The 55617-nt window shown below is 59.1% G+C and carries 57 protein-coding genes (2 of these 57 only partly in view); 29 read left to right on the top strand and 28 right to left on the bottom strand.

Annotated features, from left to right (window positions below; all coding sequences use genetic code 11):
* Window positions 1-537, top strand: the final stretch of a protein-coding gene (gene zapE, locus HNQ99_RS06995) for a cell division protein ZapE (protein WP_184474916.1). The gene continues 576 nt to the left of window position 1, outside the view; the window shows 537 of its 1113 coding nt (coding positions 577-1113); the start codon falls outside the window, past its left edge; the stop codon is at window positions 535-537.
* Window positions 538-592: 55 nt separating this feature from the next.
* Here zapE and HNQ99_RS06990 read toward each other — a convergent pair whose 3' ends face one another.
* The 3 genes from HNQ99_RS06990 to HNQ99_RS06980 form a co-directional block, all read right to left on the bottom strand.
* A complete protein-coding gene (locus tag HNQ99_RS06990) occupies window positions 593-2890 on the bottom strand; it encodes an FtsK/SpoIIIE family DNA translocase (protein ID WP_184474915.1) in 2298 nt (765 codons plus the stop codon).
* Between the two features lie 139 nt (window positions 2891-3029).
* Window positions 3030-3422 carry an acyl-CoA thioesterase gene (locus tag HNQ99_RS06985; RefSeq protein ID WP_184474914.1) on the bottom strand — a complete coding sequence of 131 codons (393 nt, stop codon included), beginning with the start codon at window positions 3420-3422 and terminating at the stop codon, window positions 3030-3032.
* A 4-nt stretch (window positions 3423-3426) separates the two neighbouring features.
* Window positions 3427-5487 carry a S9 family peptidase gene (locus tag HNQ99_RS06980; protein ID WP_184474913.1) on the bottom strand — a complete coding sequence of 687 codons (2061 nt, stop codon included), beginning with the start codon at window positions 5485-5487 and terminating at the stop codon, window positions 3427-3429.
* Window positions 5488-5586: 99 nt separating this feature from the next.
* Here HNQ99_RS06980 and HNQ99_RS06975 point away from each other — a divergent pair, with 99 nt between their 5' ends.
* The gene (locus HNQ99_RS06975; RefSeq protein ID WP_184474912.1) at window positions 5587-7374 is read left to right on the top strand and encodes an aminopeptidase P family protein; all 1788 of its coding nucleotides are present in this window, start codon (window positions 5587-5589) and stop codon (window positions 7372-7374) included.
* 7 nt (window positions 7375-7381) lie between these two features.
* Here the strand turns inward: HNQ99_RS06975 and HNQ99_RS06970 are convergent, their stop codons facing one another.
* The gene (locus HNQ99_RS06970; protein WP_184474911.1) at window positions 7382-8773 is read right to left on the bottom strand and encodes a helix-turn-helix domain-containing protein; all 1392 of its coding nucleotides are present in this window, start codon (window positions 8771-8773) and stop codon (window positions 7382-7384) included.
* A gap of 354 nt (window positions 8774-9127) precedes the next feature.
* On the opposite strand from HNQ99_RS06970, the gene HNQ99_RS06965 reads away from it, so the two are divergent.
* The 5 genes from HNQ99_RS06965 (at window position 9128) to HNQ99_RS06945 (ending at window position 12970) form a co-directional block, all read left to right on the top strand.
* On the top strand, window positions 9128-9283 hold the full coding sequence (locus HNQ99_RS06965) for a hypothetical protein (RefSeq protein WP_184474910.1): 156 nt from the start codon (window positions 9128-9130) through the stop codon (window positions 9281-9283).
* Window positions 9284-9369: 86 nt separating this feature from the next.
* Window positions 9370-10980, top strand: coding sequence for an isocitrate lyase (locus HNQ99_RS06960; protein WP_184474909.1), 1611 nt, complete (start codon window positions 9370-9372; stop codon window positions 10978-10980).
* Window positions 10981-11165: 185 nt separating this feature from the next.
* Window positions 11166-11786 (top strand): GTP cyclohydrolase I FolE, encoded by a 621-nt coding sequence (gene folE / locus HNQ99_RS06955; protein ID WP_221232605.1) that lies wholly within the window; start codon window positions 11166-11168, stop codon window positions 11784-11786.
* Window positions 11787-11789: 3 nt separating this feature from the next.
* Entirely contained in the window at window positions 11790-12575 is a 786-nt protein-coding gene (locus tag HNQ99_RS06950) for an SDR family NAD(P)-dependent oxidoreductase (protein ID WP_184474908.1), read from the top strand.
* Entirely contained in the window at window positions 12572-12970 is a 399-nt protein-coding gene (locus HNQ99_RS06945) for a dihydroneopterin aldolase (protein ID WP_322790334.1), read from the top strand. The genes HNQ99_RS06950 and HNQ99_RS06945 overlap by 4 nt, the downstream gene beginning before the upstream one ends.
* Here the strand turns inward: HNQ99_RS06945 and HNQ99_RS06940 are convergent, their stop codons facing one another.
* Window positions 12971-13600, bottom strand: a complete 630-nt coding sequence (locus HNQ99_RS06940; RefSeq protein WP_184474906.1) for a DNA-3-methyladenine glycosylase family protein — start codon at window positions 13598-13600, stop codon at window positions 12971-12973.
* Between the two features lie 107 nt (window positions 13601-13707).
* Here HNQ99_RS06940 and HNQ99_RS06935 point away from each other — a divergent pair, with 107 nt between their 5' ends.
* Window positions 13708-14025 carry a 2Fe-2S iron-sulfur cluster-binding protein gene (locus tag HNQ99_RS06935; RefSeq protein WP_184474905.1) on the top strand — a complete coding sequence of 106 codons (318 nt, stop codon included), beginning with the start codon at window positions 13708-13710 and terminating at the stop codon, window positions 14023-14025.
* A gap of 164 nt (window positions 14026-14189) precedes the next feature.
* Here the strand turns inward: HNQ99_RS06935 and rpsD are convergent, their stop codons facing one another.
* The gene (gene rpsD / locus HNQ99_RS06930) at window positions 14190-14804 is read right to left on the bottom strand and encodes a 30S ribosomal protein S4 (protein ID WP_184474904.1); all 615 of its coding nucleotides are present in this window, start codon (window positions 14802-14804) and stop codon (window positions 14190-14192) included.
* A 241-nt stretch (window positions 14805-15045) separates the two neighbouring features.
* On the opposite strand from rpsD, the gene HNQ99_RS06925 reads away from it, so the two are divergent.
* Complete coding sequence (locus tag HNQ99_RS06925; RefSeq protein WP_184474903.1) at window positions 15046-15363, top strand: chorismate mutase; 318 nt, start codon at window positions 15046-15048, stop codon at window positions 15361-15363.
* On the opposite strand, the gene HNQ99_RS06920 is transcribed toward HNQ99_RS06925, so the two are convergent.
* From HNQ99_RS06920 to rpsF, 5 genes are all read right to left on the bottom strand, one after another.
* Window positions 15360-15734, bottom strand: coding sequence for a DUF983 domain-containing protein (locus HNQ99_RS06920; protein WP_184474902.1), 375 nt, complete (start codon window positions 15732-15734; stop codon window positions 15360-15362). The genes HNQ99_RS06925 and HNQ99_RS06920 overlap by 4 nt on opposite strands.
* A gap of 90 nt (window positions 15735-15824) precedes the next feature.
* A complete protein-coding gene (locus tag HNQ99_RS06915; RefSeq protein ID WP_184474901.1) occupies window positions 15825-16175 on the bottom strand; it encodes a DUF3147 family protein in 351 nt (116 codons plus the stop codon).
* Window positions 16176-16335: 160 nt separating this feature from the next.
* Window positions 16336-16932 carry a 50S ribosomal protein L9 gene (gene rplI / locus HNQ99_RS06910; protein WP_184474900.1) on the bottom strand — a complete coding sequence of 199 codons (597 nt, stop codon included), beginning with the start codon at window positions 16930-16932 and terminating at the stop codon, window positions 16336-16338.
* Window positions 16933-16944: 12 nt separating this feature from the next.
* Entirely contained in the window at window positions 16945-17169 is a 225-nt protein-coding gene (gene rpsR, locus HNQ99_RS06905) for a 30S ribosomal protein S18 (protein WP_157217603.1), read from the bottom strand.
* Between the two features lie 14 nt (window positions 17170-17183).
* Window positions 17184-17600: a 30S ribosomal protein S6 gene (gene rpsF / locus HNQ99_RS06900; protein WP_184474899.1), complete on the bottom strand. Its 417-nt coding sequence runs from the start codon at window positions 17598-17600 to the stop codon at window positions 17184-17186.
* A gap of 221 nt (window positions 17601-17821) precedes the next feature.
* Between rpsF and HNQ99_RS06895 the strand changes: the two genes are divergently transcribed.
* The 7 genes from HNQ99_RS06895 to HNQ99_RS06865 all read left to right on the top strand — a co-directional run bounded on the left by HNQ99_RS06895 (window position 17822) and on the right by HNQ99_RS06865 (window position 23813).
* The gene (locus tag HNQ99_RS06895) at window positions 17822-18277 is read left to right on the top strand and encodes a DUF2721 domain-containing protein (RefSeq protein ID WP_407692306.1); all 456 of its coding nucleotides are present in this window, start codon (window positions 17822-17824) and stop codon (window positions 18275-18277) included.
* 21 nt (window positions 18278-18298) lie between these two features.
* The gene (locus tag HNQ99_RS06890; RefSeq protein WP_184474898.1) at window positions 18299-18721 is read left to right on the top strand and encodes a 23S rRNA (pseudouridine(1915)-N(3))-methyltransferase RlmH; all 423 of its coding nucleotides are present in this window, start codon (window positions 18299-18301) and stop codon (window positions 18719-18721) included.
* A gap of 6 nt (window positions 18722-18727) precedes the next feature.
* Window positions 18728-19909, top strand: a complete 1182-nt coding sequence (locus HNQ99_RS06885) for a murein hydrolase activator EnvC family protein (RefSeq protein WP_184474897.1) — start codon at window positions 18728-18730, stop codon at window positions 19907-19909.
* A gap of 292 nt (window positions 19910-20201) precedes the next feature.
* Entirely contained in the window at window positions 20202-21155 is a 954-nt protein-coding gene (locus HNQ99_RS06880; protein ID WP_184474896.1) for a sulfotransferase family protein, read from the top strand.
* Window positions 21140-22600 carry an MOP flippase family protein gene (locus tag HNQ99_RS06875; RefSeq protein WP_184474895.1) on the top strand — a complete coding sequence of 487 codons (1461 nt, stop codon included), beginning with the start codon at window positions 21140-21142 and terminating at the stop codon, window positions 22598-22600. The genes HNQ99_RS06880 and HNQ99_RS06875 overlap by 16 nt, the downstream gene beginning before the upstream one ends.
* Before the next feature lie 68 nt (window positions 22601-22668).
* Complete coding sequence (locus tag HNQ99_RS06870; RefSeq protein WP_246414688.1) at window positions 22669-23256, top strand: MgtC/SapB family protein; 588 nt, start codon at window positions 22669-22671, stop codon at window positions 23254-23256.
* 185 nt (window positions 23257-23441) lie between these two features.
* Window positions 23442-23813: a hypothetical protein gene (locus tag HNQ99_RS06865; RefSeq protein ID WP_184474894.1), complete on the top strand. Its 372-nt coding sequence runs from the start codon at window positions 23442-23444 to the stop codon at window positions 23811-23813.
* A 73-nt stretch (window positions 23814-23886) separates the two neighbouring features.
* Here the strand turns inward: HNQ99_RS06865 and HNQ99_RS06860 are convergent, their stop codons facing one another.
* Together HNQ99_RS06860 and HNQ99_RS06850 are read right to left on the bottom strand one after the other, a co-directional pair.
* Window positions 23887-24303 (bottom strand): VOC family protein, encoded by a 417-nt coding sequence (locus HNQ99_RS06860; RefSeq protein ID WP_184474893.1) that lies wholly within the window; start codon window positions 24301-24303, stop codon window positions 23887-23889.
* Window positions 24304-24599: 296 nt separating this feature from the next.
* Entirely contained in the window at window positions 24600-25244 is a 645-nt protein-coding gene (locus HNQ99_RS06850; RefSeq protein ID WP_184474892.1) for a hypothetical protein, read from the bottom strand.
* A 245-nt stretch (window positions 25245-25489) separates the two neighbouring features.
* On the opposite strand from HNQ99_RS06850, the gene HNQ99_RS06845 reads away from it, so the two are divergent.
* Complete coding sequence (locus HNQ99_RS06845) at window positions 25490-25735, top strand: hypothetical protein (RefSeq protein ID WP_184474891.1); 246 nt, start codon at window positions 25490-25492, stop codon at window positions 25733-25735.
* Window positions 25736-25744: 9 nt separating this feature from the next.
* On the opposite strand, the gene HNQ99_RS06840 is transcribed toward HNQ99_RS06845, so the two are convergent.
* Window positions 25745-25939, bottom strand: a complete 195-nt coding sequence (locus HNQ99_RS06840) for a hypothetical protein (protein ID WP_184474890.1) — start codon at window positions 25937-25939, stop codon at window positions 25745-25747.
* 328 nt (window positions 25940-26267) lie between these two features.
* Entirely contained in the window at window positions 26268-27557 is a 1290-nt protein-coding gene (locus HNQ99_RS06835; RefSeq protein ID WP_184474889.1) for a YceI family protein, read from the bottom strand.
* A gap of 94 nt (window positions 27558-27651) precedes the next feature.
* Here HNQ99_RS06835 and HNQ99_RS06830 point away from each other — a divergent pair, with 94 nt between their 5' ends.
* Together HNQ99_RS06830 and HNQ99_RS06825 are read left to right on the top strand one after the other, a co-directional pair.
* On the top strand, window positions 27652-28653 hold the full coding sequence (locus tag HNQ99_RS06830; RefSeq protein ID WP_184474888.1) for a threonine aldolase family protein: 1002 nt from the start codon (window positions 27652-27654) through the stop codon (window positions 28651-28653).
* Window positions 28650-29555 carry a DMT family transporter gene (locus HNQ99_RS06825; protein WP_184474887.1) on the top strand — a complete coding sequence of 302 codons (906 nt, stop codon included), beginning with the start codon at window positions 28650-28652 and terminating at the stop codon, window positions 29553-29555. The genes HNQ99_RS06830 and HNQ99_RS06825 overlap by 4 nt, the downstream gene beginning before the upstream one ends.
* Here the strand turns inward: HNQ99_RS06825 and HNQ99_RS06820 are convergent.
* Window positions 29545-30345: a Rossmann-fold NAD(P)-binding domain-containing protein gene (locus HNQ99_RS06820; RefSeq protein WP_184474886.1), complete on the bottom strand. Its 801-nt coding sequence runs from the start codon at window positions 30343-30345 to the stop codon at window positions 29545-29547. The genes HNQ99_RS06825 and HNQ99_RS06820 overlap by 11 nt on opposite strands.
* 93 nt (window positions 30346-30438) lie before the next feature.
* On the opposite strand from HNQ99_RS06820, the gene pepN reads away from it, so the two are divergent.
* A complete protein-coding gene (pepN, locus tag HNQ99_RS06815; RefSeq protein WP_184474885.1) occupies window positions 30439-33039 on the top strand; it encodes an aminopeptidase N in 2601 nt (866 codons plus the stop codon).
* A gap of 39 nt (window positions 33040-33078) precedes the next feature.
* Here pepN and HNQ99_RS06810 read toward each other — a convergent pair whose 3' ends face one another.
* The gene (locus HNQ99_RS06810; protein ID WP_184474884.1) at window positions 33079-34332 is read right to left on the bottom strand and encodes a multidrug effflux MFS transporter; all 1254 of its coding nucleotides are present in this window, start codon (window positions 34330-34332) and stop codon (window positions 33079-33081) included.
* A gap of 95 nt (window positions 34333-34427) precedes the next feature.
* Complete coding sequence (locus HNQ99_RS06805; protein ID WP_184474883.1) at window positions 34428-35111, bottom strand: HAD family hydrolase; 684 nt, start codon at window positions 35109-35111, stop codon at window positions 34428-34430.
* A 99-nt stretch (window positions 35112-35210) separates the two neighbouring features.
* Between HNQ99_RS06805 and HNQ99_RS06800 the strand changes: the two genes are divergently transcribed.
* The 4 genes from HNQ99_RS06800 to HNQ99_RS06785 are packed head-to-tail and all read left to right on the top strand — an operon-like array spanning window position 35211 to window position 38762.
* Window positions 35211-36320 carry an ABC transporter permease gene (locus HNQ99_RS06800; protein ID WP_184474882.1) on the top strand — a complete coding sequence of 370 codons (1110 nt, stop codon included), beginning with the start codon at window positions 35211-35213 and terminating at the stop codon, window positions 36318-36320.
* Complete coding sequence (locus HNQ99_RS06795; protein ID WP_184474881.1) at window positions 36317-37207, top strand: ABC transporter ATP-binding protein; 891 nt, start codon at window positions 36317-36319, stop codon at window positions 37205-37207. The genes HNQ99_RS06800 and HNQ99_RS06795 overlap by 4 nt, the downstream gene beginning before the upstream one ends.
* On the top strand, window positions 37207-38172 hold the full coding sequence (locus tag HNQ99_RS06790) for an MlaD family protein (RefSeq protein WP_184474880.1): 966 nt from the start codon (window positions 37207-37209) through the stop codon (window positions 38170-38172). Before HNQ99_RS06795 ends, HNQ99_RS06790 begins: the two co-directional genes overlap by 1 nt.
* Window positions 38173-38180: 8 nt before the next feature.
* On the top strand, window positions 38181-38762 hold the full coding sequence (locus HNQ99_RS06785) for an ABC-type transport auxiliary lipoprotein family protein (RefSeq protein WP_246414679.1): 582 nt from the start codon (window positions 38181-38183) through the stop codon (window positions 38760-38762).
* A 77-nt stretch (window positions 38763-38839) separates the two neighbouring features.
* Here the strand turns inward: HNQ99_RS06785 and acs are convergent, their stop codons facing one another.
* Together acs and queG are read right to left on the bottom strand one after the other, a co-directional pair.
* Entirely contained in the window at window positions 38840-40774 is a 1935-nt protein-coding gene (gene acs, locus HNQ99_RS06780; protein WP_184474878.1) for an acetate--CoA ligase, read from the bottom strand.
* A 46-nt stretch (window positions 40775-40820) separates the two neighbouring features.
* Window positions 40821-41894 carry a tRNA epoxyqueuosine(34) reductase QueG gene (queG, locus tag HNQ99_RS06775; protein ID WP_184474877.1) on the bottom strand — a complete coding sequence of 358 codons (1074 nt, stop codon included), beginning with the start codon at window positions 41892-41894 and terminating at the stop codon, window positions 40821-40823.
* A gap of 34 nt (window positions 41895-41928) precedes the next feature.
* On the opposite strand from queG, the gene HNQ99_RS06770 reads away from it, so the two are divergent.
* From HNQ99_RS06770 to msrB, 3 genes are read left to right on the top strand one after another with little or no spacing between them, the layout of a single operon-like run.
* Entirely contained in the window at window positions 41929-42873 is a 945-nt protein-coding gene (locus HNQ99_RS06770; RefSeq protein WP_184474876.1) for an ABC transporter ATP-binding protein, read from the top strand.
* Window positions 42870-44087 carry an ABC transporter permease gene (locus HNQ99_RS06765; protein ID WP_184474875.1) on the top strand — a complete coding sequence of 406 codons (1218 nt, stop codon included), beginning with the start codon at window positions 42870-42872 and terminating at the stop codon, window positions 44085-44087. The genes HNQ99_RS06770 and HNQ99_RS06765 overlap by 4 nt, the downstream gene beginning before the upstream one ends.
* Window positions 44088-44124: 37 nt before the next feature.
* Window positions 44125-44610 carry a peptide-methionine (R)-S-oxide reductase MsrB gene (gene msrB, locus HNQ99_RS06760; RefSeq protein ID WP_184474874.1) on the top strand — a complete coding sequence of 162 codons (486 nt, stop codon included), beginning with the start codon at window positions 44125-44127 and terminating at the stop codon, window positions 44608-44610.
* 20 nt (window positions 44611-44630) lie between these two features.
* Here the strand turns inward: msrB and HNQ99_RS06755 are convergent, their stop codons facing one another.
* The 8 genes from HNQ99_RS06755 to htpX form a co-directional block, all read right to left on the bottom strand.
* Window positions 44631-46400: a hypothetical protein gene (locus HNQ99_RS06755; protein WP_184474873.1), complete on the bottom strand. Its 1770-nt coding sequence runs from the start codon at window positions 46398-46400 to the stop codon at window positions 44631-44633.
* Window positions 46397-46804, bottom strand: a complete 408-nt coding sequence (locus tag HNQ99_RS06750) for a GtrA family protein (RefSeq protein ID WP_184474872.1) — start codon at window positions 46802-46804, stop codon at window positions 46397-46399. The genes HNQ99_RS06755 and HNQ99_RS06750 overlap by 4 nt, the downstream gene beginning before the upstream one ends.
* Window positions 46805-46807: 3 nt before the next feature.
* A complete protein-coding gene (locus tag HNQ99_RS06745) occupies window positions 46808-48325 on the bottom strand; it encodes an NAD(P)/FAD-dependent oxidoreductase (RefSeq protein ID WP_184474871.1) in 1518 nt (505 codons plus the stop codon).
* A gap of 358 nt (window positions 48326-48683) precedes the next feature.
* Window positions 48684-50273: a bifunctional phosphoribosylaminoimidazolecarboxamide formyltransferase/IMP cyclohydrolase gene (gene purH, locus HNQ99_RS06740; RefSeq protein WP_184474870.1), complete on the bottom strand. Its 1590-nt coding sequence runs from the start codon at window positions 50271-50273 to the stop codon at window positions 48684-48686.
* A 10-nt stretch (window positions 50274-50283) separates the two neighbouring features.
* Window positions 50284-52017 carry a heparinase II/III family protein gene (locus HNQ99_RS06735; protein WP_322790333.1) on the bottom strand — a complete coding sequence of 578 codons (1734 nt, stop codon included), beginning with the start codon at window positions 52015-52017 and terminating at the stop codon, window positions 50284-50286.
* Entirely contained in the window at window positions 52014-52676 is a 663-nt protein-coding gene (gene rpe / locus HNQ99_RS06730) for a ribulose-phosphate 3-epimerase (protein WP_184474869.1), read from the bottom strand. Before rpe ends, HNQ99_RS06735 begins: the two co-directional genes overlap by 4 nt.
* Window positions 52677-52817: 141 nt before the next feature.
* The gene (locus tag HNQ99_RS06725) at window positions 52818-54095 is read right to left on the bottom strand and encodes an RsmB/NOP family class I SAM-dependent RNA methyltransferase (RefSeq protein WP_184474868.1); all 1278 of its coding nucleotides are present in this window, start codon (window positions 54093-54095) and stop codon (window positions 52818-52820) included.
* 64 nt (window positions 54096-54159) lie between these two features.
* Window positions 54160-55110, bottom strand: coding sequence for a zinc metalloprotease HtpX (gene htpX / locus HNQ99_RS06720; RefSeq protein ID WP_184474867.1), 951 nt, complete (start codon window positions 55108-55110; stop codon window positions 54160-54162).
* 90 nt (window positions 55111-55200) lie between these two features.
* Here htpX and HNQ99_RS06715 point away from each other — a divergent pair, with 90 nt between their 5' ends.
* Both HNQ99_RS06715 and HNQ99_RS06710 read left to right on the top strand, forming a co-directional pair.
* Window positions 55201-55365 (top strand): DUF1674 domain-containing protein, encoded by a 165-nt coding sequence (locus HNQ99_RS06715; RefSeq protein ID WP_184474866.1) that lies wholly within the window; start codon window positions 55201-55203, stop codon window positions 55363-55365.
* A gap of 149 nt (window positions 55366-55514) precedes the next feature.
* A protein-coding gene (locus HNQ99_RS06710) for a hypothetical protein (protein ID WP_246414676.1) crosses the window boundary here: on the top strand, window positions 55515-55617 show its start. 443 nt of this gene lie beyond the right edge of the window; the window shows 103 of its 546 coding nt (coding positions 1-103); the start codon lies at window positions 55515-55517; its stop codon lies off the right edge, out of view.

Here is a 55617-nt window from a genome sequence, read left to right as displayed (position 1 = left end):
GTTATCACGCTTGATGGCCCTACGGACTATCGGCTGGAACGCTTGGGTGGCGTCGACATGTGGTACGTCCCCAACGGCCCGGAAGCGACGGCCGCCCTGTCGAGCGCCTTTTTCCGCCTGACCGATTATCCGCCGGAAGACCGGGCCCACGTGCCCTCTGAAGAGATCGACGTCCATGGCGGCCGAAAGCTGTTCGTTCCCAAATCGCTGAAAGGCGTTGCGGTCTTCTCTTTCAAGCGCCTCTGCGTGGAACCGCGCGGAGCATCCGATTATCTGGCCATCGCGCGTAAATATCATACGATCATCATTGTCGGCATTCCGCAGCTCGGCCCCGATATGCGCAATGAAGCGGCGCGCTTTAAAACCCTGATCGACGCACTCTACGAATATAAGGTGAAACTGCTCGCCAGCGCCGATGCGACGCCGGAAGCGCTTTATCAAGCAGGCGATGGCGCGTTCGAGTTCGAGCGAACCGTATCCCGGCTTATGGAAATGCAGTCAGACGATTATCTGGCGCTGGGCCATGGCGAGAAATGACGGCTGCCTGGGAACGGCACCTCACATTCAGTCATAGCCCGCATCCTGGAACGCCCTATTTGGGGTGCCCGATCTCATCCATCAGCACTTCGCGCCGTCCGACATGGTTGGGCGAGCCGACATAGCCGTCATTTTCCATCCGCTCAATAAGCCGCGCCGCGCTGTTGTAGCCGATACGGAGTTGCCGCTGGAGCCAGCTTGTGGAAGCCTTCTGGTTCTCGAACACCAGCTGGCACGCCTTGCGATACAGCTGAGCATCCGGGCCGTCGTCCGACAGGTCCACGCCATCCAGCGCAAAGCTGCCGTCCTCGGGCTCTTCGGTGACCGACTGGATATAATCGGGTTTGCCCTGCGCGCGCCAATGGTCCGCGACGGCGCGGACTTCATCGTCGGATACGAAAGGCCCATGAACGCGCGTGATCTGCTTGCCGCCCGGCATGTAAAGCATGTCGCCCTTACCCAAAAGCTGTTCCGCGCCCTGTTCGCCCAAAATCGTGCGGCTGTCGATTTTTGACGCGACATAGAAGCTGATCCGGGTTGGCAGGTTGGCCTTGATAACGCCGGTGATGACATCGACTGAGGGCCGCTGGGTGGCCATAATGAGGTGAATGCCGGCCGCGCGCGCTTTCTGCGCAAGCCGCTGGATCAGGAATTCTACTTCCTTGCCCGCTGTCATCATCAGGTCGGCGAGCTCGTCCACAATGACCACGATCTGCGGCAGCGGATGAAAATCGAGCTGCTCCTCTTCATATATGGGCTGCCCGGTCTCATGGTCGTACCCGGTCTGCACTCGCCGTCCGAGCGGCTTGCCCTTGTTCTTTGCTGCGCGAACCTTTTCATTGAAGTTGGACAGGTTCCGCACGCCGACCGACGCCATCATCCGGTAGCGATCCTCCATCTGCTCGACCGCCCATTTCAGCGCGCGAACGGCTTTGCTGGGCTCGGTCACCACCGGCGAAAGGAGGTGTGGAATGTCGTCGTAGATACTGAGTTCCAACATCTTGGGATCGATCATGATCATCCGGCACTGGTCCGGCGTCAGCCGATAGAGCAGCGACAGGATCATGCAATTAAGACCCACCGACTTGCCTGATCCCGTAGTACCGGCGATCAACAGGTGCGGCATCGGCGCAAGGTCGGCAATTACCGGGTCGCCATTGATATTCTTGCCCAAGATGATGGGGAGCTGCGCGTTCTGATCGGCAAAGGCTTCACCCGAAACCAGTTCGTGCAGGACCACCGCTTCGCGATTGGCGTTGGGCAGTTCGATGCCGATGACGGTACGGCCCGGGATCGTTGCGACGCGGGCGGAGAGCGCCGACATGTTGCGGGCGATGTCCTCCGCCAGCTGGATGACGCGACTGGCCTTGATGCCTGGCGCAGGTTCCAGTTCATACATGGTGACGACCGGACCCGGCCGAACTTCGGTAATGTGGCCTTTCACATGGAAGTCGTCGAGCACCGATTCGAGCAGACGTGCATTGCGCTCCAGGCTGGCCTTGTCGATCTTGACGCCGCTGTTCGGCGGGGCCTGCTGCAACAGGTCCGGCGAGGGCAGCGACGAGTTGCCGAACAGGTCGTCCTGCCTGACCTCCCGGTTTTGAGCGCGCGGGGTGGCGGGTTGCGGCGATTGGATATTGATTGGCGGGCGCTCGGCGATGGCGACTGCCGGACGCGGCGTTGCGTCGATATTACCGGATCGTGTTTCGGCAGGCGCATCATTGCGCTTGGCAAGCTGGAAGCGGGGCAGTGTCGGTTTCTCCAGCCTGAACAGCGGCTTTTCAAGCGCCAGGCTACGATACCAGATAAAAAGCCCGCCAAAGACGCTGACCACCATGAGCGTGACCGAAATCCACTCTGCCGCGTCGCCAGGAGCGTTGGCGGAGAGGCTGCCAATTGCCTTGGCTGTGATGAGACCTGCGATGCCGCCCCAGCCTGCTGGCAGTGCCACCAAAGGTTCTGGTTGAAACAGAGACAGCCCAAGGCCGATCAGATAAATGCCGAGCATGCATCGGATAAGCTGACCCTGCCAACCTGCGGTTTCATCCTCGCCCCACATCCGGCGCGCCAGCACCAGCATCAGCGGTAGCAGCAGCGCGCCCGGCACGCCCATCAACCATAACAGAAAATCCGCGGTCCATGCGCCTGGCGCGCCCATCATGTTGGCGATCGGTCCGCCGGCCACCGTGTTCATGGAGGCGTCGGTCGGCTGGTAGCTGAGCAGCGCCAGAGCCAGAAAGATCGTTGCGCAGACCAGCAGGATTGAACCGATCAGTTCGCCGCTTCTCAACAGGCTGCGCTTCAACATTTCGCGCCATTCCGGAGTGCGTTTCGCCGATGCCTGCCCGGCCATTATGTCCGTCCCTGAAGATGTGCCTGAAATGTTCTTGTGCGCCACAATGCTACCGACAGGGAGTCCGCGTCAAGGGCGGGCTTGCCTCGCTCGTCGCAAGTGCTTGGAAGACGGACTTGCCAGTACCGGATAAGACGCGTTACAGAAATGGTTCAGCGACGTCCTTCGGCACCCGCAAGATGCGTCCGCTCGTCCGGTCTATGATTGCCCAGGTGGTTCGCGCCGCCACCTTCACTTTGCCGTCGGGGCCAAGAAATTCGATCATTCGGTCGAAACGGGCTCCGCGGGGAGCCTCGCCGACCCATGTATGCGCCACGACGGTCTCGCCTTCGTGCACATTGCCGCGATAATCGATCTCATGCCGGGTCACGACCCACAAATAGGCATCGGCATGGGCAGGATCGGCGACCGCTGTCCAATGAGCGGTCGCAACATCCTGTATCCACTTCACCCACACCGCATTGTTGACGTGGCCAAGCTCGTCAATGTCCTCGGGCGCGGCTTTGATCTTCATCGCGTAGGTCTTGGACATTGGTCTATTCCGCAATGCCCAACTGCCAGAGAATGAAGGCCATTTCCTCCGCGTCTTCCTCCAAGGAGTCGAACCGGCCCGATTTGCCGCCATGACCCGCGCCCATGTTGGTCTTCAGCAGCAAGATATTGCCGTCGGTCTTCACCGCGCGCAGCTTTGCCGCCCATTTAGCGGGTTCCCAATAGGTGACTCGTGGGTCGTTGAGGCCCCCGGTGATCAGCATCGGCGGATAATCCTGGGCCTTCACCTGGTCATAGGGCGAATAGCCCCGGATCAGCTCGAAAGCCTTTTTGTCGGTGATGGGATTGCCCCATTCCGGCCACTCACCGGGCGTCAGCGGCAGCGTATCGTCCAGCATTGTGTTCAGCACGTCGACAAAGGGAACATGCGCTACAACCGCCCCCCACAGCTCCGGGTCGGAGTTGACTACCGCGCCCATCAGCTCGCCGCCCGCTGATCCGCCTGCAATGCCGATCTTGCCGGCGCTGGTGAACTTCAGGTCGATCAGGCCCTTCGCGACATCGACGAAGTCATGGAACGTGTTGGTCCGCTTTTCCAGCTTGCCGTCCAGATACCATTGCTGGCCCAGGTCATCGCCGCCCCGGATATGCGCGATGGCATAGGCAAAACCCCGGTCGAGCAGCGACAGCCGGTTGGTTGAAAATCCCGGCGGCACCGCATAGCCATAGGCGCCATAGCTGTAGAGATGCAGTGGCCCCCTGCCATCCTTCTTGAAATCCTTGGCATAGACGACCGAGACCGGGATTTCCGTGCCGTCCCGCGCGGTGATATGCAGCCGCTCGGTCGCATATTTCGAAGCGTCATAGCCTGACGGGATTTCCTGAACCTTCAAGACCTCCAGCGTACCGCTATCCAGATGATAGTCGTAGATCGTGTCGGGCGTCACCATCGACTCATAGCCGATGCGGATCTTCTTCACGTCATATTCGGGGTTCTCGTCCAAACCCGCGACATAGCTGGCTTCGGGAAAGGCAATGCGTTTGGGCGTGTTGGTGGCGTAATCCCGTATCTCGATCTGGTCGAGCCCGTCCTCCCGGCCTTCCACCACATAGAAGTCTTTGAAATTCGTGACGTCGGTCATGTAGAAATGGGCAGAGGCGGCGATCAGTTCGCTCCATTCGCCCGGATTGTCGATGCTTGCGGTGGCAAGGCGGAAATTGGGGCCGGTGTCATTGGTGTGGATGAACAGCGTTCCGTCATGCTCATCCACATCATATTCGCGGCCCGGCTTACGCGCCGAAACGAGCTTGGGCTTGGCCAGCGGGTCATTGGCCGGCAGCAGCCAGATTTCGCTCGTCACATGGTCGCCGGTGGAAATGGTAATCCATTTCTCTGAGCTTGTGAGACCGATGCCGACGCGAAAGCCTTCATCCTCCTCGTTGAACAGTTCCACATCCTTTTCGATGGGATCGCCCAGCCAATGCAACCGGGCATTGTCCGTGCGCCAGTTCTCGTTGGCGAGGCCATAGAGAAAGCCGCGATTGTCGGACGTCCAGACCAGCGAGGACAAGGTCCCCGGAATGACGTCGGGCAGCATTTCTCCCGTCTTCAGGTCCCGCACCCGCGCTTCGAACCGCTCTGATCCATTGTCGTCGATGGCAAAGGCCAGATAACGGCCGCTGGGACTGACGGAGATCGCGCCGAGGCGAAAATATTCCTTGCCCGCCGCCAGTTCGGGTTCGTCCAGGATCAACTGCGCCTCGCCCCCGGTAGCGGGCCTGCGGAACCACTTGCGATATTGTGCGCCGACCTCGAACTCGCGCCAATAAAGCCAGTCGCCATCCTTTTGCGGCACGCTGCTGTCGTCTTCCTTGATCCGGCCCTTCATCTCCTGGAACAACTTGTCCACCAACGGCCTGTGCGGCTTCATGGCGGCGTCGAAATAACCATTCTCCGCTTCCAGATAAGCGAGCACATCCTTATCCTCCACCTTGGGAAAGGCCGGATCCTTCAGCCAGTTCCACGGGTCATCGATGACATGGCCATGGCGTTCATAGCTAAAGGGCCGTCGCTCGGCGCAGGGCGGTTGGGGCAATTCGGTCATTCGATCTTTCTGAACGGAAAAGGAAGCAAGAGAAGCGTTGGCAAGCAACGCCTTGCCCTCCTATGTTGGAACTTATGGAATAAGATCAAGGAATGCCGCATGTCCACCTATGAAGATCGGCTGAAAGCGCTTCGTGAACAGTTGAACCGCGATCGCCTGGATGGCTTCGTCGTGCCGCTGACTGACGAGCATATGAGTGAATATGTCGGCGCCTATGCTCAGAGATTGGCCTGGCTGACAGGATTCCAGGGTTCGGCGGGTTCGGCCGTGGTGCTGCCGGAGGAAGCGGCGATCTTCGTTGATGGCCGCTACACCCTGCAAGTGCGCGAACAGGTGGACGGCCGGCACTGGCAGTATGTCGGTGTACCCCAGAGCAGCGTCGCTGCCTGGCTGCGCGAACATGCGCCAGACGGCGCGCGCATCGGCTATGATCCCTGGCTGCACACAAGGGCATGGGTGAAGCAGGCAACCGGCGCTTTGGCGGAAAAGGGCGCTGAACTGGTCGCCGTGGACAGCAACCCCGTTGACGCGGTCTGGCCTGGCCGTCCCGAACCCAGCAAAGCCAAGCTTGTCGTCCATCCAGAGCATTATGCCGGTCGCAATGCGGCCGATAAGCGGCAGGAGATTGCCGATTGGCTGACCTCTAAAAAGGCCGATGCGACTGTCCTTTCCGCGCTCGACTCCGTCGCCTGGGTCTTTAACATCCGGGGGCAGGACGTGGATCGCACGCCGGTCGCGCTTGCCTATGCGATCATTCATGCCGACGCCACCGCGGACCTTTATGTCGCTCCGGAAAAGCTGGCCGATGACGTTATCCAGCATCTCGGGAACGCAGTCCGTGTCCATGATCGCAAGAGTTTCGCAGGCGATCTGGAGCAGTTTGCGGGAAAGCGCATTGCATCGGATCCTGAACGGGCCGTTGCAGCCATCTTTGAGCGGCTGGAAAAGGGTGGGGCAAGCGTACTGGAACTGCGCGATCCTGCGGTCCTTCCCAAGGCGGTGAAGAATGCTGTGGAAATTGCCGGACACAAGGCGGCGCAGGCCCGCGACGGTGCGGCGCTTTCCCGCTTTCTCCATTGGCTTTCGGTTGAAGGACCAAAGGGTGGACAGACCGAGATGTCCGCCGCTGACCGGCTGCGCGCCTTTCGCGAGGATACCGGCTGCCTCATTGACCTGTCCTTCGACACCATCAGCGGATCGGGGCCTAATGGCGCTGTGGTCCATTACCGTGTGGAGGACAAAACCAATCGCCCGATTGAACCCGGCACCCTGTATCTGGTGGACTCAGGCGCGCAATATCGGGACGGCACCACGGACGTCACCCGCACCATCGCAATCGGGTCGCCGTCCCAGGAAATGCGGCAGCGCTTCACTCTGGTGTTAAAGGGTCATATCGCTCTTGCCCGCGCACAATTCCCGAAGGGCACGCGCGGATCGCAGCTCGATGTCCTTGCCCGCCAGTATCTTTGGGCGGCAGGATTCGATTATGCCCATGGCACTGGCCATGGGGTCGGCAGCTTCCTGTCCGTTCATGAAGGGCCGCAGCGGATTGCCACCTTTGGCGGCGGCGACGAGCCCCTGCAACCAGGCATGATCCTTTCCAACGAACCCGGCTATTACAAGGCGGGCGAATATGGCATCCGCATCGAAAATCTGGTGCTCGTCGAAGGACGCGAAGTGCCGGGTGCGGAACAGGAGATGATGGGCTTTGAAACGCTCACCTTCGCGCCCATTGACCGCCATCTGATAGAAGGATCGATGCTCTTTGACGCTGAACGCGACTGGCTGGACGCCTATCACGCCCGCGTGCGGGAAATAGTGGGACCGCAACTTGAGGGAGAGGCGCTCAAATGGCTGGAAGAGGCCTGCCGGCCTATCGAACTTTGATTGCCGTTCAGTCTCCCGCAAATTCGAATGGCGTCAGTCCTCGTTCCCGCTCATTGAAACTCAGCGTTCGCCCGCGCGGCGGCGCGGACCGCTGCGGACAGGCTGTCCGGGTGCAGGCGGCGCAGCCAAGTCCGATGGGCATTGTATCTCCTCCCATCAAATCATGGCCCCGCGCATAGGCAAGCTGCGAAGCAAGAGTCGCATTGACGCCCAATGCGATGGCGAACTTCGCTCCCTGTCCAGCACCAAATCCATGGCCTTGAACGGTGCGGGAGAGGGTGAACCAGCGCTCACCGCCTTCCAATTCAACCAGCTGTTTACGGATCTCGCCCGGCCGTTCAAAGGCGCTATGGATTGACCAGAGAGGGCAGCGTCCATCCGCTTCCACGAGCACGGCGTTCGATGCCCCGGCATAGCGTTTGGACACTTGTCCTGCCCTGTCTATGCGTAACATGAAGAACGGAAGCCCTCTCGCCCCTACGCGTTGCAGCGTCGTCAGTCGATGCGCGACCTGCTCGAACCCCGCGCCAAACCTCCGCTGGAGCAGCAACAGGTCGTATCCGCTCGCTTCACAAGCGCGCAGAAAACGGGCATAGGGCATCATCACTGCCGCGGCAAAATAGCTGGTGACGTGCCGGCGAAAAAAGCGTTCAGCGCTTCGCTCGGCAAAGCCCCCGCCGCCGACCAGCGCCTCGATCTCCTCCCTGGCCTCGATTTGCCCCAACAAAAATGCCGACTGAAACGTTCGCGATGCCTGATCGAGCATCTCGGAAAGCTGCAATTGCCGCGCGTGCAGATCCAGCCGGCGGAGCCGGTCGGGCATGACCTCCGCGGGCAGGATGCGAATTGAAAGCTGATGCTTCACTCGAAGGCGCTCGGCGATAGCGCCGTAAAGGTCGCCTGCCCCTAGCCGTAATTCGTCAGCCAGCGTTTCCGCCTGCATATCGAGATCGGCGAAATGATTGCGCCATCGCTCGATTTCCTTCCGGACCAGGGCGATTGGCCTTGCCTCTACGGCGACATCCGCAGGCGCACTGCCCTCCGCCATTCGGTCGAACAGCCGCGCGAAGGCCTCCGCTCCACCCGGCGCGGCGGCGAGCCATTCCTCTATCTCCGTCCGGTCGATTTGGAGGTCGGCGAACATGGGATCGCCCAGCCGGCGGCGAAGCCCGTCAATGCCGCCGCCCGGCACGTCATCCGTCAGCGTCCTGGGATCGAAATCGAACCGCTCCGCCAGCCGCAACATCAACGCCGCGCTCAAGGGCCGCTGATTGCGCTCGATAAGGTTAAGGTAGCTGGGCGAAATATCCAACGCGTTCGCCAGCGCAACCTGCGTCATCGACGCTTTGCGCCGCAGTCGTTTCACGGTGTGTCCGGCAAAGAATTTCAGTTCGGCCATGGGTTACCTGGGGGTATCGGCTGTTGTTGGGCCTTTTGCGACACTGAGGAAAAGAGCAATTATGCTCCTGCTAAGGCAGGAGCCCAGGTGATCTTGGTGCACGTTTGTGACTCCTGTGCTCTTGCCTTCGCAGGAGCACACATCACCTGAGCGGCATCTCACCACCCATAGCAGCCCCTTTCCACTTGTCAATTTATTTACAATCCGACAAGCGTGTGTCGCAAACCCAGCACCTATTCTCCACAATTCTTTACAAAAGCTGTGGCCAGAATCCCCTTCCTCCCGCATTTCTAAATCAACGCCACCGCAGATCCGGCGGCAGCGAGACGCAACCGATGCAAAGGAGAAAAAACCATGACCGAGCAGCAGGAACGCCCCCGCGCCGTCTTCTCCACCGAAGACTTCGCGCTGATGAAGCAGGCCGTGGCGCACTACCTGAAGGAAGTTCAGGATAAGCCTGAATCCAGCAAATACAGCGCCCTTTATCACCGTCTGGGCCGCTTGGCCTGATCTTAAAAACCGTTTTCCTGGGGAGGAAAAACCGCCGCGCGCCCTTGGGTTGCGCGGCGGGTCCTTACACATGAAGGAGCATTTTCGTGGCATATTCCGATCAAATCGCCCATCTCGGTCAGCTTATAAAGGGGTTCAACGGCACCTGGGACGGCATTGACGCCGAATCCGCTGCCCGCATGCAGCTTCAGAACCGGTTCCGCACCGGCCTCGACATTGCCCGTTACACAGCGAAAATCATGCGCGAGGACATGGCCGCTTACGACGCCGATCCCGCCAACTACACCCAGTCATTGGGCTGCTGGCACGGCTTCATCGCCCAGCAGAAGATGATCGCGATCAAGAAGCATTTCGGCTCGACCAAGCAGCGTTACCTTTACCTCTCAGGCTGGATGGTCGCCGCGTTGCGGAGCGAGTTCGGCCCCCTGCCCGACCAGTCGATGCACGAGAAGACCTCGGTTCCCGCCCTGATCGAGGAACTCTACACCTTCCTGAAGCAAGCTGACGCCCGCGAACTCGGCATGATGTTCCGCGATCTTGACGCAGCCCGCGCTGCTGGCGACCAGATCAAGGAAAAGCAGCTCCTCGCCGCCATCGACAATTACGAAACCCATGTCGTCCCGATCATCGCGGACATCGACGCGGGCTTCGGCAATGCGGAAGCCACCTATCTGCTCGCCAAGAAGATGATCGAAGCAGGCGCCTGCGCCCTCCAGATCGAAAACCAGGTGTCCGACGAAAAGCAGTGCGGCCATCAGGACGGCAAGGTCACCGTGCCGCATGAGGACTTCCTCGCCAAGATCCGCGCCTGCCGCTACGCCTTCCTTGAGCTTGGCGTTGAGGACGGCATCATCGTGTCCCGCACGGACTCGCTGGGCGCTGGCCTTACCAAGCAGATCGCCTTCAGCCGCAAGCCGGGCGACATCGGCGACCAGTATAACAGCTTCCTCGACTGCGAAGAGATCGAAGACATCGCCGCCTTAGAACGAATTGGGGCAAACGGCGACGTCATCATCAATCGCGGCGGCAAGCTGATGCGCCCCAAGCGCTTGCCCAGCAACCTCTACCAGTTCCGCACGGGAACCGGCGAGGACCGCTGCGTGCTCGATTGCATCACCTCGCTTCAGAACGGGGCCGACCTGCTCTGGATCGAGACCGAAAAGCCGCATATCGAACAGATCGCGGGCATGGTCGACCGCATCCGGGAAGTCGTCCCGAATGCAAAGCTGGTCTACAACAACTCGCCCAGCTTCAACTGGACGCTCAACTTCCGCCAGCAAGTGTTCGACCGCTGGCAGTCGGAGGGCAAGGATGTGTCGGCCTATGACCGCGCCAAGCTGATGAGCGTCGACTATGACGCTACTGATCTTGCCGCCGAGGCTGACGAGAAGATCCGTACCTTCCAGCGCGATGCGGCCAAGCGCGCGGGCATCTTCCACCACCTCATCACCCTGCCGACCTATCACACCGCGGCCCTGTCGACCGACAATCTGGCGCGTGAATATTTCGGTGAGGCCGGGATGTTGGGCTATGTCCTTAATGTCCAGCGCCAGGAAATCCGCCAGGGCATCGCTTGCGTCAAGCATCAGAACATGTCGGGCTCAGACATCGGCGATGATCATAAGGAATATTTCGCAGGTGAAGCGGCCCTCAAGGCGGGCGGCGCCCACAACACGATGAATCAGTTCGCGGCATAAGCACCCGCTTCGCCGCCACGAACTTTCCTGGGGAGGAAAGTCCTGCCCGCCGCAATGTGAATTTGCGGCGGGCTTTTTGGGGGCCCCATCTTCGTCGTGCCTATGAATTCTGTCCCGGCGCACTGGCCTTTTGAGGTTTTCGCGCCCATATGATCCCCGGCACATAAAGATGGGACAGAACGATCTTGGCTTATTCAGGCAAGGACGAGGATGGCGACCTCATTGAGTCGCCTGCTAAACTTCCGGTTCCCGGAGAGGTGCAAGAGGCGATACGAACGCTGATCCGTTGGTCTGGGGACGATCCTGCTCGTGAAGGGTTACTGGACACTCCCCAGCGCGTCGCTCGGGCCTGGAAAGAATATTGCCAAGGCTATGCCGAGGATCCGGCGCATCACCTCTCCCGCGTTTTTGAGGAAGTGGGCGGCTATGATGAGATTGTGCTGCTGAAAGACATTCCGTTTCAGTCGCATTGCGAGCACCACATGGCACCTATTATCGGCGTTGCCCATATCGCCTATTTGCCGCGCGATCATGTCGTCGGCATATCCAAGCTTGCCCGGGTTCTCCATGCCTTCGCACGCCGGCTGCAAGTCCAGGAGCGACTTACTGCCCAAGTCGCAGACTGCATTTGGGAGCACCTCCAGCCACAAGGGGTCGCCATCGTTATCGAAGCGACGCATGCCTGCATGACTGCTCGGGGGGTCCGCACACCTGGCGTTACAATGAAAACCAGCCGCATGATGGGCGTTTTCCGAGATGATGAAAAAAGCCGTGAGGAAGTACTGGCGCTAATGGGCGTGGGCTGAACCATGGCGGGAGCGGATATCCCGCTCGGAAATGTGCTGGTCACCGGAGCGGCGCAGCGCATCGGTGCAGTGATCGTCAGGACTCTGGCTGCTTGCGGCTATGGTGTCGTCATTCACTATCGGCGTTCGGGGCGCGAGGCCAAGGCATTGCAGGCAGAGCTGTTGAGATGGGGCTGCCGCGTGGCGCTATGCCGGGCTGACCTCGGCGATCCGGAGGAAGCGGAAACGCTGATCGACACAGCGGTAGCAGCCCTGAACGCGCCGCTGCACGCACTTGTCAATAATGCCTCATTGTTCGAATTCGACCGAGCGAGAGATGTCACGCAGGGACGGCTGGAGACGCACCTTCGCGCAAACCTTGTCGCTCCTGCGCTTCTGGCGAAACAATTTGTGCGGCAATTGCCACTCGATACGACGGGCGCCATCGTCAACCTTCTTGACCAGAAGCTTGCCAATCCCAATCCCGACTTCTTCAGCTACTCGCTCAGCCGCTATGCCCTTGCCGGCGCGACCACATTGATGGCTCAGGATTTTGCTGGCCATGCCCGTGTGAATGCGGTCGCGCCCGGTATAACTCTGCCCAGCGGAGGGCAGGGCACGGTCGAATTTGACGCGGTGGCCAGCGATAACCTGCTAAAACGGGCATCGTCACCGCTTCATGTGGCCGAAGCGGTGCGGATGCTGATAAGCAACCCGGCCATTAATGGGCAATGTATCTGGGTCGATGGAGGACAGCGTTTCATGAATCAGCCGCGGGATGTCATGTTTTTGAAGGAACCCAGCGCGTGAGCTTGCTGTTCCGTTTTCTTCCCCAAGGCGTCAACATCGCCCATGCCTATGTGACCAGGCTCGACAATTATCGCGTGGAGATGTTTCTGGGCATCCATGCATCCGAGCAGGAACGGCCGCAGCCGGTTCTGCTCACCGTGGAAATGCTCTCACTTTACGATGGGCCTGTCGAAGACGAAATTACCCAGGTTGTGGATTACGACTTCCTTCGCCAGGAGATCAGCAGGCTGGCCAGCGGCCAGAAGTTCGCGCTTCAGGAACATTTTTGCGACCGCGTGGCTGAGTTGTGCTGGGCCTTTGCGCCGGTGATCGCCGTAGCGGTCGAGAGCAGCAAACCGAATATTTATCCCGATGCGGCGGTCGGTTGCAGGATTGTGAGGTTGCGCCGGCGATAGCTATACCGGCGCGCCCGAGCCGTCATTATTATAATGGTGCCAGGCCATTATCGCCGCCGCACCCCTGTGCGGCCGCCAGCTTTCCGCCAAGGACCGAGTCGCTTTTTCGCTAGGCCGATCGGGCAGGCCCAATATGCGTCCAACCTCGATCTGAACGGCAAGATCGCCTGCGGGCCAGATGTCAGGGCGGCCCTCGGCGAACAGCAAATAGATTTCGGCCGACCATCGGCCAATGCCTTTTATGGCGATCAGCATGGCAATAGCCGCCTCATCATCTTCGGGCAGATTATGGAGATCCAGCGCTCCCGATACGACCAGTTCGGCAAGGCTGCGAGCATATCCCTGCTTCTGCCGGGACAGACCGCAGGCGCGAAGTGCATCGAAATCGCTGGCAAGCAGTTGAGAGGCGGGACAGCCCGATCCAAGCAAATCTTCGAGTCTGTCCCAAACGGCAGCGGCCGCCCTGACGCTGACTTGCTGTCCCACGATCGTACGCAGCAGCGTTTCATAGCCACGAGGGCGGATTCGCGGCTCTGGATATCCGACGCGAGCGAGCGCCGTGCCGAAGCCAGGTTCGAGCGCCGCCAATGCGTCCATGGATGCTCTCAACTGCTCAGCGTTCAGTCCCATGAAGATATTCCGATCCAGTCGGTCAGCTAGCTGTCCATTGTCGCTTGGGCTTGATTTATGTGCCTTGCTCCCTATTAGCGGCGTGGTGAGATTTTAGGAGGGCGAAAATGCCGAAGTTGACGGTTGTGACCCGCGAGGGAGAAGAAAAGACGATCGAAGCCGCTGACGGCCTGTCGGTCATGGAAATTCTTCGCGACAATGGGTTTGATGAACTGCTCGCCCTGTGTGGCGGATGCTGTTCCTGCGCCACCTGTCACGTTCATGTGGATCCGGCCTTTACCGATAAGCTTGTCGCCATCAGCGAAGATGAGAATGATCTGCTCGACAGTTCTGATCACCGCAACGAATTTTCGCGGCTTTCTTGCCAGATCAACTTCAGCGAGGAACTGGACGGCCTGAAGGTGACCATCGCGCCGGAAGATTGAGGGCTTTTCCACCGGATTTTGAAAGAGCGGCTATATTGCCGCTCTTTTTTTTGCGATGCCGGCTGGCATTTTCGGTGCTGCTGACATCTCAGATCAGGGCATCGTCCCAACAAAAAAGGCGGCCTCCGGAGAGACCGCCATTTCCGTAAATTCCACCATTTGGATCAGCGCGAATAGAATTCGACGACCAGATTGGGTTCCATTCGTACCGGATAAGGCACTTCGTCCAGCGTGGGAACGCGGACATAAGTAACCTTTGTGTTGCCGTCCGGCGCTACATATTCAGGAATATCGCGTTCGGCGAGGCTCTGCGCCTCCATGACCAGCGTCATTTCCTGCGCCTTCTTGCCCAGGCTGATTTCGTCGCCAGGCTTTACCAGGCGGCTGGCGATGTTGCACTTCACACCATTCACATAAATGTGACCGTGGCTGACCAACTGGCGCGAGGACCAAATGGTAGGAGCGAACTTGGCGCGATAGACCACGGCGTCCAAACGACGCTCCAGAAGGCCGATCAAGTTCTGGCCGGTGTCGCCCTTCATACGGGCGGCCTCGATATAGGCCTTCTTGAACTGCTTCTCGGTCACGTCGCCATAATAGCCCTTCAGCTTCTGCTTGGCGCGCAGCTGAATGCCAAAGTCGGACATCTTGCCCTTGCGGCGCTGGCCGTGCTGACCAGGCCCATATTCACGCTTGTTGACTGGCGATTTCGGGCGACCCCAGATGTTTTCGCCCATCCGGCGATCGAGTTTATACTTGGCGCTGGTGCGCTTCGTCATTTCGTATTCCTTACAATTGCTACTACGTCCGATCACCTTCCTGGTCCAAAAACCGGTTCCCGCTTTTTGGGGAAGATGATTGTAATCCCGGTATTCCGCTCTGATCGGAGCTGGTCCGACAGGGCCACCGCTTCACCGGGGTGCGGGGCCAATTGCGAAGGCGTGCCTATGGCGGCGGGGAACGGCAGAGTCAAGCCTAATCCCCGCTCGACACCTGCCACGAAGATGCTAAGGCGTCGCCATGCAGGATGACCATGTCATTGCAGCCGATCAATGCCGGACGATGACTGAAGTCCGCGCCGGTGTCGACGCGCTTGATCGGGAATTGCTGGTGCTGCTCGCTCGCCGATTTGGCTATATGCGTGCGGCCGCGCGGATCAAGCCGGATCGCTCAATGGTGCGGGATGAAGACCGGAAGGCGGAGGTAATTGCCAACGCGCGAGTAGAAGCGGTGCGGTTGGGCGTGCCGGAAACGCTGGTGGCCGAGCTTTGGGAACGGCTGGTGGAAGTATCCATCGCATATGAATTGGAAGCGTTCGATCGCCGGGGGGCGAGTTAGCCCTTTTCAAATCCGTGCATGCGGCGGGACCATTGAAACGCAATAACCGCGCCCTTGGCCGGCTGAATCATCAGCAGGGCCAGAATGGCGGTTAAAGCCGGCCAGAACAGCATTTGCACATGGATGGGCGGGCTGAACATCATGTTCACCTCCACAACTATAGGTACGATCAGGTGGCCCAGCAGCAGGATGACCAGATAGGCTGGGAAATCATCCGCCTGATGTCCATCCCACCGCTGTCCACAATTTTTGCAATGTTCCACTGCCTTTAGAAAACGACGAAACAGAGGGGCTTTTCCGCAGGAAGGGCATCGCCCACGCAATGCCCTTCGCAGCAAGGGGAGGAATGGACGATCTTCGCGTTGGTGCATCCCGTTGCCATAATGCAAGGGCGCGGTCGATCATAGATGTTTCAACAACTGAGGATGGGTCTGCCTAACGCTATTCAAACCGATACGGTCCTATAGTCTCAGGCCAAATCGTGGGCCGAACCAGGTAATGCCAGAATAAAGAATCACGGTCAGGACACATCCGGTGACCAGCGCGATCCAGAAGCTGAAACCATGCCGTAGAAGCAGGGGAATGAGCAGAAACATGGGAAGGGAAGGCAGGACGAACCAGAATGTAGCTTGCGCATGTGCGGCCATGTTCTGGACATCCGGACGATCGTGCCAAAGCCAGATCATTCCTAAAACCGAAACGAGAGGTAGCGAAGCAATAAGCGCACCTGCGCCGGGATAGCGTTTCGCCACTTCCGAGATGATTGCGATGAGGATGCCGGAAAGCGCGGCCTTGAGTGCGAGATACCACATCGAACTACATTGACCGCCCAATGGAATGTCCGCAATGGCGAATAGAAGGCCTTAACCGTCCACTCCGTTCAAAGCGGGAGCAATTACAGATCACCGTCGCGGCACAAAAAAAGCCGCCCCTCTTTCAAAGGGCGGCTTCTTGTAAGGTATTGAAGAAGGTTCAAGCTTCGTCGGAGCGTTCCTCAAATACTTCGGCGGCGATTTCGCCGGGTTCGGCGTTGGGGTCATATTCCTCGGTAAAGCCGGCTTCGTCCTTTTCGAACAGGTCGGCCATTACGTCCACGCCTTCCTTCTGAAGCTCAGCTTCTTCGGGCGAGCGGGCGACGTTTACTTGGATGGTCACGGCCACTTCAGGATGGAGCGCGACGCGAACATCGAATACGCCCAGGGTCTTGATGGGACGTTCCAGAACGATCATCGATTTGTTCACAACCGAAACGCCGTCAGCCTGCAAGGCTTCGACGATGTCGCGGACCGAAACCGAGCCGTAAAGATGGCCCGCATTGGACGCCTGGCGGATCAGCACGATCTGCTTGCCTTCGACGTCCTTCGATGCGGTCTGGGCGTCGGCGCGCTTGGTGGCGTTTTCGGCTTCGATATTCGCACGATTGGCTTCGAAGACCTTCCTGTTCGCCTCATTGGCGCGCAGAGCCTTCTTGTTGGGGAGCAGATAGTTACGGGCATAGCCGTTCTTGACGGATACGACGTCGCCGATGCCGCCCAGCTTTTCGATTCGTTCGAGCAGAATGATTTCCATGATTCGTGCTCCTTACTTCACGATATAGGGAAGCAGGCCGATATGGCGCGCGCGCTTGATGGCCTGGGCCAGCTCACGCTGCTTCTTGGCGGAAACCGCAGTGATGCGGCTGGGTACGATCTTGCCGCGCTCGGACACAAAGCCCTGAAGCAGGCGAACGTCCTTATAATCGATCTTTGGCGCATCCTTGGCGGCGAAGGGGCAGCTTTTGCGGCGGCGGAAAAATGGGCGTGCCATGGTTTGGTTTCTCCTTATTCGCCGTCGATGTCGCGGCTGCGGCCACGACCTTCGCCATCACGGCCACGGCCCTCGCCGTCACGATCGCGCGGGCGGCGCTCGCCACGCTCGCTCTTGCGCATCATCACTGAGGGGCCAGCCTCCGCCTCGTCGACCTTCACCGTCATATAGCGGATGATGTCTTCGTTGATTGCGGTCTGACGCTCCAGCTCCGCCACGACGCCAGCGGGGGCATCAATGTTGAGCAGCACATAGTGCGCCTTGCGGTTCTTGGCGATTTTGTAGGCCAAGCTGCGCAGGCCCCAATTTTCAGTCTTGGTGACCTTGCCCTGGTTGCTTTCGACAATCTGGGTCGCCTGTTGCGCGAGCGCGTCTACCTGGGCCTGGGCCAGGTCCTGACGCGCAAGAAATACATGCTCATATTGCGGCATGGTTTCATGCTTTCCGTGTTGGCCGATTGCTGACGTCGCCCCATGCGAACGCCCCTCCGGCTGTCGTCTTACGTCAATAAATCAGGGGTGGAGAGTCGCGCTCTTCACCCCGGATGACGCCCTATGACGAAATATGGCTCGGAAGGCAAGGGCGCTCTGTTGTAAGGCGCAATGCGGCATGGCTCTTGTCCCGCACCATCATGGGCTATAGCAGTTTCGCAATGGAGACTGTCACTCTTATTGCCCAGACCATTCAGCTCGCCGTGGCGCCGGTTTTCTTGCTGGCCGGCATCGGCGCATTTCTGAATGTCTGTGCTGGCCGTCTGGCACGAGTGATCGACAGAGCGCGGGTGGTGGAAAAGCTGGTCCTGCAAACCGTTGGCGAAGAACATGACCGGCTGGTCGATGAAATTCGCAAGCTGGATCGGCGGATGTCCGTTGTGAACGGTTCGATTTTCCTTAGCGTCGCAAGTGCAATCGCAATCTGCACGCTGGTGATGCTGCTCTTCTCGGCTCAGCTTTTTGGGGTGCATATGGCGACGGCGGTCGCGCTGCTCTTTATTGCGGCGATGATGCTTATGATCATTGCGCTTTGCACGTTTCTCGTGGAAATCCGTCTTGCCTCGCGGACCATTCATATCAGGAGCGAAGTGCTCTATCATCAGGTCGCTGAATAATCGCTAAGAGGGGGGCGACCGGTGCAACTGCACATCATCGCGCGCGGCAAGATAGGCCGCTGTCCCGAAGCGGATCTGGTTGAACGCTATGTAAAGCGCATCAGCTGGCCAGTGAAGATCAGCGAACTGCCCGACAAGGGTGGCAAGCTTCCGCCGGTCCCGCCTGCAACCGTTACCATCATGCTGGATGAAAAGGGTGAGCAGCTTTCGTCCATGACCTTTGCAAAAAGACTGGAAGGCTGGCGTGATGCGGGCATTCGGGAATGTCGTTTCCTGATTGGAGCGGCCGATGGTTTCGGTGAGGCGGAACGCCAGGGGGCGGACCTGCTTATCGCATTTGGCCGGGCCACGTGGCCGCACATGCTGGCGCGCGCAATGCTGGCCGAACAATTGTGGCGGGCCACGAGCATCCTTGCCAATCATCCTTATCATCGCGAAGGATAGCGCAACATGAAACGCGCGTTCCTTTTCATTATCCCTGTCGGCCTTGCCATTGCAGCCACGGCCCAGGCCCAGACGCTGAAGGAAGAGCAGCAGGCATTGATAGAGGCCAAGAAACAGGCTGAAAATGCCCGGGCACGCAGCGAGAGGCTGAAGCGCGAGGCGGGCGTTGCGCGTCAAGAAGCAGAGCGGGCGCGGCGGCAAGCTGCGGCGCTCGCGGCCAGCATCCAGGCTGTCGAAGCCGACATTCAGGCGGCGCAGGCGCGAATAGCCATTATCGCCCGGTTACAGCGTTTCCAGAATAATCGTCTCGCCGAACGGCAGGAGCCGATCGTCCGATTGATGACTGCGCTTCAACTGATGGCAAGGCGCCCGACCGCTACCGCGCTGGTCCAGCCCGGATCCATACGGGACCTGGCCCATGTTCGTGGCGTACTTGCGAGCGTATTGCCGGTGATCCGCGCACGGACCGCAGACCTCCGGGACGAATTGGAAAGGGGCAGGCGGCTTCGGGCCGATGCGGATCAAGCCCAGGCCTCGCTGGCGGCGGGACGAATAGCGCTTTCCAGTCAAAGGACTGAGCTGCGTCAGATGGAGATGCGTAAGCGCTTCGCGGCGCGCGCCCTTGTCAGCACTGCTAATTTGGAGGCGGATCGCGCCGTGTCCCTTGGTGAACAGGCGCGCGATATTGTCGATCTGATGGACCAACTGCGCGTCGCGGGGAATGTGCGAGAGGAATTGGCCCAATTGCCGGGACCCTTAGTGCGTCCGGCTAGGCCAGGAACCGCGGCGTTGCCTCAGTCGCCCTTCCGCCCGCTGCGCAGCGGCGCGCCCGCCTATCGCATGCCGGTTATGGGAGAAGTGGTGATGGGCATGGGCGAGCTGTCAGCCAGCGGGGTTCGCGCGCGGGGGCTCACCATAGCTACGCAGCCCTTGGCGCAAGTCGTGGCGCCAACCCGGGGCCGTGTCGCCTTTGCGGGCGAGTATCGCGGTTACGGGCAAATCATCATCATTGACCATGGTAATGGCTGGACCAGCTTGATCGCCAATCTGGATAGGCTGAGCGTCGACGTCGGAACGGCGGTGAGACAGGGCGACCCCATAGGGTCTGCGGGGCAAGGAAAGCCTGAAATTATAGTGGAGCTACGCCGGAATGGGCGGCCGGTGAACGTTGCGGCACTGGTGAGTTGATTGGATCATCGGTTCAGTTGCAACACGTCATGCATCAAATGTTGGAGTTCCCTGCGCCGGAAAGCTCATGCGTGATTTTCCAAACGGACTATAGGGTCCATCGTTGAGACGGAAATGCTAACCCGTCTGTGCCGAAGGGAATGACGAAAGAGCTGTCGCCCTGAGCCGGAGCCGCTTTGTCATTGGACCAAGGCTAGGCTAAGCTGCAAGCATCACGCGACTCTGGTACTTTCCAATACTTGCGCTCATCCGCGCCGCTGGAAGGAATATTATCGGAGAGTAGGAGGTGTACATGACCGCCGCTCGGCCCAATTTATTTGTGATCGGCGCATCCAAATGCGGCACTACCTTCTTCCACGATTTGCTCAGCCAGCATCCCGACATCTTCATGTCGCAAAAAAAAGAGCTTTGTTATTTCAATCGTCCCGCCCCTCGCGATCTCAAAGAATATTTGTCGATGTTCAGCGAAGGGGGTGATCATGCCTTCCGCGGCGAATCCAGTCCCATTTATTGTGAAACCCTTTCATTTCCCAACGTGCCAGGAGACATCCACCATTTTTCCCCCGAAGCAAAAATCATCTATCTGGTCCGCGAGCCCTTCTCACGATTTCGGTCGGTGTGGGCTCAAACCCTCTGCACCGGTCATTGGGCGGAGAAAAAATTTTACGGCATGAAAATGCCTACGGTTTATCGCGAGGCCGTATTTACCTACCCGACCTTTTTGGGTGCCTGTCACTATTGGACCAACCTGAATAATTATCGGCGCTATTTTAGCGACAGAAATATAAGCGTAATCCTGTTCGAACAATTTGTGGCGGATGTTCAAGGAACCATGCGCGATGTATTCACGTTCCTGGGGGTCGACCCGGAGGCGCATATCAATCCTGATCCGAGGAAACAGAACAGCCGCGCGGGTAAAGCGATTTATCGTCCCTGGGGAAAGCGGTTCGGAAGCCTTGTTCCCGATCTAGTCAAGGACATGCTGCCGCCTATAGTAAGGCTCAAGCTACGGGACACGATCAACAGGTTGCCGCTGCCAGAGTTCGATCACACTGACCTGTCGGTGGAAGAAGCTGGCGTGATCCGGCAGTTGCTCATTTCTGAGGTAAAGGCGCTCTACGAGTTCCTGGATATTCAGAACGATCCTTGGAATTTCATGAGTTCAGCCGGTAGCGGCCCATTTCTCACGCGCGCGGATCGTTTCCAGTCTCCAATGCTCGCGGGAACCAGATGCCAGGAAACCTGACCCGCCAGGCCGCAAGCGTCGCTAAATGGACCACCTTCGGCTCCATCGCTGCCGCACTAGTCAGTGTCGTGCAGATCTCAATCCTGGCGCGCTATCTGAAGCCCGCGGATTTCGGCGCGGTGGCACTGTTGATGGTGATTCTTGAGATCTGCAACGTCTTCGTCAAAATAGGCTTTTCCGATGTGCTGGTGGTGAAGGCTGAGGCTACCCGACGCCAACTCTCCACTCTCTATTGGGTCAATATTGCCGTAGGTGCGGCGATGTATGGCCTGCTCTTCCTGGCGGCTCCATGGCTCGATTATCAGTTCGAAACGGTAAGGATTACGGCAATGGCCCGTACCTTAGGGCTCATTCTGTTGATCGGCGCCTTGGTGGTCCAGTTCGAAGCGTTGATGCGGCGCGAACTGATGCTGCGCCAACTCGCGCTGTTTCGCACTGGCAGTCAGATCGTCGGTCTTTTGGTTGCGGTTTACCTGGCGGTTATGGGCTATGGCGTCTGGGCGCTGGTGTTTGCCACCCTGGCAAGCCAGGTCGCCCTGAATCTGCTTCTGTGGGTAGTGGCGGCCCGTCAACATTGGCTGCCGGGCTCCTGGGGCGCGTTTTCGGAAATCGATGAATTCTTGCGATTTGGCATCTATAGAGTGGGTGCAGCACTGCTCAACGCGCTTAATTCCCGTGTCGATCAGCTTGCGGTCGGAGCGTTCCTGGGTCCGGTGGCGCTGGGCTATTACAACCTGGCCTTCAACCTCGCCATGCAGCCATTCCAGCGCATCAATCCCATCCTTACGCAGGTATCCTTTCCCATTTTTGCCAAGGTCAAGGATGACAACCTAAAGCTGCTGAAGGGCTATCGCAAAGGATTGCGCCTGCTGGTTTCAGTAAATGCACCCCTGCTGCTGGGTTTGGCTGTGGTCGCTCCGCTGGTCGTGCCAGCCTTGCTTGGTCCGGGATGGGCCCCGGTCATTCCGGTCGTGCAGGTGCTGTCCGTGGCGGTTTTGTTCCGTTCGGCCGCGAGCATCAACATCGGCCTGATTCTGGCCAAAGGAAAATTCCGATGGCCATTTTACTGGAACCTCGCCCTACTGGCGATTGTCCCCATGACGATCGTCTTCGTGTCCAGATTTACCGGGTCAGTGGTCATGGTCAGCTGGGCCTTGGCGGTAGTCAATTTTTTCATCTTCGTCGTGGGCTATCTGCTTTTTCCCCGCCGTCTTCTGGGGCGGTTTGATTTGTCCTTTCTCAGTGATGTGGGACGTCCCGTGCTAACTGCCTGCCTGATGCTACCTGTAATAACCGCGGTTATCGACAGATTGGCGATCGGCTCGCAATGGGGTCAAATAGTGCTGCTCGCGACCTTGGGTGGGCTTATTTATACCGGGGCCTCCCTGCTGATACAGCGGCAGCATACAGGTGAAATCCTGGAATTCCTCCGATCGCGCGGCTGAGGGCTTTCCTGGTTGATGCAGGTCATATTTGGACAGTTTTGAGAAACGAATAGCGGCTTGGGCCGTTATTGTCCGGCGACAAGCGGCTGCAGGAGGGCATTACGGCGGACATGCTCAACGAGAATTTGCCCCTGCTGGGGCTGATGCCGGACATAGTGTTGCGGCTGGGGACCGCAACCGTTGCCGGACTCGCGCTGGGGCTCGATAGGGAATTGCGGGGCAGCGCTGCTGGCCTTCGCACTCACGGCTTGATCGCTCTTAGCGCGGCAGTGCTCACTATTTCCTCGCTGCTGCTTTTCTATCAACTGCGTCAGCCGGGCGCACAGCCCGACCCCCTTCGCGTCATCGAAGGCCTGGCGACAGCACTTGGAATTATCGCGGCCGGCCTCATCTTCGTACAGTCGGGCACCGTACAGAACCTTACTTCCGCCGCGCATATCTGGCTGACCACCACGATCGGCATCGCTTGCGGGGCGGGCCAATACGCATTGGTGGCGGTTGGCATCGTGTTGGGGCTGGTCATGCTGTCCCTGTTGCGACTCGCCGAAAAATATCTGCTCGAAACAAAACCGCCCGAGGATAAGCCGGTAGAGCAAGGGCGAAATGACCCTGACAAAAGCACCGGCCCAAATTCACCAGCCGGACATAGCCCATAAGAGTCGCGCACAATGCTTTCAGCCATATTGAGATGAAGGGTGTCCATGGCATATAGCAGTCCCCGGGTGGGAATACTGGCATGTGGGGTGCCGGGATCTGCTCAAGAGGGGGGCCAAGGACTGGCAGGAAAACGGCGATCGACCGAACACTGCCATCCGGGTTTCGCACCGGACAGGGAAGCATTATGCCAAACAAGAAAGATTTGGCGGGGAGCACTGAAAGCAGTTCCCCGAAATCACATTCTCATAAGGAAGAGGACTGCGCTGTTGCTGGTAATAGAGTAGTCGCTGAGTTGATCCAACGGATCGAAGCGATGCTCTCTATGGACAGCCTTGCGCCTCCCACATCGGAAGAAAATCAAACAGAGAAACGGCAGCGCACTTTGTGCCACGTTTCCATTTCCTATGTTCGAGGTCACGGAGCCTCCAGCATCGATATTTTCTGGCGCGAGTCTGCCGAGCGCAAAGACTTCCGTTTTTCTTCACGTAAAGAAGCTCGTGACATCATGCTGAGCCATGTCCGCCAAGAGGTAGGCAGCGGGGGATGGCTCGGCTAAAGGTATCGAGTGTTACGCCCCTGTTTCCACGACGACTATATAGGTCGTGAACTCATAAAGGGCCCGAGTTCCGTCAGTCGAAAACCGTTACCCCCTTGGATGGGTTGTCGCGATAGTGGGCCAGTCTCGCTTCAAGCGATCCGATGTGGATTTCAAGCTTATGCCCGTCTGGATCGAGGAAGTAGGTGGATGCCCCTTCGCTCTTGTTTTCCTTCCACACAACGCACTCAGCAACTAGGCACTCGCTCAGATTAGCGTAGTCTGCCTCGGAAACGCTGAAGGCGAGGTGGGTATAGTCGGGATGTGGCGATGTCCTCGTCTCAGTGTCATGGGACAGGCAGAGCCAAAGCGGCCCAGCTTCGAGATAGGCACCATTTGGCCAAACAGCACGCACGGCCAATCCGAGCAGGTCGCGGTAGAAGGTCAATGACCTTTCAACATCGGCGACTGCCAGCGTGATATGGTTCAATCCGGTTACCCGTGCCGTCATAGCTCACCTCCATCCAAATGATGCTCGCTTTCATTTCGGCCTGAAAGCTGATTCAGGGTCGGCATGGCCGATATGATCTGACCGATTTCGAGTGGCGCGTGATTGAGCCGCTGCTGCCCAACAAGGCCAGAGGCGTGCCGCGTCTTATTAGGCCGGATCGACATTCAACGTAGCCAGATCACGGCGGCGGCGAGGTATACGAAGCCGGCGAAATGGATGGTTCGCCTGTCATATCGGGTAGCGAAAACGGCGGAAGTGCTTGAGGCGATTGAAGCATCGCTCGATGCGATTACGCCCTAGCTCTCGTCAGCTGCTTTGTCGTTGTCGTCTTTCCAAGTCAATTCAGCATTAATGTCGCGACCGCGGCGAATGACCATAGATGTCACTGGCCCTGTATCCGTGCTTTTCTGTCCCTGCCTCAATTCATCAGGCTCTTCCGCACCAACCACGTGGCCCTTCAGGGAGCGGATTTCGGCGGCGTAATATTCATGGCGGAGTGCGTTTGTCTGGCTACCTACATGGCGTCGGTGCCTGTCGGCTCTGATATCGTGCCAATTAGCCGCTTCTTCCAAACCATCGTCCCGTTCCTGGCCAGTCTGTGGCTGGATGAGATAGATGAACCGGGCCGCGATGGCCCAGGCTTCAAGGAATCCATGCTCCCATGCCTCACCATCTGCTCCGACTGGCCCGGCTTTATTGCGGTGGGTCAGCATCATCTCATTCAGCTTGGCTATCGCATCGCTTTTGCCGATACCAAGGCGATGGGCCGCGATATGTTGGTGCGACGCCGCCAGCAGATCTCGGGCTTGTGCCTGCACTTCCCTTACGAGGAACGCAACTTTTCGATCGAGCTCGAGAAGCGCGTTTATGCAAGATATCAGGTCAGCGTCGTGAAATGTCGGCGGCTGCGCGCCGGCCTTTGGCTTCAGTTCGGTGGCCATCGTCACTGATCCTAAGATGCGATCGGTTAATGATAACATATTCTGAGGCCGATCGGCCCCAGAGCATGTCCGTCATCCATCATCGCAAGCGCGGCCTTCATCTGAGTTATGACAAATGTTAGCGGCACGAGCGACACCGTCGCTGCCTCGGTTGGTAGAACACAAGGTCAATTTACTTCTTGGTCCGGGATTAAACGCGGCGCGTCACTCGTTGAAGCTGTGAGCACCGGGGAGGGCGCGCCAATATGTCCGACATGATTTATCTGCGTCAGCGTTACCAGAAGGAACTGGAAAGCATCGAGCAGGCAGGCTGCGCCTATGCGCGGCGTGCTCATCAGGAACTGGCGAGGCTTTATTCCATCCGAATGGACATGCTGATGCAAATGGCCGCTCATAAGGCGAAGCTGGACGCAGCGCAGGTCGCCGAAGTGAAGGTTGGCGAGAGGTTCGAGAATTTCGACAAGCACCCGCGGATCAGGCCTTTGGCCTGACAGGAGCGTTCAGCCCAGCGGCACCATGCCCACCGCCGCCACCATGGCCAGCAATGCTGCACTGCCAAAAAGGATGCCACAGAGAAAATAGCCTGCGAGCTGCAGCTTTGGCGAATGAGCGCGCCGATCCCGCTTATTGCGGGTAACGCTGGAGAAAATGAACATCGTCAGGAAACTGAAAGCGAAGGCGGCGAATCCGAGCATAATCGTCCATAAGGTTTGAGACGCGGACCCAAAGCCACAAAGCGGGCGTTGGCGCAAGCGCCTGTATGACGAGTCGGCATGCCAGCCGCTCGCTTCGGCGCTTTACCGATAATGCGCTTGAGGCGTTAAGATTTTGTTCGATCCCTATCGGCTTGTCTAAGGGATATAGGCTCGCGTATGGGCACGGAACAGTTATGGGGTTGGGATCGTTATTTCAGGATGAGGTAAATATAAGCACAGGAATTAGTCATGTATATTGGTATCGGAACAGCTTTGCTGATACTTCTCCTATTGGTGATATTGTTCTAGTCAACTTGGCCGAGATTGCTCATTTTTTTGATGAGTTTGTCGATGTCATGGTCTCTGCATCAAATGCGAAACTGACATTGACGTTGGGCGCAATGCCTTGCGAGTCGCTGCCTGATCCAACATTGTGGCCCAGCCGATCCACCGTTGCTGACCCTCTGACGTGCCGTTTGCGCCCGCTACCCGCCAGGTCAAATCGGATGGTTTGAGGTTTTGAAATTCCTTTGAGAGTTAGTGTCCCATTGGCTCGATAGGCCATGGCGCCGATCTTCTGCACCTTCGTCGAACGAAATACCGCTTTGGAATACTGCGAGACCGCAAAGAAATCCTCACCGGCCAGCATAGTGTTTTGCGTAGCGTCGTTCATCGTGGCGCTGGCCATGTCGATGTCGATGCGGATGCTGGCGCTTTCCGGCTTGTCCGGATCCATGACGATTTCACCCGACCAACGGCCGAAACTGCCATTATAACTGTCCTCGCCATAGGCGGCGGCGAAATTCAGCGTGCCGCCTGGAAGAATGGTCCATGACGGCGGCGGGCGGTCATCCTTGGCCTCTGCGGTCTCTTCAGCCTCTGTCTCTTTTGCGGCGGGCGTCATTTCATTGACCGCCGCAATATCTGCGACTTGGCGAACGTCAGCTGTTGGCAGAACTTGCGCTGCCCTAGGGGACGGTACTGCCGCAGGCGTTTGCGAAGGGGTCAACAATGTCCGACCCGCGACCCATCCCGCAGGCAGCAATGCCGCAAGCAGCACCGCGGCCATCCAGGATCGCACAGGCGTCATGCGGTATATAAGCCCGTCACGCAGCAGCCAATGGTGCCTGACCGCTCCGGCTATGTGCAGAAGGATGAGCGCTATGCCGAGATATGCCAGCACTTCATGTGCGCCGGATGAAAGCCCGCCAAAACCATCAGGCAGGGGCAGGTGGGGCAGTGGGACCGTCCCGAATAATAGCGTGGGCACTTTTATCTTCGCCGTCGATACGAGCATCCATCCGGTCAGCGGAGCGCCGATCATGAAAACGTAAAGACCGGCATGGACGGCCGATGCGAGGAATCCTGGCCAGCCCCGCTCGGCGGGAGAGGGGCGAGGCACCCCTAAACGCACCCCGATCCGCAGCAGCGTCATCAGGAGGATCGCTATGCCAACCGATTTATGAAGCTGATATTGGGCAAAAGCTTTCGCTCCTAAATCCTCCAAGCCAAGACCCATCGCCAATTGAAAAGTCAGGGCCGCGGCGAGCAGCCAGTGGAGGATGATGGCGGCAATGCTGTAGCGCACTGCAGGTGCGGAGGGATCATTGGCGGTCATGGCGCTTTACTAGCATGACCGTTTAGAGCGTCCAGCCGTTTTGCGGAGAGTTAAGCCATTGACCTTGAGAACCTTCCGACCGCAGAAACGGTCCATGCGCTTTTTCTCCGACAACGCCGCTCCGGCCTGCCCTCAAGTGATGGAAGCCCTTGTCCGGGCAAATCAGACCGACACGGCCTATGACGGCGACCAATGGAGCCGGCAGCTCGACGATGCTTTCTCCGCGCTTTTCAGCACGGAAGTTCGGGCTTTGTGGGCGCCGACCGGGACGGCTGCAAATGCCCTTGCGCTGGCAGCGCTCTGTCCACCGCACGGCGCGATATTATGCCATGATCGAGCCCATATTCAGGAAGACGAATGCGGCGCGCCTGAATTCTACACACATGGCGCCAAGTTGATGACATGTCCGGGGACCGACGGGAAGCTGACGCCTGGGGCGGTTTCGGCCTTATTGGCCACCATTCGCGATGATGTGCATCAGGTACGGCCGAGCGCGCTGTCGATCACCAACGCAAGTGAATATGGCCTGGTCTATACGCCTGATGAGGTGGCGGCCCTTGGACAACTCTGTCGCGAGCGGAATTTGGGCTTTCATATGGACGGCGCGCGATTTGCCAATGCGGTGGCGTATCTTGGCTGCAATCCCGCCGATGTGACTTGGCGGGCAGGTGTGGACGCGCTGAGCTTTGGCTTCGTGAAGAATGGCGGCATGATCGGCGAAGCGCTGGTCTTTTTCCGGCCTGGACTGGGGGCGGCTACGCTATACCGCCGCAAGCGGGGTGGCCATCTATTGTCCAAAGGACGCTATCTGGCGGCGCAGCTTCTTGCGATGCTGGAGGGCGATCTATGGCTAAAAAATGCCCAGACCGCCAATGCAGCTGCCGCGCTTCTTGCCCAGGCGGCGGGACCGAGATGCCTCTATCCGGTACAGGCCAATGAAGTCTTCATCCGGCTTGCGCCCCATGAAAGCGAAGCTCTGCGCGCGTCAGGTTTCGACTTTTATGACTGGGATGACGGATCGGCGCGGCTGGTCACGAGCTGGCATCATAGCGCCCAGGATGTGCAGACCCTGGCCGAGGCCATCGCCGCGTTATGAAGGCGAGGTCAGCAAGGACTGGCAGCGTTTTCTTTCCCTTTGCCATTACAAGCTTGATCTGGGGATCGTCCTGGCTGGTCATTCTGGGTCAGTTGGGAAGCGTCCCGGCTGCATGGTCACTATCCTACCGATTTTTTGTCGCGGCGGCAGGGATGTTCCTGCTGGCCCGCGTGAAAGCTATTTCCCTGAAGGTCGGTCGGGAAGGCATGATCTTCGCCTTATGGCTGGGCCTGACCCTGTTCGTGCTCAACTATTATTTGGTCTATCTGGCGGAAGAGTTCCTGACCTCGGGCATCGTAGCGCTGCTTTACGCGCTGCTCCTTATTCCCAATAGCTTACTGGCCCGGGCTTTTTTTGGTGAGCCGTTAAGCGGGCGCTTCCTCGCCGGCTCCGCCCTTGCGCTTGCCGGAGTCGCGCTGCTTTTGCTGCACGAATATCGCGTATCGCAGGTGGCGGCCGACAAGGTGCTGCTCGGCATCATTCTGTCCTTCGCCGGAATCATGGTGTGTTCGATTTCGAACGTGATGCAAGGCGCGCAGATCGCGCGAAGGTTGCCGATGGCGGCCCTCCTGGCCTGGGGGATGCTGTTCGGCGCGGTCATGGATGCGGCCGTCGCCCTGATATTCCACGGACCGCCGGTGTTCGACAGCCGGCCCAGCTATTGGGCAGGGCTTATCTATCTGGCGCTTGCAGCAAGCGTCGCCACATTTCTTCTCTATTTTCGTTTGATCCAGGTCATCGGCGCGGGCCCGGCATCCTACGTCAACCTGGTTGTGCCAGTCCTCGCGATGCTGCTTTCGACGCTCTTTGAAGGATATCGCTGGTCAGCCTTGCCAGCGATCGGAGCGGCGCTCTCGCTCGCGGGGATGGCCATCGCAATGCGGACGAGGATCATTCCCTGATCAGGCTCGCCAAGCCTTGTTTATAGCTTTGATATTGCGGCTTCCATTGCAGTACGCGCTTGGCCTTGCCGTTCGCCACACGGCGGTTCTCCGAATAAAAGGCGCGTGCGGGGGGCAGGAGCGCTGCTTGCTCCAATGTCATCAATGGCGGCGGAGCGATGTTGAGCAGGGAGCAGCCATGTTCGATGACATCATTCTGGCTGGCGGGCAGATCGTCCGTGAGATTGTACAGGCCGGACGGGCCATGAAGCCCCGCCAATATGCCTGACACGATATCATCGACATGAACGCGGCTGAACACCTGATCTCGCATTTCGATGCGGTGCGCCTTGCCCGATCTTAGGCGATCAAGCACGCTGCGTCCTGGGCCGTAAATTCCAGGGAGCCGGAAAATCCTCACATCCTTTCGCAATGCCTGCCACGTCATATCCGCTTCGGCTCTGGCATTTCGCCGGCCCCCGCCAATGGGCGCGCTTTCATCCACCCAAGCACCGCCCGTGTCACCATAAACGCCGGTCGAAGACAGATAGCCGGTCCAAATAGCGGGCGCCTGCGCCAGCGCCGCGCCATAAGTCTTTAAAACGGGATCCCGATTCCCGTCAGGCGGTACGGAGGACAAGATGTGGGTCGCATCGGCAATAAGGTCCAACACGGTTTTACGGTCGTCAAAAGCCGTGGCTTCTCCATCTGCAACCCTTCGCGTCCCGTTCACTCGCCAGCCTATGGCGCGCAACCGCGCGGCAAGCCTTGTGCTTGTATAACCCAGACCGAATATCATCATGTGAGGCATGGCGTCGTCTTATCCTCATCTCTCCGTCATTTGGAGCGGAAAAGACCCTCGCAAGTTATTGTGCGCCGTGACGCGGCAAAGTAGGAAAAAATGATGGCCGATATTCAAAACGCACAAGCTCCGAGTCCCATCGTCATTCGCCGCGAGGATTATTGCGTGCCGGACTGGCTGGTGCCGGAGATCACGCTCGATTTCGCCTTGGACCCGGCAGTGACGCGCGTGCGCGCGGTTTTGAAGGTCACGCGCAATGGCGAGCATAGCCGGCCCTTGCGACTGGACGGAGACGGGCTGGTGCCGTTGGCGGTGAAAGTCGATGGGGCCGACCGTGACCAGGATGGCTGGAACCTGCAGGCAGGGGCGCTTGTACTGGAACTGCCGGGCGAGGCCCATGAAGTGGAAACGCTGGTCGAAATCTGTCCCCAAAGCAACACGCAGCTGATGGGACTCTATGCCAGCGGCGGCCTGCTCTGCACCCAATGCGAGGCGGAGGGGTTTCGGCGGATTACCTTTTTCCCCGACCGTCCCGACATATTGAGCAAATACAGCGTCCGGATGGAAGCCGACCGCGCCGCCTTCCCGATCCTGCTGGCCAATGGCGATCCTGTGGCCGACGGCGTGCTTGCGGATGGCCGGCACTGGGCGCAGTGGAATGATCCCTTCCCCAAGCCCTGTTACCTTTTCGCAATGGTGGCGGGCAATCTGAAGGTCAATGAGGACAGCTTCACCACCTTGTCCGGGCGCAAGGTCCAGCTGGGCATATGGGTGCGCGAGGAGGACCTTTCGCGGACGGGTCATGCCATGGCCGCGCTCAAAAACAGCATGGCCTGGGATGAGAAGACCTATGGGCGCGAATATGATCTCGACGTGTTCAATATTGTGGCCGTGAGCGACTTCAATTTCGGCGCGATGGAGAATAAGGGGCTCAATATCTTCAATTCACGCTACATTCTGGCCGATCCTGAAACCGCCACTGACGCGGACTATGATGCCGTCGAAGGCGTGGTGGCGCATGAATATTTCCATAACTGGTCGGGCAACCGCGTCACCTGTCGCGACTGGTTTCAGCTGTCATTGAAGGAGGGCTTCACCGTCTTTCGCGACCAGCAATTCTCCGCCGATATGGGCTCTGCGGCGGTCAAGCGTATCGAGGATGTCCGCGTGCTTCGGGCGGCCCAGTTTCCGGAGGATAATGGACCGCTGGCGCATCCGGTACGACCGGAATCCTACATGGAGATTTCGAATTTCTATACGGCGACCATTTACAACAAGGGTGCTGAACTCATCCGCATGATGGCGCTGATGCTGGGGACAGAGCGGTTTCGGCGGGGCACCGACCTGTATTTTGACCGGCATGACGGCCAGGCGGTAACCTGCGAGGATTTCGTACGGGCCATGGAGGATGGCGGGAACATTGATCTTTCGCAGTTCCGCCTGTGGTATGAGCAAGCAGGAACGCCCCGCGTGAAAGCTTTGCTGACGCATGACGCGCCGACCGGACGGGCTACGCTTTCGCTTGAACAGCATAATCGGCTTGCGTCGGGCCAGACCGACCAGCATCCCATGACCATTCCGCTTCGCGTCGCCTTGTTCGATCGGAACAGCAATGAGCATCCTGGGGAACAGTTGTTGCTGCTCACCAGCGAACGGCAGCAATTCGAGTTCGAAGGCTTTGCCGATCTTCCGGTCCTTTCCATCAACCGCGGATTTTCTGCTCCGGTGATCGTGGAAACCAATCGCACTCAGGAGGAGCTTGCGTTCCTGTCGGCGCATGATGACGACCCCTTCGCCCGATATGAGGCGATGCAGCAATTGATGGTGAATGTCCTTATCGCCATGATCTCGGGTCGAGCCTCCGACGATGTTCCGGTTCTGGAGGCGGTGCGCCGGACGCTGGCTGACCCTGGGCTGGATGATGCCTTCATCGCCGACGCGGTGACCTTGCCGAGCGAAAGCTATTTGGGCGATCAGATGAGCATCGTCGATCCTGACGCGATCCATGCCGCCCGGGAAAAATTGCGGCGCAAGATTGGCCAGCGGATGGAGCAGGAATGGCGAGCGGTCCATGCCCGCACAGCCGTCAACAGCTTTTCGTTGTCACCTGCTGCAAAGGGGGCGCGGCGGTTGCGCAACGTGGCGCTTGCCTATCTGAACGCCATGGCAACGCCTGACGCAGCGAAGCGCGCCTTCACGCAATTCGAGCAGGCCGACAATATGACCGAACGACAGGGCGCTCTATCGGTGCTCGCCAACGGTTTCAGCGGAGAGCGGGAGGCGGCGTTGGATATTTTCTACAACCGTTATCGCCATGACGCGCTGGTACTCGACAAATGGTTCCAGACCCAGGCTCTGGCCGCGCGGGAGGATGCGGTTGACCAGATAGCAGAACTCGCCACCCACCGGGATTTCACGCTTTCCAATCCCAATCGGGCGCGGGCGCTTTATGGGGCCTTTGCGGCCAATCAGTTCGGATTTCATCACGCATCCGGAAGGGGCTACACGCTTTTGGCGGACGCTATCATCGCGCTCGACAAGCTCAATCCCCAAACGGCCGCGCGGCTCGTCCCGCCGCTGGGCCGCTGGCGTCGGTTCGATGAGCAGAGGGGAGGAAAGATGCAGGCGGAGCTACGGCGCATCCTGTCCACGCCCGACCTTTCAAAGGACGTCACCGAACAGGTCAGCAAGAGCCTGGGTTGACATTGGCCTTGAGGGCGGGTTTCCGGCCTCGAAGCAAGGCTATCGGCAGGGAAGCGGCATCTTTGGGATGTGGGGCCGGGTGAACAGCTTTCCGCGCTCCGCCCAAAGAACGCAGAGCAGGGCGCCAATGGCGCAAAGCAGGAAGCCTATCGCCAACGGCAGCGTGGTCCCGTCGAATCGGGAGCCGATGATGGCACCCAGAAGCACCGACAATAACGTCGTCAGCGACGCTTGGAAGGACGATGCCGCCCCGGCTCCTCGTGCGAACGGCTCCATGGAGATGGACCCGAAATTGGAGCTGGTTAATGCAAAGCAAAGCAGTGATATGGCCTGCAAAAAACTGAAGGTCCATACGGTTTCCATTGCCGAAAGAATGACCAAAACATGCCCCGCCGAGACAAGGATCAACGTTATCAGCGATCCCTGGCTCAACCTGCGGGCGCCGACGCGTTCGACCAGGCGGCTGTTGAAGAAGCTGCCCGCGGCAAGAAAGCCCGCCATTCCAGCAAAGGCGAAGGGAAAGATGTCGGGCTCGTGAAAGACGTCAAAGAAGATCTGCTGAATGGACGTGATGAAGCCGATCAGCGCACCCATGGCTACGCCTGTCGCCATCATATAGCCAAAGGATGATCGGTGAGCGACAATCTGGCCAAAGGTCGCCGCGATATCAGCGATGCGTATGCCGATGCGGTTCTCCTCAGCCAGGGTCTCGGGCAATCTGAATGCGACCCACAGCGTGACAATTGACCCCAACAACAAAAGCACGCCAAAGATCCAGCGCCAATTGGCGATGTAGAGCACGATCTGTCCAAATGCGGGTGCGAGGGCAGGAACGATCATGAAGACGATGAATATTGTCGACATGATGCTCGCCATTCGGTCGCCGACAAAGCGATCCCGAACGATACTGATCGCCACCACGCGTACAGCGGCGGCAAAGAAACCGGCGGCTATGCGGCCGGCCAGCATCATGGCGAAACTGCCCGACGCCGTGCAGAACACTGTCGCTACAAGATACAGGCTCAATGTAACGAGCAACACGGGTTTGCGTCCGAAACGATCGGAAAGCGAACCGTAGAATATTGCTCCCACGCCCATGCCAAGGAAATAACTGCTTATGATCCATTGCCGGTGGTTTTCCTCGGCGATGCCCAGCGCTTCTCCTATCGCCGGGAGGGCGGGAAGCATCGGATCGATGGAAAGCGCATTGAGCGCCATCATTGAGGCAATCAGCGCAACGAATTCAACGAATCCCAGGGGGAATTCGGCGCTGTCCTTGCTTTTGGCAATCATGAGGGGGCCCTGCTGCATAACGCGGCTATGAATGCTATGGCTAGAAACATCCAGAATAAATTGGCGATTGGGACGCCATTCGCCGGATCAGGAACTCAGGGCCAGTCAAACCGCGGCCATCCCCGCACCTGCGCCAATTTGGCGAGGGGCGGATGTGGATTGGCGGCAAAGCCCTCATCGGCGAATTCCAGCATGGGCGCATCCGAAACATGATCGGAATAGGCCCGGATGTGGCAGGCCGAGCGATTGATGCCCTGACTGGCCATCCAGTCCTGAATCATGCGCAGCTTGGCCGCATCATAGCAATTCTCACCGGCGATCTTGGCCCGCACATAGTCCAGGTCCTGACTGAGATGATCAGTTGCGATAACCGCATCAAAACCCAAGCGGGCGGCGATCGCTTCGACATAGAGCCGGTAAGAGGCGGTCGCGAGCACCAACCGATAGCCTGCGGCCTTGTCCTGCGCGATCTGCTCGATCGCGCCCCTGCGCACATTTCGGGCCATCACCTTATCGGCATAGCTTTCTATATGCGGCTGCAGGGTCGCACGGCGCACATTATGTCCAATCATCAGCGACTGATTGATTTCCTTCAGGCGGGACCGGGGTATCAGGCGCAGTATATAGGCCAGCATTACAAAGGGTATGCAAGCCGCCAGCACCAGCCGCCAGGGGGCCAGCCGCCTGCCGACATGCAGCAGGAAAGGGGTGTAAGTGCCCTTGACCGTTATCGTGCGATCCATGTCGTAAAAGGCCAGTCTGGTAATCGGCTTGGTCATCAGCGCATCCAGATTTTTCGTTGCATTCCTGTTCCTTGAACAAAATTCCGCCGCTTTGCGCTTGCCGTGCCATCGATAATATCCCACTGTCTAGCGCAAATGACCAACAGGGCGGATTATTACGAGGAGGCAATGGATGGCGGCCGGGTCATTCGGCTGACCGGGAATCTGTCTATTGCTCACCTTGATGATTTGCCGGACCGCTTGGCGAGCCTGGGGGGCGATGTCATTGCGCTCGATATTTCGGCTGTCGATCATATCGATACCATCGGAGCATGGTTGGTCCACCGCACTGCCCGCGCCCAGGATGCACGGATCGAAGGCGCTGACGCCGACGCCCAACGTCTGATCGATGAAGTAAGCAGGGCAGACGAGCCAATCCAGCTGCATCCGCCCTATGTCTCCCCATTCCGCCGCGTTCTGGGAGAAATTGGCGAGGCGACCGCGGTTGCGGGGCAGACCTTGCTGGGACTGCTTGGTTTTTTTGGCGGGACATTGGTGGCGTTCTGGAATGTCATGCGTCATCCCGGGCGCTTCCGCATCAATGCGGTGGTGCAGCGGTTCGAGGTCGTGGGCGTGTCCGCGCTTGGCATCATCGGCTTGATGAGCTTCCTTATCGGCATCGTGATCGCGCAACAGGGATCGGTTCAGCTCCGGCAGTTCGGGGCCGAAGTTCTGACGGTCAATCTAGTGGGCCGGCTGACCTTTCGGGAGCTGGGCGTATTGATGACGGCGATCATGGTCGCGGGGCGTTCCGGATCGGCGTTCGCTGCGCAATTGGGCACCATGAAGCTTACCGAAGAGATCGACGCCATGCGGACGATCGGCGTATCCCCGATGGAAGCGCTTGTCGTACCCAGGGCGCTTGCCGCGGTGATCATGATGCCGCTGCTGGGCTTTTATTCGTCAATCATTGCCATTGTCGGCGGCGGGTTTCTCTGCGCCATTTCGCTCGACATACCGCCCATCACATTTATCCAGCGCCTGCGTGAAGTGGTGCCCATCACCGACCTTTACGTAGGGTTGGTGAAGGCCCCCGTATTCGGCATGATCATCGCCATTTCCGGCTGCTTTCAAGGCATGCAGGTCAAGGGCAACGCCGAAGAAGTGGGCCTGCGCACGACATCTGCCGTCGTACAGGCGATCTTCCTCGTGATCGTGCTGGATGCTTTCTTTGCGGTCTTCTTCACCTGGGTCGGCTGGATATGACCGAGGAAGAGGAACAGGCTGCGGCCGAAGAAAAGCGCGTAGAACAGGCGATTGAGGGCAATGACATCGCCATCTGCGTACGCGGCCTGCGCAACAGCTTCGGCGATCAGGTGGTGCATGAGGATCTCGACCTGGAGGTAAAGCGCGGAGAAATATTGGGTGTCGTGGGCGGTTCGGGCACTGGCAAATCAGTATTGCTGCGTTCTATCATTGGCCTGCAGTCTCCGGATCTGGGAGAGATTAAGGTCTTCGGCGAACCCATGATTGGGCGGGCCGATGACGAGGTGCTTGCTATCCGCAAACGCTGGGGCGTGCTGTTCCAGGGCGGCGCTTTGTTTTCGACATTGACGGTTGCTGAAAATATCGAGGTGCCACTGCGGGAATATTACCCCAGGCTCAACCCTCATCTCCGGGACGAGATCGCGGCCTACAAGGTCCGCATGGCCGGCCTTCCTTCCGAGGCAGGACCCAAATTTCCTGCAGAGCTTTCGGGTGGCATGAAAAAGCGTGCAGGGCTTGCGCGCGCCCTGGCGCTGGACCCCGATCTCTTGTTCCTCGATGAGCCGACGGCGGGGCTAGACCCCATCGGCGCGGCCGCTTTTGATGAGCAAACGCGCAGCTTGCAACGCACACTTGGCCTGACGGTGTTCCTCATCACTCATGATCTCGATACGCTATATGCTATCTGCGATCGGGTCGCCGTAATTGCCGATAAGCGCGTGATTGCCGTGGGTACGATCGATGAATTGCTGGCGACGGACCATCCCTGGATCCAGGAATATTTCAACGGTCCGCGCAGCCGTGCCGCCAGGGGCGCCTCGGAGCCCTCGGCAGTAGACGGAAGCGGCGGGGCCGGTCATAAGCAGCCAAAGGGCGGTAGGGACTGATGGAAACAAGATCCAACCACATTTTGGTCGGCAGTGTCGTGCTGGCTCTTTTGGCTGCGGTGATCATTGCCGCCTTCTGGTTCGCCCGTTTGGGCGAGGGCGATAAAAAGCAGTATGACATTTATTTCAAGCAGTCTGTGAACGGCTTGGCCAAGGGCTCAAGCGTCAGCTTTTCCGGGGTTCCATCCGGTCAGGTGCAGGAAATCGAATTGTGGGATCGGGACCCGAGTTTCGTCCATGTCCGAATAGCGGTGAAGGAAGATCTTCCGGTTCTACAAGGAACGACGGCGACGATTCAGGGCGTCGGTTTCACCGGCGTCTCTGAAATCCAGCTTGACGGCGCGGTCAAAGGTGCGCCGCCGATCACCTGTCCTATCCAAAATCCTGAAATCGAGTGCCCCGATGGCGTGCCGGTCATTCCAACTAAGCCAGGTGCGCTGGGTGAGCTCCTTAATAACGCGCCTCTTTTGGTAGAACGCTTGTCCACCCTCACCGAACGGTTGACCGAGTTGCTTTCGGACCGCAACCAAAGGAGCATCGCGGCGATTTTGGACAATGTCGAGAAATTGTCCGGATCGCTTGCTGATCGCGCTCCCGAAATTGCAGCGACATTGGCGGAAACCCGCCTGGCCGTGGCGCAAGCGGCAAAGGCGGCCGATGAAATTTCCAGGTTGGCGGCGACGAGCAACGATATTTTGGACAAGCAAGGGCGCCCCCTGGTCGCCGATCTGCAGAAATCGGTGCAGGCGGCGCGCAGAAGCATGGAAAACCTTGACGCTGCGATGATTGAGGCCCGTCCCGGCCTTCACACCTTCTCCACGCGCACCATGCCGGAGGTCGACCTGCTCGTCCGCGACCTGCGCACCATGTCCAAGTCGCTGAGCGCGGTTGCGGAGAAAGTCGACCAGCAGGGAGCCGGATCGCTGTTGGGATCACCCAAGCTGCCGGATTATGAAGGGAAATGAGACAGCCTATGCGCCGCCTTCTTCTTCTGTTGCTCACCATGCCTGTTGCCGCCTGCGTGAACTTTGGAGCCAAGCCGCCTGAGCGCCTGCTTTCGTTGAGCGCCAAGGCGAGCCTGGATGGAGGCACTTTGCGGACAGGCGCAACGGGGAACAGTCTCATCGTCGGCTTCCCCGAAACACCGCGCATGCTGGAAACCAGCAGGGTGCCAGTGCAGATTGACGATGTTTCCGTGGCGTACCTCAAGGGCGGGCAATGGGTGGATCAGCCTGGCCGCCTTTTTCAGCGGCTCCTTTCGGAAGTCATCTCCGCCAAGACCAATCGGGTGATCCTAGACCCCGGTCTGTTCGGAGGTGAGCCAGCGACAAGATTGTCAGGGGAGCTTCTTCGCTTCGGCGTGGATGCCCGTTCGCGGCAGGCGCTTGTCACCTATGATGCGACCCTGCTGGGTTCGGACGGCTCCACCGTGACAAAGAAGCGTTTTTCCGCGACACGACCGGTAAGCGAAATCGACGCCGTCCCAGTGGGCGGCGCGCTTAACGACGCCGCTAATGACGTCGCCGATCAGGTCGCCCAGTGGGTCGCGCAGTAATTCGGGGATATGCCATATCTACCCGTCGTCCCTCGACTTCGCTTGGGACCAACCGAGTAACTTGAAGTTATCAGGCTCTACCCTATCCTGTTGGCAATTAGGCCATCCACCACGCCGGGATCGGCAAGCGTCGATGTATCGCCTAATGAGGAGGTGTCGCCCTCCGCGATCTTGCGCAGGATGCGGCGCATGATCTTGCCAGAACGGGTCTTGGGAAGAGCCGTGGTGAATTGGATGGCGTCGGGGGTGGCGATGGGGCCGATCTCCTGCCTGACCCAGCGGACCAGATCCTTACGCAGCTCTTCTGACGGTTCCTGGTCGGCATTCAGCGTTACATAGGCATAAATGCCCTGCCCCTTGATTTCATGGGGCATGCCGACGACTGCGGCTTCTGCGACCTTGGGGTGGAGAACAAGGGCGCTTTCGACCTCGGCAGTGCCCATGCGGTGGCCTGACACGTTGATGACATCATCGACGCGCCCGGTGATCCAATAATAGCCGTCCTCGTCCCGCCGCGCCCCATCGCCCGTAAAATATTTGCCGGGGAAGGTGCTGAAATAGGTCTGGAAAAAACGCTCATGGTCGCCATAGACGGTGCGCATCTGACCCGGCCAGCTTCGAGCGATCACCAGATTTCCTTCGCAGGGGCCTTTCAGTACATGGCCTTCACCATCGACGATCTGCGGCTCCACGCCGAACAATGGTTTAGTGGCTGAACCGGGTTTCAGATCAGTGGCGCCGGGCAGCGGGGCGATCAGGGCAGCGCCCGTTTCGGTCTGCCACCAGGTATCCACAATGGGACAGCGCCCTTCGCCCGGCACTTCATGATACCAGCGCCATGCCTCCGGATTGATCGGCTCTCCCACGCTGCCCAGAAGACGCAGGCTTTTGCGGGAGGTTGCGGTGACATAATCATCGCCCTCGCGCATCAGCGCGCGCAACACGGTGGGCGCTGTGTAGAGGATGTTGACCTGGTGCCGGTCGACGACTTCCCAGATACGCGATGGGCTCGGCCAGTTCGGCACACCCTCATACATCAAGGTGGTCGCGCCATTGGCGAGTGGGCCATAGATGATATAGCTGTGTCCCGTGACCCAGCCTATATCTGCCGCGCACCAATAGATTTCACCGCGCCGATAATCGAAGCACAATTCATGCGTCAGGCTCGCCCAGAGCAGATAGCCCCCCGAAGTATGCAGCACGCCCTTGGGCTTGCCGGTCGAGCCCGAGGTATAAAGAATGAAGAGGGGATCCTCGGCGCTCATCGGCTCGGGTTCGCACTCAGAGCTCACCTGCTGGGCAAGCTCATGATACCAGTGGTCCCGGTCCGCCTGCATAAGGACATTGCCACCGGTCGCCTTAACGACAATCATTTTTTCAAGGCAGGTGACCAGCTTTGCCGCTGCATCGGCGTTGGCCTTTAACCCCACGGTCTTGCCGCCCCTGCGACCTTCATCGGCTGTGATCAGAAATCGGCTGTCGCAATCGGTGATGCGGCCCGCGAGCGCGTCGGGAGAAAAGCCGCCAAAAACAATGCTATGGACAGCGCCCAGCCGCGCGCAGGCCAGCATCGCGAACGCTGCTTCGGGGATCATCGGCAGATAAAGCGTCACGCGATCACCCTTTTTTACGCCTTGGCCCTTCAGGACGTTGGCAAAGCGGCATACCTCGGCATGGACATCGCGATAGGTAAAACGTCTTGGCGATTCCGAAGGGTCATCGGGTTCCCAGATAAGGGCGATGTCATCCCCGCGTTCGGCCAGATGCCGGTCCAGGCAGTTTGCGGAGACATTGAGTACTCCGTCGCCAAACCAGCGTACGCCAAAGTCGCTTGCGTCAAAGCTGCTTTCATCGGCTATGGTGGGTTGGCTTATCCAGTCCAGGCGGCGCGACTGCTCAAGCCAGAAAGCCTCTGGATCCGACAAGGAACGGGCATAGTCCCTGGCATAGCTTTCAGCATCGACTTTGCCACGTTCGCGCCAATCCAGCGGCACGGGGTAGATCAGCTGCATTTGTTTTCTCCTCTGGCGCAGATCATTGACGTGCCGGGCGGCAGTTTCAACTTCGAATGATGGTAGAACAGCCATTTTTCTGGATCTGATCCAGTGCCCATAACGCCGCTTCGCGAACAATATCGCTTTCATCTGTCGAAAGCCGTTCCAGTTGGGCCTCAAATTTAAGATCGCCACTGTTGCCTGCCGCGATGGCGGCATTGCGGACCATGCGATCACGGCCGATCCGCTTGATGGGAGACCCGGAAAAGACCGTGCGGAACCCTGGATCATCCAGATCGAGCAGGTCGCCAAGAGCAGGCGCGGTCAGCTCCGCGCGGGCAAAGAACGCCTTGTTGGCGGCGGCGCTGCTGGCGAACTTGTTCCAGGGACACACAGCAAGACAATCATCGCAACCATAGATGCGATTGCCGATGGCGGTGCGAAATTCCTCTGGGATCGGTCCCTTATGTTCGATGGTGAGATAGGAAATGCACCGCCGGGCATCCACCCGGTAAGGCGCGGGAAACGCGTCTGTCGGGCAGGCGCGCTGGCATGCGTCGCAACTTCCGCAACGATCCTTGACGGGGGCGTCCATCGGTAGCTCCAAAGTGGTGTAGATAGCTCCAAGGAACAGCCAGCTGCCATGCTCGCGGCTTACCAGATTGCTGTGCTTGCCCTGCCAGCCCAGCCCCGCGGCTTCGGCGAGCGGCTTTTCCATCACCGGCGCTGTATCGACAAAGACCTTGAGTTCGCCGCCCGCCTCATCGACCAGCCAGCGGGCGAGGGCCTTCAGCGCCTTTTTTAACACATCATGATAATCCTGCCCCTGCGCATAGGCGGATATGCGGCCGATGCCCCGCGCCTCGGCCAGGGCAAGCGGATCGCGCGCCGGAGCATAGCTCATCCCCAACATGATGACCGACCGCACCTCCGGCCAAAGGCCCCGCGGCGAACTGCGTTGCGCGGCCCGCTCCTCCATCCAGATCAGATCCCCATGACAACCTTCCGCCAGCCATTGCACCAGGCGTTCGCTGGTCCGGGGGGCGGCGTCCGCGCGCGCAATGCCGCAGGCGGCGAAACCTAGAGCGGCGGCCTGCGCCTTGATGCGTTGCGTGATATTTTTGCTTTGTCTTGTCATTTGCCGCGACTATCCTGCCCTTATGACAGGGCACATGCATTCGCCCTATGCCGTCGAAGCGCATGGGCTTGTCAAGGATTTCGGCTCCTTCCGCGCTGTGGACGGGGTCGACATCGCCGTGCCCCAGGGCAGTATCTATGGCATACTAGGCCCCAATGGCGCGGGCAAGACTACACTTATTCGCATGCTGCTGGGCATCATCGATCCCGATGCCGGAGAGCGGTCGTTATTGGGCGAGAAACGACCGCTGAAGATGGTCCGTAAGGTTGGTTATCTGCCGGAGGAGCGTGGCCTTTATCCCTCGATGAAGGCTTATGATGCGATTGCCTTCATGGGCGCGCTGCGTGGCCTGCCCCTTGCCGAAGGTCGTAAGCGCGCGCGGTTGTTGATGGAGGAACATGGGCTTGGCGATGCGGCTGACAAGCTGGTTCGCATCTTGTCCAAGGGCATGGCGCAGACGGTTCAGCTATTGGGCGCGATCGTGCACGAGCCGCGCCTGATCGTGTTGGACGAACCCTTTTCGGGCCTCGACGCGATCAATCAGGGCAAGCTGGAACGGCTGATCAAGCGAAAGGCGGCGGAAGGTGCTACGATCATCTTTTCGACGCATGTCATTGCCCATGCCGAACGCCTTTGCGAACGGATCGCCATCATTGCCAAGGGAAAAGTGCGTTTCGAAGGCAGCGTGTCAGACGCACGGGACCGGCTGCGTCCGCAGGTACGGCTAGAGACGCGGCGGAGTGACGGCGCTTGGCGCGCGGCTCTTCCGCCCGATACGCATGTCGACGGCAATGTCTGGCACTTCACCATGCCTGAGGGGGGTGTCGAGCCATTGCTGAAGGCGCTTGTCGAAAATGATGCGGGCGTTCAGGCGCTGGCGATTGAGCGGCCGGGCCTGCATGACGCCTTTGTGGCTATTGCGGGCGAGGCGGCCGCGCGGGAAATGGAAGCAGATGGCGCGCGGGAGGCGGCGGAATGAAGGAGCTTTTCCGCGCCGCCTTCATCATAGCGCGCCGGGATTTCACGGCGGTGATTTTTTCCAAGGCCTTCATCTTCTTTTTGCTGGGCCCGCTTTTCCCCGTCGTCATAGGCTTTATTGCGGGGCAATTGGGCGATGACATGGCAGGTGTCGGCAAGCGCCCATCCGTGGGGGTGCTGATGAGCCCTCAGGAGGTTCAGGCCCTTTATCGCGCCAATGCCAGGCTTCTGGAGCAACTCGGGCCGTTCGGCCAACCGATCCTGAAGGAAGCGCCGCAGGGAACACAACCGAAAGCCATGCTGCAGCGGCGGGAGAACAGCGTTCTTGCTGTGCTCTCCGGCACGCTGGAACGGCCTGTGCTTACTGGGCGAGAGACGGAAATCCGCAGGCTGGAAGGCGACCTGTCGCTGCTCGTCAGTACGGCGCGCGCGGGCGACGCGCTTCCGGTGACGAAACTTCAGAACCATGTGGTGGAGGGCAGCCGGGGCGCACGCGAGCAGACGCAGATGCTGATCGGCCGGGGGGCACAGGTCCTCCTGTTCCTCCTCACCATGCTGCTCGCCGGCATGGTGCTGTCGAATATGGTGGAAGAAAAGACCAACAAAATCATAGAAATTTTGGCCGCTGCGGTCCCGGTGGACGCCATCTTCATCGGTAAGCTGATGGCAATGCTGGGCATGTCGCTGGTAGGCATAGCGATTTGGGGTGGGGGCGCAGGCATCTTCTATTTGGCGACATTTGGTTTATCCTCGGCTCCCCCGCCTCCCGCTGTGGGCTGGCCGATCTTCCTGCTGCTTGGCGTCCTTTATTTTGCGATGGCCTATATGTTGCTGGGGGCCCTGTTCATCAGCATCGGCGCACAGGCCTCCACGGTACGTGAGGTGCAGACGCTTTCCATGCCCGTCACCATGGGGCAGGTAGTGGTGTTCTTCCTTGCGTCCTATGCGGCAAGCAGGCCCGGCAGCATCGCTGAGATTGCGGCGGCCGTCTTTCCGCTGAGTTCGCCCTTCACCATGATTGCACGCGCGGCCCAGTTTCCGGACCTTTGGTCTCACTTTTTGGCGCTCGGCTGGCAGATCATGTGGATCGGGATCATCATTCGCATCGGTGTGCGACTGTTCCGTCGCAACGTGCTGAAATCGGGTAGGGGCGATGGTGCGAAAGCCGGTCTTTGGAAGCGGCTGACCAGCCGTGCATCGCAGGTTCAGCTGTAACAGGTTAAGTCAGGACCAACGCACCGGAGACGAAGCCATGCAGCTATCACGGCGGGCATTTATAGGGTCGGCTGGCCTGCTCACGGCTGGAACGCTCGCCGGAGTACCACTGCCGACGGGTGCCGAGGAGCGGTTCGAACTCAGCCTTTCCGAAGGGGAATGGAGGAAGCGTCTGACCGCCCAGCAATATGCTATCCTCCGGCGTTCCCAAACCGAGCGGCCATATTCCAGTCCGCTAAACGAGGAGCATCGCAAGGGCGTCTTTCTCTGCGCGGGGTGCCGGCTGCCGCTTTTCTCCTCGGGGAGCAAATTTGACAGCGGTACCGGCTGGCCGAGCTTCTGGAAGCCGTTGCCCAACGCAGTACGCACCAGCACCGACTATCTGATCGGCCTTCCCCGAACCGAGGTGCATTGCCGCCGTTGTGGCGGACATCTGGGACATGTGTTCGATGATGGTCCAAGGCCGACGGGCAAGCGATACTGCATGAACGGCGCGGCAATGCTGTTCCGGCCCCTCGCTTAAAAGCCGATTGCGTTTCGACCCTAACGGACAACCCGATAGACGTGGATGGTTTCGCCAGTCGGCATTGGAACGGGTCTTAACCAGGCAGGCGGCTTTCCTCGCTCAAGCAGGGCCGCAAGTCCGGCCGGACCATCCTTCATATAGCTTTGAATCTCAGGCCGATCATGGCAGTAGGCCAGATAATCAGCACCCGTCCTCGCGATAATGGCGTGGGCCTGTTCGTCCTTGCTCATATAAGCCTTCAGCACCTTGGCCATGGCGGCTTGATTGCGGTGGTGGTTGGTCGCGATCACCCGGTGGTGCGTGTAAACCAGCAGCATCGGCCCGATGTCCAGCGGCGCGAACAAGGTCGATGCGGGCAGGGCGTTGAGACCCTGCAACGACTTTGGCGAAAGGCATGTGTCTTCAGCTTTTTTTTCTGCTTCCTTTTTCGCCTGTGGCTTTGAAAGAACATCCGCCAGCAACGCCGTCGGCATTGCGGGGACCAGGGTAAAAGCGGCTACGGTAGCAACGATCCTGGGAGCAGCCCGCCCGATCGCCCGCGCCTTGCGCAATGCCATATAGAGCAGCCAGGCGTTTCCGGGCAGCATGAAGATATTCGCCACCGCCATGGCGCGCAGAACCAGAATGGCAACTGCCACGGCTCCTGTGGCCAGGAAAAGCAGTTCCAGCCAAGGTCCAAAACCGCCCGCGCGCCGCCGCGACCGGATGGCAAGCAGATAGCCGACAAAACCAAGAACAGGACCGGTCAGACTAAGCGCGAAGGTTTCAGGGCTTTGACGCCACAAGGGCAGACCTTCGTTAATCTTCAAATACCAGTAGCGGTAAACGAACGGGTCGAGCGTTTCGAATGGCCCCGCGAGGCATTGCCGACCCAGAATGAAGAGTGGAACCAGCGCCGCTGCGCCCGCCAAGGCAGTGATGGCGACACGATTGATTGCCTTGTCATCTGGAATGACGGCTTTGAGGCCGACGAACACCAATGTCGCCATCAACAGCGGCACGACATAGGCCGGTGACATCGCATCGCAATAGATCACCATCGATTCGGCCCAGCCATGGGTAGCCAACATCAATCCGGCCGAGCCGAATGACAATGTCATCAGATAGGCGGCAAGCCGGTCCAACTGATCAGCCCAGAGTACATATTTAAGGCCATATAATGCGCCGAACAGCACGGCATAGGGCAGCGCCTCGCTGGATATGTTTAGCCAGAGTGCCACGGCCATGCCGCTGATGATGCCGCCCTTATGCTGCGAAGGCAGTTGGCTGGCATATAGAGCCAGCGTCGCCATGGCGATTTGCCAGCCATGATGGTCGATCCGCATCGGCATGAATTGGATCAGCACCGGGAAGGTTACAGCCAGCAGCAGTACGGCGATGATTGCCACTAACGGACCGGCGATGCGCCTGAGCAAGCTGCCAATCAGAAAAAATGCAAAGCCCAGCACCAATAGCGGGTAAATCGCGAGCACGGCCTTTTCGGTGGTGGCGGTTCCCAGCAAGGGCGTGGCGATCCACAACAGCGCTGCGATAGGAACGTCGATCAGGCGAGACCAATGCATCGGGCCGCCTCCCGGCGGATTGATGCGATATTGGGTGACATCGAACCAGCTTTGTCCGGCCATCCAGTCGCGAACCTGGACAAGCCGCAGGGCGTCGTCAGGATCTCGAAAGCCCAGTTCGGCAATTTGTCCGCGATAGGTCCATAGCAATATGGTCGAGCAGGCAAGCCAGATCAGGAGGGTGACGGGCCGAAGCCATGGCGTCACTTTGCTGTCGGGGATCATCCGGCGAACACGACTTTCTTGCGCATAAGATATGTCGCCTGAAAGCTGATGGCGATGGCGGCCAGCTTGGCAAGGCGCGGATCCATACCCATCATGTCGCCCGTCCAGACGATCGAGGTCGTGATGGCGAGGCCGGCCAGGGCAGAGCCAAGGAACAGCGCTTTTTGCCGGTCCCGCTGCCGTCCATCGGCCGCGACGGTTTCAGTGAAAACTGCGCGGCTGGAGAGCAGCCAATGCGCCGCTATCCCTCCGATATAGCCAAGGGCGGAGGCGGCTGCCGGATACAGGCCCAAATGGAAAAGCGCCATGAAGACGCTCATGTCCACGGCCAGGGCACCCGCGCTCGACAAGATATAGCGTAAATAAGTGACGTTGCGCAGGAGCGAGAGAACCGCCGTTACCATGGGTCAGGCCGCCTTTTCGACACGGCTCGGAACGAGTCGCTCGGAAGCCAGGGCGGCGCGTTGTCCTTCATCGCCCGCCTCATGATATTCGGCGTCCTCATTAACGCCCCAGATGTCGTAGATGCGCTCGCCGGCTTCGATATTGCGAACCGTCAGCATCGCGGTCATCATGGCGTGATCCTGATTATTATAGCGGTGCATGCCGTTGCGGCCGACCATGTGCAGCGTTGGATAGCTGGCTTCCAGTTCCTCTCGCATCTGCCGGACATTGCCCGCATAGGCATCGTCATACACTGGATAAGCCTTTTCCTGCCGCACGACCGCTCCCTCAACCACATCCTCTGGGCGGCACAGGCCCAGGATCGCCATTTCCTTTTTGGCGAGCTCCACAAGATCGGCGTCGCTTGATGACCACAAGCCGTCGCCTTCAAAGCAGAAATATTCAAGACCGACGCATGCAATCCCTGGCTCGGGCACCATTTCGGGGGACCAACTGCGGAAATTCTGAACGCGTCCGACTTTCACCTTGCTGTCGTGGATATAGATCCAGTTATCAGGGAAGAGGTCATCGGAACGGATCATCAGCGCCACCGTCAGAAAGTCGCGATATTTCAGATTGAGCGCATGGGGTATCGTCGCAGGCAGCGGATCGATCCGTCCGGCCAGTTCGCGCATGGGGGCAGAGCTGATCACATGGGTTGCGTTGATGGTGACGATGCTGCCGTCGGTCGCCGTCGCCTGCACCTGCCAGCGGCCGGTCCGGGCATTGTGCTTCATTTGCTTCAAGGCATGGCCCATCAGCACATTGTTCCCGCCCTTGGTCACAAAGTCGCGCGCCGCTTCCCACATCATGCCGGGACCTTGTCGGGGATAGCGGAAGGTTTCCAGCAGGGTCTTGGTCGCCATGCCGTCATTGGGCCGCTTGTTCAGGCCAAGTGACCGTTTGACACCGTCCAGCACCGCCGCGCCCAGGCTCAGCCCCTTGATCCGCTGCGCCGCCCAGTCGGCCGACATTTCGTCGCACGGCATGCCCCAGACTTTTTCGGTGTAGGTCTTGAAGAAGATGGAATAGAGCTTGTGCCCGAACTGGTTCACTACCCAGTCTTCAAAGCTGCGCACGTCCTTTTTGGGATTCATTTTCCAGCGCAGATAGCTCAGCATGCACAGGCCGGAACGGATGATGCCCAGATTCGCTAAGGCCTCAAACGCACGCAGGGGATAGCTGTAGAACTTGCCTTCGTAATAGATGCGGCTCATGCGCGGGCGCTGAATGAAATCGTCGGGTAGAATCTCATTCCAGAGATCGACCACTTCCTTGGATTTGGAAAAGAACCGGTGGCCGCCAATGTCGAAGCGGAAGCCCTTATATTTGACGGTACGGCTGATCCCGCCAACATAAACCGGGTCCTTCTCCAGGACGGTGACGCTATAGCCCTTTTTGGTGAGTAGATAGGCGGCCGTCAGCCCTGCGGGGCCCGCGCCGATAATCGCCACATCCACGGCCTGGTCCGGACGCGTCATTCGGGAACTCCCAACACAATCTACCTGTCTGAAGGGAGTGAAGGAAATCCTCTAAGGATTGGTTAACTGTCATTTAAGCAAATGGCAGCCGAGCCGTTATGGGGCCTTGCGCGGAACCAAATCGTTCGTCCCTGGCGCTGCCACGCGCTTGGGGCGAACGATTTTAGCCAGGCAAACCGTCCTCGATCAGAAATCCCCCATGCCCCCAGGACATGAATGCGTCGACCCCGAATCGCGCGACATAAGAGTATAATGCTGTGCGTCAGGGCACAACGGGGAAGGCGGAGTAGAAACTTTAGTGATCGTCAGGCTGGCTTCTTCCTGCGTCATCCCCACACAAGCTGGGCCCCAAGCAGCATCAATGGCGGAAATGCCGCATTCCCGTAAAGACCATCGCCAGTCCCGCCTCATCGGCAGCGGCAATGACATCGTCGTCGCGGATCGAGCCGCCGGGCTGGATCACCGCCGTCGCCCCGGCTTCGACCGCAGCCAACAGGCCATCGCGGAACGGGAAGAAGGCGTCCGACGCGACGGCTGACCCGATGGTGCGCGCTTCAGCCCAATTGTTCGTTTCGGCCGCTTCCTGCGCCTTGGCGGCGGCGATGCGGGCGCTGTCGCGGCGGTTCATCTGGCCAGCGCCAATACCGGCGGTCACTCCATCCCTGGCATAGACGATGGCGTTGGACTTCACATGCTTGGCCACCGTCCAGGCGAAAAGGCAGTCCTTCAATTCCTGCTCAGTAGGTGCGCGCTTGGTGACGACCTTCAGCTGATCGCTCGTCACACGCCCATTGTCCCGATCCTGCAGCAATACGCCGCCGGCGATCACCCTGACCTGTTGGCCTTTGCGGGCCGGGTCGGGCAAATCGCCGGTCAGCAGCAAGCGAAGGTTCTTTTTCTTTGCGAATATGGCCCGCGCGCCTTCGTCGGCATCGGGCGCTGCAACGACTTCTGTAAAGATGTCGCTGATGGCTTCCGCCGTCTGAGCGTCCAGCGGGCGATTCACGGCAATGATGCCGCCAAAGGCCGACACACTGTCACAGGCCAGCGCCTGGTGATAGGCGTCGATCAAATTGTCGGCGGTAGCAACGCCGCAAGGATTGGCGTGCTTGACGATGACCACGGTGGGCGGTCCGTCCCTGAACTCGCTTACCAGTTCGAGCGCGGCATCGGCGTCATTCAGATTATTATAGGACAGCTCCTTGCCTTGAACCTGCTGCGCCTGGGCAACGCCTCGTGCAGCCGGACCTATTGGGAGATAGAGCGCCGCTTCCTGATGCGGGTTTTCGCCATAGCGCAGCCGCATGGCCAAACGGCTGGCCATCGCGCGGACCGGCGGAAATTTCTGTCCCTGATCCACATGGGCGAACCAGTTGGCGATCATGCTGTCATAGGCGGCGGTGGCCGCATAAGCTTTTGCCGCCAGCATTCGCCGGAAGTCATAGCTGGTGCCGCCGCTCTTCTCGTCCATCTCCGCAATCAGCTGCGCATAATCGGCGGGATCGGTGACAATGGCGACGCTTTCATGGTTCTTGGCGGCTGAGCGAACCATCGACGGGCCGCCAATGTCGATATTCTCGATGATCTCATCCCGATCCGCGTCCCGCGCCACGGTCTGCGCGAAGGGATAGAGATTGACCACCACCAGATCGATGGCGCCGATTTCATGTTCCTGCATCGAAGCCATGTGATCGGGATTGTTGCGGACGGCGAGCAGACCGCCATGCACCTTCGGATGGAGCGTTTTGACCCGCCCGTCCATCATTTCGGGAAAACCGGTAAGGTCGGAAATGTCCTTTACCTGCAAGCCAGCTTCACGCAACGATTTTGCGGTGCCGCCGGTGGATACCAGTTCCACACCATGGCGCGCCAGGGCCTTGCCCAAGTCAACAAGTCCGCTCTTGTCGGACACTGACAGCAGCGCCCGTCCGATTTTCACTTCGCTCATTTTTTTTCCTTTATCCGACCCTTTTGAGCAGCCAGCCAATGCTCGCGCCGCCCGCCGCCGTTTCTCCGGTCACGACCAGTTGTTTTGCCGGGTGCGGCCGGCCCTCGCCGTCTACCCAAAGGCTGTCTTCTATGGCAAGGGCGCCGCCACCGCTGCGGAACTGCCAGAGCGGCCCCATCTGGATGCGCAGCAGCGCCCCCTGCTTGTCCGCTGTCAGCGTAGGCTCAACGTCCGGAGCGAGGTGGAAGCGGACCGCAAAGGCCGTGGCACTCTGCTTGCGCCGTCCGGAGGGGAGCAGCATATCCTCGCCACGGACTTCCCGGCCGTCGGTTCCCATGAGCAGTAGACGCCGATGAATGAAGCCCAGACGGCGGACATAGCCGTCATGGCTGATCTCCAGCCGGCTGCCTTGTTCCAGTTCCTGACGCTCCAGTTCGACTTCGGTTACGCCCCGGCCGAGCGTTCCGTCATTGAGGATGGCCGTGCTATTGCGATCGTCGAGAACCAGCGTGCTATGCGCGGCGGTCGTGCGCAAACCCTGCGCCAGATCCTCGGGAATATTGGCTCCGGCCAGCGCCGCGCCGCCGCAATTGACCACCAGCCGGTAAGGACCGTCGCTGATTTCCATGGCATTGGTTGAGGCGCAGCCCGCAACCGCCAAATGAGATACTGGGGGCGGAGCGGCGTCGACGAGCAGCACCGTCTGTCCCGCCGAAAGCCGCTGATAGCCCCAGTCCCGCGCCTGCCGTAACGGACGGGTCCGAATTCCCGTAGCCGCGACAACCGCTTCCACCAGGGTATCGGCCGTGGCGGCACTGCCCTGCCAGCTTCCAAGGCCGCCATCGCCATGCGTTATGCCGAGCAGAGCCGCCACCGCCCGACTCATTCCGATCTGCAGGAAATCAGGCACGGCCTCCCGCCGCACATCATATACCGACTTCAGCATGGCCAGCAGCATGACGCCTTCAAGCTGTGCGGCAGGCGACCGTGAAACCGCGCCGCCATCGGGATGAAAAGCGCTGCCAATCGCCCGTTCCAGCCCGGCTTCACCGAAAATGCGGCGCGGTCCGCCGCCGGGAATCAGCAGTGACGCCGTGACAATGCCGCCCCATGCAACAAGACGGGGCAGACCCGCCTGCGCCTTGTCGGCGCTGCGGTCCAGATGACGCGCCGTGCGCGCAATGCAATTCAGGACGAGGGAGCGATAGACAAGGTCCGTGCTCGACAGGATCAGCGGCGCATGCGCGGTCCAGAAGAGCAGCCGCCAGCCAGCGCTATCGGCTCGCCAAGCCGGTTCGCTCGGCTTTTCGGAATGAGCGGCAAGCCATTTGCGCATAATCGTTTCGGCAATGGGAGCCGCCTGCTCCCTCGTCGACACGGTGGCCAGATCGCGCAGCCAGCGAAAGCTGTGGATGTAATCGACGAAGGATGGAGCCAACGTCATATCGGCGACATCGAGCGAATCGATAGGTTGCTTCATGCCCCGGAACAGGAAATAGCCGGCCCGCAACGCCTTGCCCGCACGCGCGTCCCCAGGAAGCGGGTCATCGGGAACCGCCAACAATTTCAGGGGATATTTGCCCTTCAGCCGCATGGCATGCAGCGGCGTGCGCCATGTCAGGCGATAAAAATGATTGGCCATGCGCTCGGCGAGCGATAGGCCCTTGTCGTCGGACAGCCGGATCAGCCTCTTGCCCTGTTCGATCCCGTCCTGGGCGAGGTCAAGTGGCGACTGATCGTTCACCCGCCCCTCAATATCTCAATGTTAGCGGCATAGGCTTCAGGGCCGCCCCTGAAGGTGGCAGTGCCCGCCACCAGCACGTCGGCGCCCGCGGCAATCGCGCGGGGCGCGGTGCTGGCGTCCATGCCTCCATCCACCTCCAGGCGGATATCCTTGCCGGTCTTGTCGATCATCTTGCGCACCGCCTCGATTTTGCGAAGCTGGCTTTCAATGAAGCTCTGCCCACCAAAACCGGGATTGACGCTCATGATGAGGACAAGGTCAATGTCTTCTATTAGGTAATCCAACATTTTCGCTGGTGTGGCCGGATTCAGCGAGATGCCTGCCAGCTTCCCCAGCGACTTGATATGTTGCACCGTCCGGTGAATATGCGGCCCTGCCTCAGGATGCACCGTGATGATGTCCGCACCGGCGGCCGCAAAAGCGTCGAGATAAGCATCCACCGGGGAAATCATCAGGTGAACGTCGAACGGCTTTTTCGTGTGGGGACGAAGCGCCTTTACGACGGCCGGTCCGATTGTGATGTTTGGCACGAAATGTCCATCCATTACATCGACATGGATCCAGTCGCAGCCTGCCTCGTCAATGGCGCGAATCTCTTCGCCCAACTTGGCAAAGTCGGCAGAAAGAATAGAGGGGGCGATCTTGATAGGATTATGCATGCCAATCGGCATTAGCCACAGGGCGTAAGCTTCGCAACCGCTGTGAGGCGGATTTGGTCTGCCTGCTCATTTTTTGGGAGGGGATTTGCCGTAACGTGGCGTGCCTGGCGGTAAAGGACGATCTTAGCGCAAGCGTCTATGCTATTTCCTTTGCAATCGCGCGATGAAAAATCCGTCCAAACGCCCTTCTTGCGACAACATGGTGGGCAGCGTCCGCACCCACCCCTCTGGGGCCGGATCGATGCCGCGGGGAAGCAGGTCCTTCTGAACTGCATCAAGCGAAAATTCCCCTGATTCATTCAGCAGCCGCTCAACCTGCGCTTCCCCCTCCGCCCGTTCCAGCGAACAGGTGGCATAGATCAGCACACCGCCGGATTTCAGCCATCCAGCGGCACGTTGCAGCAAATCAGCCTGCAATTCCGCCAATTCTTCGATCTGCCGCTGACCGATGCGATGCAGTACGTCGGGGTGGCGGCGGAAAATACCGGTGGCGGTGCAGGGCGCATCAAGCAGGATCGCATCGACCGGCGCGGCTGGACTCCATTGACGCAGATCGCCCTGGATTATGTGTGCGGAAAGGGCTGTCCGGGCCAGATTTTCGTTCAGCCGTTCCAGACGCTTTTTGGACTGGTCCACCGCCGTGACATTCCATCCGTGAGAGGCGAGCTGCATTGTCTTGCCACCAGGCGCTGCGCAAAGATCAAGCACCTGGCGACCCTGACCCTCGCCAAGGAGACGTGCGGGCAGTGAAGCGGAAAGATCCTGCACCCACCATGCGCCTTCGGCAAAGCCGGGAAGTTGGGTCACATCGGATGCCGCCGAAAGGCGTATATGCCCCGGCAGCAGGCTGACGCCGCCCAACTGTTCGCACCAGCGGCCAGTGTCTTCACCGCACTTCAGGCTAAGGTCGATGGCCGGGGGCGCTGCCAATGCCTCCTCTGCAGCCAGGACGACTTCGTCGCCCCATTGACCGGCCCAGCGTTGCGCCACTTCGGGTAGAAGTGTCGGTTTTTCCGGGAGGTTCGCCTCGCTCCGCATCAATGTGCCGAACACGCCGTGGACCAGCTTGCGCGGGCCGCCATCGACCAGCGGCAGGGCAGTGGCGATTGCTGCATGAGGGGGCGTTTTCAAGATCAGCGCTTGCGCCAACGCTATCCGCAATACGGTTCGGGCCTTTGAATCGGATGGGAGAACCCGGCGTGTGACGCTGTCGATCAGAGCGTCAAGATCCGGCATGCGCCGCAGCACTTCGGCTGTAATGGCATGGACAAAGGCCTTGTCCGCACGCTGCGGCAAGCCTTGCGTCGCGGCGTGAAGCGCCAACTCCAATGGTTCGCCCCGGCGCAAAATGGCGTCGAGCAGCTTCAGCGCGGCGCGCCGGGCGGGAAGGCCTTCAGGATGAGCAGGATAACGGGACATCAGCGCCCCCTAAGGGATTTAGCAGGAGGTGCAAAGTCGACTATATCGTTAACGAAACGAATTTCTACTGACTGCGCCGATGTGGATCAAGTGCGCTGGTCCGGCGCGGCGTCGGTTTGCCAGCGGGAGCAAGCGCTGAACGGGCGCCTTTACGCTTCTGCGAAGGGACAGCATCCATGAGAGGTGCCGAACCCATGGCCATCGCCATTTCCTCAAGCGCAGCGATGCGGCTTTCGGTCGCCGGATGGGTGGAGAAAAGCTGGCTGACATGCGTGGGCACGATATAGAGTTGCGCGGCCGCTGGATTGCGTTCTGAAACGGGATTGGGAATGTGGGCGGCGCCACCGGCGATCTTGCGCAGTGCAGAAGCAAGCGCGCGCGGATTGCCGCTGATCTCGCTACCCACCCGGTCGGCGCCATATTCCCGTGTGCGGCTGATCGCCATTTGAACGATCATGGCCGCAAAGGGAGCAACGATCACCGCCAATATTCCGGCGATTCCCGGGCCGCGATCGTCTCCACTTCGGAAGAAAAGCCCGAAATTGGCCAGCATGGAAATGGCCCCTGCAATAGTCGCCACCATGGTCATGATCAAAGTATCGCGATTGCGCACATGGCCAAGCTCATGCGCCATTACGCCGGCAATCTCATCGGGGCTGAGCATCGAAAGCAGGCCGGTGGTGGCGGCCACGGCGGCATTTTCAGGATTGCGGCCGGTGGCAAAGGCATTGGGATGAGGGCTGTCGATGATGTAGACCTTTGGCGTCGGCAAACTTGCACGGTTGGCGAGATGCTGAACCAGGCTATAGAATTCGGGCGCCGACTTTTCGTCCACTTGTCGTGCATGATGCATTTTGAGCACGATCTTGTCGGCATTCCAGAAGGTAAAGAGATTCATGCCCGCCGCAGCCACCAGAGCGACTACCGCACCGCTTGGTCCACCCAGGGTGTATCCAAGAGCCATGAACAGCGCCGTCAGCGCCGCGAGCAACATGACCGTCTTCAATCCATTCACTTGCCAAAACTCCTCTTCAGCCTGATGTACGAGGCATGGTGCTGAATGTGGGACGAGTGCTGTCCTGCTTCAACGTGGAAAGGATTTAGCATGGGCAAGCGCCCCGATCATGTAAAACCGCCGGCTCATCTGTCAAAAAGCCCTCCTGTCCCCGAACCGGACCCAATTGATGATGGGAAGGCTAATGCGAAGGACCCATCTGATCCCACCCGATATGGGGACTGGGAACGCAAGGGAATAGCGATCGACTTCTAAAAGCGGATCCGCCCCCATCGGTCGCGTTTTAGGCACAGTTTTCGGCAGCTTGTGCCTGTCGCGCGAGCAGCGGGGGTGCAGGCGGAGGATGCTCATTCTAATGGTCGTGGACATAAGTAGTAACCGGGCCATTCGGAGATCGCACCACCATGTTGGACTTTAACGATTATTCCGCCGTCGGCCCCCGCGAGGATGAAGACGGAAGAGGCATCATGAACAACATGGCAAAACGGTTCGCGAAGCAATATCCAG

The sequence above is a fragment of the Rhizorhapis suberifaciens genome (genome assembly GCF_014200045.1).
Taxonomy (GTDB): Bacteria; Pseudomonadota; Alphaproteobacteria; order Sphingomonadales; family Sphingomonadaceae; genus Rhizorhapis; species Rhizorhapis suberifaciens.
Note: the sequence above shows the minus strand (reverse complement) of the source record. Positions and strands in the feature narration are given on the sequence as shown.

Coding starts and splice junctions, on each gene's coding strand:
- HNQ99_RS06990 (WP_184474915.1), bottom strand. CDS start 2,890: ATGGCCGGGCAGGCATCGGCGAAACGCACTCCGGAATGGCGCGAAATG.
- HNQ99_RS06985 (WP_184474914.1), bottom strand. CDS start 3,422: ATGTCCAAGACCTACGCGATGAAGATCAAAGCCGCGCCCGAGGACATT.
- HNQ99_RS06980 (WP_184474913.1), bottom strand. CDS start 5,487: ATGACCGAATTGCCCCAACCGCCCTGCGCCGAGCGACGGCCCTTTAGC.
- HNQ99_RS06975 (WP_184474912.1), top strand. CDS start 5,587: ATGTCCACCTATGAAGATCGGCTGAAAGCGCTTCGTGAACAGTTGAAC.
- HNQ99_RS06970 (WP_184474911.1), bottom strand. CDS start 8,773: ATGGCCGAACTGAAATTCTTTGCCGGACACACCGTGAAACGACTGCGG.
- HNQ99_RS06965 (WP_184474910.1), top strand. CDS start 9,128: ATGACCGAGCAGCAGGAACGCCCCCGCGCCGTCTTCTCCACCGAAGAC.
- HNQ99_RS06950 (WP_184474908.1), top strand. CDS start 11,790: ATGGCGGGAGCGGATATCCCGCTCGGAAATGTGCTGGTCACCGGAGCG.
- HNQ99_RS06940 (WP_184474906.1), bottom strand. CDS start 13,600: ATGGGACTGAACGCTGAGCAGTTGAGAGCATCCATGGACGCATTGGCG.
- HNQ99_RS06935 (WP_184474905.1), top strand. CDS start 13,708: ATGCCGAAGTTGACGGTTGTGACCCGCGAGGGAGAAGAAAAGACGATC.
- rpsD (WP_184474904.1), bottom strand. CDS start 14,804: ATGACGAAGCGCACCAGCGCCAAGTATAAACTCGATCGCCGGATGGGC.
- HNQ99_RS06925 (WP_184474903.1), top strand. CDS start 15,046: ATGCAGGATGACCATGTCATTGCAGCCGATCAATGCCGGACGATGACT.
- HNQ99_RS06920 (WP_184474902.1), bottom strand. CDS start 15,734: ATGCACCAACGCGAAGATCGTCCATTCCTCCCCTTGCTGCGAAGGGCA.
- HNQ99_RS06915 (WP_184474901.1), bottom strand. CDS start 16,175: ATGTGGTATCTCGCACTCAAGGCCGCGCTTTCCGGCATCCTCATCGCA.
- rplI (WP_184474900.1), bottom strand. CDS start 16,932: ATGGAAATCATTCTGCTCGAACGAATCGAAAAGCTGGGCGGCATCGGC.
- rpsR (WP_157217603.1), bottom strand. CDS start 17,169: ATGGCACGCCCATTTTTCCGCCGCCGCAAAAGCTGCCCCTTCGCCGCC.
- rpsF (WP_184474899.1), bottom strand. CDS start 17,600: ATGCCGCAATATGAGCATGTATTTCTTGCGCGTCAGGACCTGGCCCAG.
- HNQ99_RS06895 (WP_407692306.1), top strand. CDS start 17,822: ATGGAGACTGTCACTCTTATTGCCCAGACCATTCAGCTCGCCGTGGCG.
- HNQ99_RS06885 (WP_184474897.1), top strand. CDS start 18,728: ATGAAACGCGCGTTCCTTTTCATTATCCCTGTCGGCCTTGCCATTGCA.
- HNQ99_RS06880 (WP_184474896.1), top strand. CDS start 20,202: ATGACCGCCGCTCGGCCCAATTTATTTGTGATCGGCGCATCCAAATGC.
- HNQ99_RS06875 (WP_184474895.1), top strand. CDS start 21,140: ATGCCAGGAAACCTGACCCGCCAGGCCGCAAGCGTCGCTAAATGGACC.
- HNQ99_RS06865 (WP_184474894.1), top strand. CDS start 23,442: ATGCCAAACAAGAAAGATTTGGCGGGGAGCACTGAAAGCAGTTCCCCG.
- HNQ99_RS06860 (WP_184474893.1), bottom strand. CDS start 24,303: ATGACGGCACGGGTAACCGGATTGAACCATATCACGCTGGCAGTCGCC.
- HNQ99_RS06850 (WP_184474892.1), bottom strand. CDS start 25,244: ATGGCCACCGAACTGAAGCCAAAGGCCGGCGCGCAGCCGCCGACATTT.
- HNQ99_RS06845 (WP_184474891.1), top strand. CDS start 25,490: ATGTCCGACATGATTTATCTGCGTCAGCGTTACCAGAAGGAACTGGAA.
- HNQ99_RS06840 (WP_184474890.1), bottom strand. CDS start 25,939: ATGCTCGGATTCGCCGCCTTCGCTTTCAGTTTCCTGACGATGTTCATT.
- HNQ99_RS06835 (WP_184474889.1), bottom strand. CDS start 27,557: ATGACCGCCAATGATCCCTCCGCACCTGCAGTGCGCTACAGCATTGCC.
- HNQ99_RS06830 (WP_184474888.1), top strand. CDS start 27,652: ATGCGCTTTTTCTCCGACAACGCCGCTCCGGCCTGCCCTCAAGTGATG.
- HNQ99_RS06825 (WP_184474887.1), top strand. CDS start 28,650: ATGAAGGCGAGGTCAGCAAGGACTGGCAGCGTTTTCTTTCCCTTTGCC.
- HNQ99_RS06820 (WP_184474886.1), bottom strand. CDS start 30,345: ATGCCTCACATGATGATATTCGGTCTGGGTTATACAAGCACAAGGCTT.
- pepN (WP_184474885.1), top strand. CDS start 30,439: ATGGCCGATATTCAAAACGCACAAGCTCCGAGTCCCATCGTCATTCGC.
- HNQ99_RS06810 (WP_184474884.1), bottom strand. CDS start 34,332: ATGATTGCCAAAAGCAAGGACAGCGCCGAATTCCCCCTGGGATTCGTT.
- HNQ99_RS06805 (WP_184474883.1), bottom strand. CDS start 35,111: ATGACCAAGCCGATTACCAGACTGGCCTTTTACGACATGGATCGCACG.
- HNQ99_RS06800 (WP_184474882.1), top strand. CDS start 35,211: ATGACCAACAGGGCGGATTATTACGAGGAGGCAATGGATGGCGGCCGG.
- HNQ99_RS06795 (WP_184474881.1), top strand. CDS start 36,317: ATGACCGAGGAAGAGGAACAGGCTGCGGCCGAAGAAAAGCGCGTAGAA.
- HNQ99_RS06790 (WP_184474880.1), top strand. CDS start 37,207: ATGGAAACAAGATCCAACCACATTTTGGTCGGCAGTGTCGTGCTGGCT.
- HNQ99_RS06785 (WP_246414679.1), top strand. CDS start 38,181: ATGCGCCGCCTTCTTCTTCTGTTGCTCACCATGCCTGTTGCCGCCTGC.
- acs (WP_184474878.1), bottom strand. CDS start 40,774: ATGCAGCTGATCTACCCCGTGCCGCTGGATTGGCGCGAACGTGGCAAA.
- queG (WP_184474877.1), bottom strand. CDS start 41,894: ATGACAAGACAAAGCAAAAATATCACGCAACGCATCAAGGCGCAGGCC.
- HNQ99_RS06770 (WP_184474876.1), top strand. CDS start 41,929: ATGCATTCGCCCTATGCCGTCGAAGCGCATGGGCTTGTCAAGGATTTC.
- HNQ99_RS06765 (WP_184474875.1), top strand. CDS start 42,870: ATGAAGGAGCTTTTCCGCGCCGCCTTCATCATAGCGCGCCGGGATTTC.
- msrB (WP_184474874.1), top strand. CDS start 44,125: ATGCAGCTATCACGGCGGGCATTTATAGGGTCGGCTGGCCTGCTCACG.
- HNQ99_RS06755 (WP_184474873.1), bottom strand. CDS start 46,400: ATGATCCCCGACAGCAAAGTGACGCCATGGCTTCGGCCCGTCACCCTC.
- HNQ99_RS06750 (WP_184474872.1), bottom strand. CDS start 46,804: ATGGTAACGGCGGTTCTCTCGCTCCTGCGCAACGTCACTTATTTACGC.
- HNQ99_RS06745 (WP_184474871.1), bottom strand. CDS start 48,325: ATGACGCGTCCGGACCAGGCCGTGGATGTGGCGATTATCGGCGCGGGC.
- purH (WP_184474870.1), bottom strand. CDS start 50,273: ATGAGCGAAGTGAAAATCGGACGGGCGCTGCTGTCAGTGTCCGACAAG.
- rpe (WP_184474869.1), bottom strand. CDS start 52,676: ATGCATAATCCTATCAAGATCGCCCCCTCTATTCTTTCTGCCGACTTT.
- HNQ99_RS06725 (WP_184474868.1), bottom strand. CDS start 54,095: ATGTCCCGTTATCCTGCTCATCCTGAAGGCCTTCCCGCCCGGCGCGCC.
- HNQ99_RS06715 (WP_184474866.1), top strand. CDS start 55,201: ATGGGCAAGCGCCCCGATCATGTAAAACCGCCGGCTCATCTGTCAAAA.